General features: G+C 45.5%; 46 protein-coding genes (1 of these 46 running past the window's edge). 13 read left to right on the plus strand and 33 right to left on the minus strand.

All coding sequences use genetic code 11. The features are described from left to right. Together CRO25_RS18070 and CRO25_RS18075 are read left to right on the plus strand one after the other, a co-directional pair. Positions 1 to 496: uridine monophosphate kinase (locus CRO25_RS18070; RefSeq protein WP_079695929.1), on the plus strand; the 496-nt coding region annotated here is incomplete at its 5' end. A gap of 169 nt (positions 497 to 665) precedes the next feature. Continuing rightward, positions 666 to 1,631 (plus strand): quinone oxidoreductase, encoded by a 966-nt coding sequence (locus CRO25_RS18075; RefSeq protein WP_079695930.1) that lies wholly within the window; start codon positions 666 to 668, stop codon positions 1,629 to 1,631. 455 nt (positions 1,632 to 2,086) lie between these two features. Here the strand turns inward: CRO25_RS18075 and CRO25_RS18080 are convergent, their stop codons facing one another. The 20 genes from CRO25_RS18080 to CRO25_RS18175 form a co-directional block, all read right to left on the minus strand. Next, entirely contained in the window at positions 2,087 to 4,753 is a 2,667-nt protein-coding gene (locus tag CRO25_RS18080) for a discoidin domain-containing protein (RefSeq protein ID WP_079695931.1), read from the minus strand. A 195-nt stretch (positions 4,754 to 4,948) separates the two neighbouring features. Continuing rightward, on the minus strand, positions 4,949 to 6,598 hold the full coding sequence (locus CRO25_RS18085) for an extracellular solute-binding protein (RefSeq protein WP_079695932.1): 1,650 nt from the start codon (positions 6,596 to 6,598) through the stop codon (positions 4,949 to 4,951). A gap of 23 nt (positions 6,599 to 6,621) precedes the next feature. After that, positions 6,622 to 8,949: a helix-turn-helix domain-containing protein gene (locus CRO25_RS18090; protein ID WP_257018676.1), complete on the minus strand. Its 2,328-nt coding sequence runs from the start codon at positions 8,947 to 8,949 to the stop codon at positions 6,622 to 6,624. A 260-nt stretch (positions 8,950 to 9,209) separates the two neighbouring features. Further along, on the minus strand, positions 9,210 to 10,268 hold the full coding sequence (locus CRO25_RS18095; RefSeq protein WP_372828988.1) for a glycoside hydrolase family 88 protein: 1,059 nt from the start codon (positions 10,266 to 10,268) through the stop codon (positions 9,210 to 9,212). Positions 10,269 to 10,370: 102 nt separating this feature from the next. Continuing rightward, positions 10,371 to 11,252 carry a carbohydrate ABC transporter permease gene (locus tag CRO25_RS18100; protein ID WP_079695935.1) on the minus strand — a complete coding sequence of 294 codons (882 nt, stop codon included), beginning with the start codon at positions 11,250 to 11,252 and terminating at the stop codon, positions 10,371 to 10,373. Between the two features lie 10 nt (positions 11,253 to 11,262). Then, the gene (locus tag CRO25_RS18105; protein ID WP_063563856.1) at positions 11,263 to 12,186 is read right to left on the minus strand and encodes a sugar ABC transporter permease; all 924 of its coding nucleotides are present in this window, start codon (positions 12,184 to 12,186) and stop codon (positions 11,263 to 11,265) included. 56 nt (positions 12,187 to 12,242) lie between these two features. Next, on the minus strand, positions 12,243 to 13,868 hold the full coding sequence (locus tag CRO25_RS18110) for an extracellular solute-binding protein (protein WP_079695936.1): 1,626 nt from the start codon (positions 13,866 to 13,868) through the stop codon (positions 12,243 to 12,245). A gap of 320 nt (positions 13,869 to 14,188) precedes the next feature. Beyond that, positions 14,189 to 14,587 carry an RDD family protein gene (locus CRO25_RS18115; RefSeq protein ID WP_372828897.1) on the minus strand — a complete coding sequence of 133 codons (399 nt, stop codon included), beginning with the start codon at positions 14,585 to 14,587 and terminating at the stop codon, positions 14,189 to 14,191. 195 nt (positions 14,588 to 14,782) lie between these two features. After that, on the minus strand, positions 14,783 to 15,745 hold the full coding sequence (locus CRO25_RS18120; RefSeq protein WP_256863678.1) for an ABC transporter substrate-binding protein: 963 nt from the start codon (positions 15,743 to 15,745) through the stop codon (positions 14,783 to 14,785). 23 nt (positions 15,746 to 15,768) lie between these two features. Further along, entirely contained in the window at positions 15,769 to 17,517 is a 1,749-nt protein-coding gene (locus tag CRO25_RS18125) for an ABC transporter ATP-binding protein (protein ID WP_079695938.1), read from the minus strand. Then, positions 17,514 to 19,313 (minus strand): ABC transporter ATP-binding protein, encoded by a 1,800-nt coding sequence (locus CRO25_RS18130; protein WP_079695939.1) that lies wholly within the window; start codon positions 19,311 to 19,313, stop codon positions 17,514 to 17,516. The genes CRO25_RS18125 and CRO25_RS18130 overlap by 4 nt, the downstream gene beginning before the upstream one ends. A 233-nt stretch (positions 19,314 to 19,546) precedes the next feature. Continuing rightward, positions 19,547 to 22,057: a WG repeat-containing protein gene (locus tag CRO25_RS18135; protein WP_079695940.1), complete on the minus strand. Its 2,511-nt coding sequence runs from the start codon at positions 22,055 to 22,057 to the stop codon at positions 19,547 to 19,549. 171 nt (positions 22,058 to 22,228) lie between these two features. Continuing rightward, positions 22,229 to 23,395 (minus strand): hypothetical protein, encoded by a 1,167-nt coding sequence (locus CRO25_RS18140; protein ID WP_143806560.1) that lies wholly within the window; start codon positions 23,393 to 23,395, stop codon positions 22,229 to 22,231. A gap of 221 nt (positions 23,396 to 23,616) precedes the next feature. After that, positions 23,617 to 24,159, minus strand: coding sequence for a sigma-70 family RNA polymerase sigma factor (locus tag CRO25_RS18145; RefSeq protein WP_179132209.1), 543 nt, complete (start codon positions 24,157 to 24,159; stop codon positions 23,617 to 23,619). Positions 24,160 to 24,269: 110 nt separating this feature from the next. Beyond that, entirely contained in the window at positions 24,270 to 24,548 is a 279-nt protein-coding gene (locus CRO25_RS18150) for a hypothetical protein (RefSeq protein ID WP_139295615.1), read from the minus strand. After that, positions 24,535 to 26,265: a hypothetical protein gene (locus tag CRO25_RS18155; RefSeq protein WP_079695943.1), complete on the minus strand. Its 1,731-nt coding sequence runs from the start codon at positions 26,263 to 26,265 to the stop codon at positions 24,535 to 24,537. Before CRO25_RS18155 ends, CRO25_RS18150 begins: the two co-directional genes overlap by 14 nt. 4 nt (positions 26,266 to 26,269) lie before the next feature. After that, on the minus strand, positions 26,270 to 29,785 hold the full coding sequence (locus tag CRO25_RS18160; RefSeq protein WP_079695944.1) for a DUF4132 domain-containing protein: 3,516 nt from the start codon (positions 29,783 to 29,785) through the stop codon (positions 26,270 to 26,272). A gap of 48 nt (positions 29,786 to 29,833) precedes the next feature. Then, a complete protein-coding gene (locus CRO25_RS18165) occupies positions 29,834 to 30,985 on the minus strand; it encodes a VWA domain-containing protein (RefSeq protein ID WP_256863702.1) in 1,152 nt (383 codons plus the stop codon). Between the two features lie 23 nt (positions 30,986 to 31,008). Further along, complete coding sequence (locus tag CRO25_RS18170) at positions 31,009 to 33,411, minus strand: DUF5682 family protein (RefSeq protein WP_079695946.1); 2,403 nt, start codon at positions 33,409 to 33,411, stop codon at positions 31,009 to 31,011. Then, positions 33,399 to 34,499, minus strand: a complete 1,101-nt coding sequence (locus tag CRO25_RS18175; protein ID WP_079695947.1) for an AAA family ATPase — start codon at positions 34,497 to 34,499, stop codon at positions 33,399 to 33,401. Before CRO25_RS18175 ends, CRO25_RS18170 begins: the two co-directional genes overlap by 13 nt. Before the next feature lie 482 nt (positions 34,500 to 34,981). Between CRO25_RS18175 and CRO25_RS18180 the strand changes: the two genes are divergently transcribed. From CRO25_RS18180 to CRO25_RS18195, 5 genes are all read left to right on the plus strand, one after another. Then, on the plus strand, positions 34,982 to 36,172 hold the full coding sequence (locus tag CRO25_RS18180; protein WP_079695948.1) for a cytochrome P450: 1,191 nt from the start codon (positions 34,982 to 34,984) through the stop codon (positions 36,170 to 36,172). A gap of 39 nt (positions 36,173 to 36,211) precedes the next feature. After that, positions 36,212 to 36,427, plus strand: a complete 216-nt coding sequence (locus CRO25_RS33930) for a hypothetical protein (protein WP_256863679.1) — start codon at positions 36,212 to 36,214, stop codon at positions 36,425 to 36,427. Positions 36,428 to 36,440: 13 nt separating this feature from the next. Next, positions 36,441 to 36,557 carry a ribosomal protein L7/L12 gene (locus tag CRO25_RS33935; RefSeq protein WP_079695949.1) on the plus strand — a complete coding sequence of 39 codons (117 nt, stop codon included), beginning with the start codon at positions 36,441 to 36,443 and terminating at the stop codon, positions 36,555 to 36,557. Between the two features lie 172 nt (positions 36,558 to 36,729). After that, the gene (locus CRO25_RS18190) at positions 36,730 to 37,014 is read left to right on the plus strand and encodes a helix-turn-helix transcriptional regulator (RefSeq protein ID WP_063563870.1); all 285 of its coding nucleotides are present in this window, start codon (positions 36,730 to 36,732) and stop codon (positions 37,012 to 37,014) included. Between the two features lie 246 nt (positions 37,015 to 37,260). Further along, a complete protein-coding gene (locus CRO25_RS18195; RefSeq protein WP_079695950.1) occupies positions 37,261 to 38,442 on the plus strand; it encodes an MFS transporter in 1,182 nt (393 codons plus the stop codon). A 97-nt stretch (positions 38,443 to 38,539) separates the two neighbouring features. Here the strand turns inward: CRO25_RS18195 and CRO25_RS18200 are convergent, their stop codons facing one another. The 9 genes from CRO25_RS18200 to CRO25_RS18240 form a co-directional block, all read right to left on the minus strand. Then, the gene (locus CRO25_RS18200) at positions 38,540 to 39,295 is read right to left on the minus strand and encodes an SDR family NAD(P)-dependent oxidoreductase (protein ID WP_063563872.1); all 756 of its coding nucleotides are present in this window, start codon (positions 39,293 to 39,295) and stop codon (positions 38,540 to 38,542) included. Positions 39,296 to 39,633: 338 nt separating this feature from the next. Next, complete coding sequence (gene poxB / locus CRO25_RS18205; protein WP_079695951.1) at positions 39,634 to 41,361, minus strand: ubiquinone-dependent pyruvate dehydrogenase; 1,728 nt, start codon at positions 41,359 to 41,361, stop codon at positions 39,634 to 39,636. Positions 41,362 to 41,586: 225 nt separating this feature from the next. Then, positions 41,587 to 42,348: an SDR family NAD(P)-dependent oxidoreductase gene (locus CRO25_RS18210; RefSeq protein ID WP_079695952.1), complete on the minus strand. Its 762-nt coding sequence runs from the start codon at positions 42,346 to 42,348 to the stop codon at positions 41,587 to 41,589. Between the two features lie 157 nt (positions 42,349 to 42,505). Continuing rightward, the gene (locus CRO25_RS18215) at positions 42,506 to 42,811 is read right to left on the minus strand and encodes a Dabb family protein (RefSeq protein ID WP_063563875.1); all 306 of its coding nucleotides are present in this window, start codon (positions 42,809 to 42,811) and stop codon (positions 42,506 to 42,508) included. Between the two features lie 216 nt (positions 42,812 to 43,027). Further along, positions 43,028 to 43,276 (minus strand): type B 50S ribosomal protein L31, encoded by a 249-nt coding sequence (locus tag CRO25_RS18220; protein ID WP_079695953.1) that lies wholly within the window; start codon positions 43,274 to 43,276, stop codon positions 43,028 to 43,030. A 144-nt stretch (positions 43,277 to 43,420) separates the two neighbouring features. Next, on the minus strand, positions 43,421 to 43,687 hold the full coding sequence (locus CRO25_RS18225) for an HPr family phosphocarrier protein (protein WP_063563877.1): 267 nt from the start codon (positions 43,685 to 43,687) through the stop codon (positions 43,421 to 43,423). A gap of 167 nt (positions 43,688 to 43,854) precedes the next feature. Beyond that, the gene (locus CRO25_RS18230; protein ID WP_079695954.1) at positions 43,855 to 44,922 is read right to left on the minus strand and encodes an NAD(P)-dependent alcohol dehydrogenase; all 1,068 of its coding nucleotides are present in this window, start codon (positions 44,920 to 44,922) and stop codon (positions 43,855 to 43,857) included. 82 nt (positions 44,923 to 45,004) lie between these two features. After that, positions 45,005 to 47,155: an alpha-glucuronidase family glycosyl hydrolase gene (locus CRO25_RS18235; protein WP_079695955.1), complete on the minus strand. Its 2,151-nt coding sequence runs from the start codon at positions 47,153 to 47,155 to the stop codon at positions 45,005 to 45,007. Continuing rightward, entirely contained in the window at positions 47,152 to 49,377 is a 2,226-nt protein-coding gene (locus CRO25_RS18240) for a glycoside hydrolase family 52 protein (RefSeq protein WP_079695956.1), read from the minus strand. Before CRO25_RS18240 ends, CRO25_RS18235 begins: the two co-directional genes overlap by 4 nt. 176 nt (positions 49,378 to 49,553) lie before the next feature. Between CRO25_RS18240 and CRO25_RS18245 the strand changes: the two genes are divergently transcribed. Beyond that, positions 49,554 to 50,465, plus strand: coding sequence for an AraC family transcriptional regulator (locus CRO25_RS18245; protein ID WP_079695957.1), 912 nt, complete (start codon positions 49,554 to 49,556; stop codon positions 50,463 to 50,465). A gap of 65 nt (positions 50,466 to 50,530) precedes the next feature. Here the strand turns inward: CRO25_RS18245 and CRO25_RS18250 are convergent, their stop codons facing one another. Together CRO25_RS18250 and CRO25_RS18255 are read right to left on the minus strand one after the other, a co-directional pair. After that, complete coding sequence (locus tag CRO25_RS18250) at positions 50,531 to 51,922, minus strand: aldehyde dehydrogenase (protein ID WP_079696157.1); 1,392 nt, start codon at positions 51,920 to 51,922, stop codon at positions 50,531 to 50,533. A gap of 98 nt (positions 51,923 to 52,020) precedes the next feature. Next, complete coding sequence (locus CRO25_RS18255; protein WP_063563882.1) at positions 52,021 to 52,323, minus strand: helix-turn-helix transcriptional regulator; 303 nt, start codon at positions 52,321 to 52,323, stop codon at positions 52,021 to 52,023. Between the two features lie 198 nt (positions 52,324 to 52,521). Between CRO25_RS18255 and CRO25_RS18260 the strand changes: the two genes are divergently transcribed. The 5 genes from CRO25_RS18260 to CRO25_RS18280 all read left to right on the plus strand — a co-directional run bounded on the left by CRO25_RS18260 (position 52,522) and on the right by CRO25_RS18280 (position 56,584). Continuing rightward, complete coding sequence (locus CRO25_RS18260) at positions 52,522 to 53,253, plus strand: GntR family transcriptional regulator (protein WP_079695958.1); 732 nt, start codon at positions 52,522 to 52,524, stop codon at positions 53,251 to 53,253. Positions 53,254 to 53,300: 47 nt separating this feature from the next. Beyond that, complete coding sequence (gene uxuA / locus CRO25_RS18265) at positions 53,301 to 54,368, plus strand: mannonate dehydratase (RefSeq protein WP_063563883.1); 1,068 nt, start codon at positions 53,301 to 53,303, stop codon at positions 54,366 to 54,368. Further along, on the plus strand, positions 54,365 to 55,228 hold the full coding sequence (locus CRO25_RS18270; protein ID WP_079695959.1) for an SDR family oxidoreductase: 864 nt from the start codon (positions 54,365 to 54,367) through the stop codon (positions 55,226 to 55,228). Before uxuA ends, CRO25_RS18270 begins: the two co-directional genes overlap by 4 nt. 232 nt (positions 55,229 to 55,460) lie before the next feature. After that, positions 55,461 to 56,189 (plus strand): DUF421 domain-containing protein, encoded by a 729-nt coding sequence (locus CRO25_RS18275; RefSeq protein WP_079695960.1) that lies wholly within the window; start codon positions 55,461 to 55,463, stop codon positions 56,187 to 56,189. 23 nt (positions 56,190 to 56,212) lie between these two features. Beyond that, entirely contained in the window at positions 56,213 to 56,584 is a 372-nt protein-coding gene (locus CRO25_RS18280) for a DUF4363 family protein (RefSeq protein ID WP_063563885.1), read from the plus strand. A 60-nt stretch (positions 56,585 to 56,644) separates the two neighbouring features. Here CRO25_RS18280 and CRO25_RS18285 read toward each other — a convergent pair whose 3' ends face one another. Both CRO25_RS18285 and CRO25_RS18290 read right to left on the minus strand, forming a co-directional pair. Beyond that, on the minus strand, positions 56,645 to 57,352 hold the full coding sequence (locus CRO25_RS18285; protein WP_064638081.1) for a M50 family metallopeptidase: 708 nt from the start codon (positions 57,350 to 57,352) through the stop codon (positions 56,645 to 56,647). A 46-nt stretch (positions 57,353 to 57,398) separates the two neighbouring features. Next, positions 57,399 to 57,671, minus strand: partial view of a hypothetical protein gene (locus tag CRO25_RS18290; protein WP_079695961.1) — the 3' portion only. Its footprint extends 204 nt past the window's final position; the window shows 273 of its 477 coding nt (coding positions 205-477); the start codon falls outside the window, past its right edge; the stop codon is at positions 57,399 to 57,401.

Raw genomic sequence — 57,671 nt, forward strand, 5'->3', positions numbered from 1 at the left:
AAATAGTTTAATGCTTCGTGGAGTTCTTAAAGCCAAGACCAAAAAGGAAGTACGAGTAATGACGGCAATACCTATTACTTCAGTTGCAGAACCATGCATCCGTCTAAGAGCAATCCACCATCTAGAAAAAGACTATATTGTAATTTTTGCAGGGGGGAACGGTCAACCTTACGTTACAACAGACTATCCTTCAGTACAAAGAGCCATCGAGGTTCATTGTGACGCTTTATTAGTTGCAAAGAAAGGTGTTGAAGGTGTTCTTAACGCAGACCCTAAATTGGATAAGGATGCAAGGGAATTTCGCTCGCTTCATTACAACGATGTCTTAAAACACAACTTAAAGGTAATGGACCAATCCGTTTTCATTTTAGCAAGAGACTACAATCTGCCCATGCAAGTGTTTAATTTTGACAAGCCAGGCACAATGAAAGAGATTTGTGAAGGAAATAATAATGGTACTATTATTAGCGGTGAATCAATTTTGGAATTGGAATAACAGAACTTCTGTCCGAGGGAGTACTTTTGTGCTCCCTAAATTTCGAAATAAACTTACTGTTACAGACAGCGGGGTTAACCGTATCATAAGCAGAGGCAAGTTTTGGAGTTAATAAAAGAAGCCCGTTCTTTCAGAGCTTTTGAAAAATATATAAGAGGAGGCCACTCATTTGAAAGCACTTGTATTTAATAAATTCGGAGGACCGGAAGTACTAGAATATCTTGAAATTTCGGATCCAGTTATCGGGCCTGACGAAATATTAGTAAGGATGCAAGCCATCGGATTGAATTTTGCAGATATTTATAGAAGGAAAGGAAACTATCATCTTACTGGGAACTCCCCGTTTATTTTAGGTTATGAAGGGGCAGGAGTCGTTGAAAAAACAGGAGCTAATGTCCAAGGAATCAGCGTTGGCGACCCTATTGCATTTGCAGATGTCCCCCATGCTAACGCAGAAAAAGTGGCTGTTCCTATAGAAAAGGCAATTCCTCTTCCAGAGACCATTTCATTTGATAAGGCGGCTTCTGTTTTACTGCAAGGGTTGACTGCCCACTATTTAACAAAAGATAGTTATGCGGTTAAGGAGAATGATGTAATTCTAGTTCATGCCGCAGCAGGGGGCGTTGGACAGTTGCTTGTTCAAATTGCAAAGCTCTTCGGTGGAAGGGTCATCGGTTTAACCTCCTCGATGGAGAAGGCATCGGCAGTTAAAAACTCTGGAGGGAATCAGGTTTTTTTGTACTCGGATGATTGGAAGAGAAGAGTCATGGAGGAGACAAACGGAAAAGGTGTGGATGTTGTCTATGACTCAGTAGGCTCGACGCTCGAAGATAGTTTTGCAGTCACTCGCATTGGGGGGACGGTTGTATTTTATGGAATGGCAGGGGGAGACCCTGCTCCAGTTGACCCAAGGATGTTGATGGATACGTCAAAAACATTGACTGGTGGCGATCTTTGGAATTTCCTTACTTCCCACGAGGAACGGGCAACCCGTTCAGCCGAGTTGTTCCGCTGGATCGAAGAGGGGAAAATAACGGTATCCGAGCCTACGGTATTTGCACTACGAGATGGAAGAAAAGCGCATCAATTTCTGGAAAGCCGCAAAAGCACGGGGAAAATCTTATTAAGACCATAAAAATCGTATGAATCTAACCAAGACTCAAGTAGGGCAGATTATCCCTTTGTATCTGGCCAAAGAAAAAAGCCCCACCTTGTCGGTGAAGGGGACTGCGACTGCAAGACACTGAATAAAATTTAAGAGAAACTAGGTATGCGGAACCTGTATACTTAGTTTCTCTTTTAACCAATGTAAGTGTCTATACATATGTACAAAATACGAGTTTTGTGAAACAGTTGTTATGATTTTGCGGCGGAACATCATTGATTGAATTGATCATCATTGCATTGCATCCCATAATCAAACTCTCGCTACATCCCATGGATAAATGTGGCTTTTTCTTTTTATAACCCCCGAGATATTTTTAATTTCGTATGGATAAATATACTATTTGAATATAATATGCGCCCATTACAGCTTTATAATGAGCGCATATTATACCGAATTTCTTTTGATTTTATCCTACGTCATTTTTAATTCTCGTGTACCCAAAGTTCAATTATGCTGTTCCAGGTATTAGATTCATTTCCTTGCCCGACATATCGAATGAATTTGGCCTGAACCGGTTCAAATTCAAATGTTTCATAAGCCGCCTGTTTTTGACTAGCCACATTACTCAATACTTTTTGGTAATTAATACCATCAATTGATATCTCCAAATCGAAATAATTGGATCGCGTATGTCCATTATAGAATTGAATGCTTACCTGCCCTACTTGAGTCTGTTGCTCAAGCTCCAACTGCAGGTATTGTCCTTTTCCATCTGCAGACCATCTGGAGTCTGGATCACGATCGATCGTATGAATCGGCAGATTGCCATCATCTGCACTTGCCGTCACCTTGGTTACGACAGCGAACGGTCCTTCCGGTTCGACCATAGGTTCTTTGACCTCAAATTTCTCCCGTGCCTCGACCGTTACGCCATTAAAGACGCAGCTCACGATGATGTTGACCTTTCCCGCTTTTAGCGCATGGAATGTAGTTCCTTCTGTATATCCAATCGTATCATCACTTGATGTGTACGTTACAGGAACATTCAATTCTGCGATGTTTACGATTTCTCCATTATCTAATGTTAGAAACGAGGATAATTCTCCGCTTCCGCCTGCGCTGATCGCATTACCTGTAACTCTCCAGCCGGGTACTGTTTTATTGGGACTTATGGAGATGTTCTCTGGAAGTACGGGTGTATCAGCTACCTTAAACTTCACCCGTACGTTCTGATTGTGGCCCCGATAGGATACAGTGATCTCTCCAGTTCCATTAGTCCCTTGCGGTTGCTTAATTTTAACCTTTGCATCCTTGGCATAAGCTTTTGCAGAGATGATCGGCGTTTCGATTGTGCCATAAGGCAAAGTATGAACGTAATCCGTTCTTAAGAACTGCATACCCCCAATAGCTTCGCCATTCACCAACAGGGATTGAAGCCCCAGATGAATATCTTTGATTCGTTTCTTGCTCTGATCCTGGTATAAACTTTGCGGGGATAAACGATCGCCCTCACCAATGCCTTCCGCCATATCAAATGGCTGCGTATTCGCATCCGGAATGGAACCGACAATGTTGACGTTCACGCCGGTGTCCTTTCCTTTGGTTCCAATGACATATCCATTCCCGAATTGTTCTGATTCTACAATAACGCCGGATTTACTAGGGTGTGCCGCCTGACCGGTCGTATTCCAGAACACACTTTCCGTAGTTACCACTCCATGACGATTCGTTTCGGATGATCCATAATCCCGTGTAATGGCAGAGATCCCGTCCCCGTTAACTACCAGGTTGTCGATCAGGTTTGCCATGCTTAAATACATATGAAAATCAGTTAATAATGAAGATTTCTCAGAATACGAACCTTGCAGCACATTCCCGTTCGCAGAGAAGTTGGCGTATGTGAAGCTATGCCTAGCTCCTATCGCTTTGCTGTTCTTGATAAGGTTATCATTGCCAATAAATTGATATAAATAACCATTTCCATTCGCTCCACGATACTGCGGGTACTGCATAGTTACATGATCCACAGTGACGTTCTTTGTACGATCCAGAATAATACCCTTGGATAACAGATGATAATCTGTATTGCCAGCTGGTTTATAGGTGTTAATATTTCGAATCCAGCTGTTGGCCACTGCAATCACATTGACCGCTTTAGCATTATCGGCCTCATAACCAGCAGTCCCAACGACTTTGAAGTCATCTTCACCAAGCCCCGACTTCGCATTTTGAATGTTTGCAATCGAGAAATCCTCCAACCCTACTTCGACAATCGGATCTGCGGTCTGACTAATTGTGATATCATCGCGCAGCTTCATAGGATAACGTGTCGGAATGTCTAACGTGATCGTTTTATTCTCCGGATCTACGCCCACGATTTGGCGATAGAATAACGGTTCTACTTTACCAAGACGTGACGACCACTTGTTTTGCATGCCAAGTTCCCGTAAGAAACCCGGCGTCGTTTCGAATGAAATGACCACGTAATCATTCACCGCAAACCCGCTTGTGTCCTCAACGGGTAGCAGGACGGTTGGATCAGTAACCGACTTGCGAAGTTTCGTAGAAATTCCGGTTTTCTTCCAATCTCCGTTACCGATCCGGATAATGTCCTTGTTTTTCATATTTTGCTGTGCATTATAGATATGAGTCTTGTTCATCCCGTCACCTTTCAGGACCACACGACTTGCAGGAATGTTTAGTGAATAATCCTTGCCGTCCTGAGGGTTAACCTGATATGTACCCTTGGGAAGATACACGACACCCCCACCTAACGCAACAGCAGCATCAATTGCCTTTTGAATAGCCTGTGTTGCATCTCGATTCCCTGAAGGATCGGCAAAATAAGGTGATTTGGTAACGTCGATACGTTTGTTTTTAGGCGTTTTAGGTAGTTCTGTTTCCCCACGCCGATAACCGGCATACGAAAAGTCATGCAGAAACCTTCCCTGTTCATCTTTAAATCCAGGATACCAATCGTTTGGATAGAGTCTGCTTCTGCCATCCGTACCCAGAGACAGATTCTCACCCGCACGATCAATAGATAGCTGTGAGTCACCTTCTGACGCTCGAACCTCATGGACTCCAGGTACAGATAATCCAACAGTCAACGTAAATGCCAACAATAAAAAAGGCCACTTTCTACGCATGCTTTCGTTCTCCTCCTTTTGGATTTCAGAGTATGTGAGCGGTTTCAAGAAACCCTATAGTCACCTCCGATCCTGCTCAAGCAAGAGTCATGTGCATGCCAACTCAGCATGTCATAATCGATTGTAGAGCACGAGGGAACGAAATTACATCAACAAAAATGACATTTTAATGCCCATTTTATACAATATAAGGATTTATTTAGAGGATACAGCGCGATTATATCGCTCTAATGCCTGTTGTTGAATCTCAATCGCACGATCAATCTGTAATGACTTGATTTGCTCGACATACGTATCGAATGCATCCAACGGCTCAATGCCAAAAATGATTTTAAGCGACATCTCGTCCACCACTTTGTTCACTTCCTGCATGATGACTGACATCTCCGTGCTTTCTTTCTCGGTTTTGGGCAGAGTTGGTACCTGATGGAGAACAGCATCCGTACTGGACCATAACTGCACCGCCTCTTTCTGTTCCGGCAAAATATAATATTGTTCCATATATCGCGTATCCTGTACAAATGGACCGAAATAACTCGCTCTGGTGTACATCGCAAGCGCTTGCGCCGGCGACCACTTATCAGGGTTTTTCAAAATAGTTTCCGTATACGTCGGGTACCCGTCTTTCATCTTAAAACTAACACCTTCAATACCAAAGTTGAACAGCAAATGTCCCTCAGGCCCATACCCGTAGTCCAACATCCGTGCTGCTTCTTCTACATGATGACTGTTGCTGGATATGGCGACCCCACTGGAACCGATCGCGGGAGCAAGTTGACCAAATTTCGGGCGATCTCCTTGGTTCATGACAGGATATGGCGCTGGCACAAGCTTTGCATGGGGATCCGTCTCCTGCAAGATGGGTAACCATGTACCGATCCCCGCCCCTGCATTCCAGATACTCGCGCCGCTGCGTCCTGTAGTCATGTTAGTATCCTGAGTCTCCGAATCGACGGCAGCTAGATTCTTGTCAATGAGTCCCTCCGCATACCATTCACGAAATAAGGATAGAAACGCCTTATATTCAGGTTCTTGTGCCCCAAACTTAATTTGGCCATCTTCCACGTAGAACCCCTTTTTAATGCCAAAAGCGCCAATAAAACCTCCACCTTCGATACCAAACAACGGATTCGGAACACCTAGAAAAGTAAGCGGGGCGTCAGCTCCCTTTTTGTCCTTAAATGCCTGAAGCATCGTATGCCATTCGTCAATCGTTGTTGGCACATCAAGTCCAAGCTCATCCAGCCAATCCTTTCGGATAATCGGCCCTTGATAGGTTCGCAGCTTATCATCTCCCTGAATAAAAGGAAACGCGTAATAACTTCCGTTCGCTGTGCGAATCTGCATATCAATGTCTGGATGCTCGGTCAGGTACTGCTTCAGATGAGGTGCGTATTGATCAATAACATCGTTTAATCGCAGAATATATCCGTCTTTGATCGCTTTCTCCGGCCCACCGGGATAATTGCTCCACTCGTATTCAATCATATCCGGCAGTTCTCCGGACGTAAGCAGCACATTAATCGCTTCTTTAGCCTGATTGGCGGGAGGCCGGATGAATTGAAGGTTGACTCCGGTTCTCCGCTGCCACTCCTGAAAAAAAGGAACTTCATTGAAGCTGGACTTAATGCTTGCTGCATTGCCATTCAATTCTGCCCAGTAGGTTAATTTTCCATCGTCATTGGGTGAAGCAATTGAGACGGTCTGGTACTCTGATGAGCCGGAACGTTCATCCAGCTTGGCATCCGAATCTGTCCCGTTCTGATCGCAAGCAGTCAGCATGCCAAGCAGTAGGATGAATCCTGTCAACTTTGTTATGAATGCCAACTTTCTCTTTACGTTCATGTTCCGGTCTCCTTTCAAATCAATCAACTGATTTCTTTATATTTACCTGGCGTAATGCCTTCGTATTTCTTGAATACCCGGATGAAAGTTGCTGCATCGTTATACCCGACCATTCGGGATATTTCTGTAATGGATTCCTGTTTATGCTCAATCATTTCTTTAGCCTGTCGGATACGGCACTTATGAATGCAGTCCAGCAGACCCTCACCTGTCTGATTCTTGAAGAGTTTGGACAAGTAACTGCCCTTCAGCTCAAAATGCTCACCAATGGCGTTGACGTTCAAATTCGCGTCTGTATAGTTACTCTCAATATACTGTGTGACTTGGGTACTGAGATGACGCAGGGAATCCTCACGTTCTTGTGATACATTCGTTGCGCGCTTGTCAGCGGCATAGGAACATACCTCCTCAAGCAAGTTCTGCAATGCCTCCTGCATCTCCTGAATGGTATCCCCGGCAATAATGTCCTCAATCCGATGCGGGTATTGGGTTAGCGTATGGTTATCCCTGTCCCCCAGATCATTGATAGCCTTGATCATTGTACCTACCAGGTTAAAAATCAGGCAACGTGCAAGGGTGAGCGACATAATCGGTTTATCAAAATTCCGCTCTGTAATCTCGTTCATATAAGCGCTGGCTTGGTCGGTATCTCCCGCTTTGATGAAATTAAGAAGCTGCTGTTCCACCTGAAGCGGATAGTAGTAGCCAAACGGGTCATCCGCCATCGCATCGCTGCGGACATCGCCATAGGTAATGATACCTTTTTTGCCAAGCACCATTTTGTATTCCATTGCGTCTACTGCTTCCTGGTATGCTTCGGCGATACCAATCCACGACGTATGGCGTCCACTGATGGAGATTGTCAATTCCATATCATAACGTTCCAGGAATCGCTGCGCTTCTGCCGCAATGTGATGAAGATCCTGGTTCCAATCCGAAGAATCCGCTTTCATATTTACAAGGCAGACCATCATATCATCCACTTCTGCCACATATCCGACGTGCTGACGCTCTGAAGCCAGTTCTTCAACCACATTGGAAATAATGAGATGGATTAGCTTGTTTCGTTCGTTGATATCAATACCTGGCAGCTTTCCATAGAGATTCTCTTCATTCTCGATAACAAATAGGATAACAGCAAATTCACTTGAATACAGCGGCATATGGAAGGAACGGAATGCATCTTCATAAGGCACAAGCGTATCCTGTTTGCCTTTGAGAAGCCGATTAATCATATTGGAGCGCAGCACCTGCTGATGTTTCTGCAACTGCTGGGCAATCTCATTCTTTTCTGAACGTGTGTTCATGATGACCTTCTGAATAAACCGGAGTTCGTTCCGATCAGCAGGTTCGTTCTGCGAATTTTTGTCTTTTAGTGATTCCACGAGCTGTTGGATTGGGGAGTAATTCCGGCGCATGAAGAACCAGGTCAGTACACCTGCACTAATGAGACTCACCACGATACTGATATACGTAAAATTGCGGACATATACTGCCTTTTCCCAATACAGGCTGCTGGGAATAATCAATGCGTACTTGAGATCGGAAACCGCAGAGTCCATGTAGAACATCTCCGACTTGCCTACCTTGGCGTTATCCAATTGAACCTGATTGCCATTCATGAATGGCTTCAATTCCTCTGACCCCGGATGATTGCTCATCAGAATCTCGTTATTCTGGTTCAGAATCAGCAGCGTGGCATCACTAAAACCCGAAATGCTCTCAATCGCCTCCTGGAATCTTCGCGTATCCGCCATGACGACAACCGTACCCGTCTCCTGACCATTCAAATCATCAGGCAGACGTGTAATGTACGCAATGGAAGACTCCGCCGGAGCGGCATTCTGATGTGGCAGTATGACGAACTGATTCGTCTCTGTACCCAGGATCTGATCCCGCCACGCTTCGAAAGACATTGCACCTGTGTTATGTATGGTATGAAATGCCGTTCGCATATCCCGAATATTACCTGAACGGAGAATGGAATGGTCTTTTTTCCACACGACGTAGAATTCATCGATGGATGCGTAGGATGTTTTATAGAGACGGAGTTCCTTTACCAGTTGGTAAGCCGTGTACGGCGCCTCTTTGGCAGGCTGATTGGAATACATCAGCGTTTGCAGATTTGGGCTCCACGTCATCTCCATGTTTAACCGCTTCATCAGATCAACTTGTGTATCGATCGTATAACGCATCTGCTTCAATAAAGAATCGTTGGCCCGATGTATTTCACTCTTCAAAGTCTCATTTGCTTGCATGTAAATAACCAAACTGATCAGAATCGGCACAATCAAAACAGCACTGTAAGAGACAAGCCAGGTTACAATTATGCTTTCTCGTTTTTGCCACAAATATCGAATGTTTAGCAACAACTCATCACCCAACTCTTCGTAGATTATCTATGTTTGGATCAGGAATTTATTATAACGGTAAGAGCGCGATTGGGATATAGATAAAAAGTTCAATTCGATTGACAAAAAGGGTAGCCACCACCGATTTTCCCCGTCAAATCAAGCACAAATAGCCCGAATAGACTAATTTCGTCTATCGGGCATTCGGTATCAATTCGGTATCAAGTTGAGAATGTTTTTTAAATATTCTTATAAATTTTTTAGAAAATGCGGTGCTTCCAACCGTTTAATTTGGCACTCGCCTCGACGTAGAAATAGTCACCGTAAATGAGTGAGACGTTTACGTTCTGACCTGCCGGTTTATGACCGGTTCCCTCGAGAAGCATACCTTCGTGCTCAGGAAGATCCCAGGTTCCATAATGATCCCGCAGGGAACTCAGGATACGTTTGGCAACGGTAGCATAGAGTCGGCCCTCCGGATCAGGAATTACATCTGCAAGCTCAAGCAATCCGGAAGCAGCAATGGCACCAGCGGAGCTGTCTCGTGGGATCTCCTCCCCTTCTTCGGGCTCAGCACGGAAATCCCAATGCGGAACGCTATCCTCGGGCAGGCTGGAAATGAAGAAGTTCGCCACACGCTGTGCAGCATCCAGATATGACGGGTCCTCTGTATAACGATACGTATTCGTTAATCCATATAAAGCCCACGCCGCTCCCCGACTCCATGCCGAATCCGGCGCCGCTCCCTGTCCACCTATCGCTTCTGCCCGTTCACCTGTCTCGGGATCAAATCGAATGATATGATGCACAGAACCATCTTCCCGCACAAATTGCTTCATGACCATATCCGCATGAGCTTTGGCGATATGGCTGAAACGAGGATCTCCACTTTCCTCAGACGCCCAGAAGAGCAACGACAGGTTCATCATGGTGTCGATGATCGACCAGCCCAGCATGTCTCCATTCCAAGCCCGGATGAAGCCGCCTTTGGTATTGAAACGGCCAGCCAGAAAGTTGGCGGCAAATAAGGCACGCCTTGCGGCATCGGCATCTCCGGTGAGCTTGTATTTGATGACAGCCGTAGGCAGGAAATGAAAGCCCACGTCGTGATCAAAGTAGTTGTTTTCTAGAAAACGTTCCGATAGTCGCTCATCCCAATTCCATGCAGCCTCTTTATATTTCTCATCACCCGTCATATCGTACACAATCCATAATATGCCCGGCCAGAATCCCGAGGTCCACCAATCGATTCTCATGTCGTCATAGATGCCATTTGCTCCTGCGACATGCGGAGACTTTTCACCTATGGCTGCAAGCATCTGATCGGCTTTACTTTTAATCTGATCCCACACGTCTTTGTTCACTTCATTTAATACGCTCATGTAACCTCATACCTCCTTACCGTTATTAAATTCTCTGGATTAACCTTTCAATGAACCAACCATGACACCTTTCACGAAAAAGCGCTGCAAAAACGGATAGATGCAAAGGATTGGTATCGTCGCTACCATAATCGTCGCATACTTGATGGTTTCCCCGATCTGGAAACGATCCCCAGCCGAAGCACCGGCCGACATACTCTCCGTGGAATTGGCGATCAGAATCTCACGCAGCACCAATTGCAATGGGAACAGTTCTCGACTTTTGATAAATACAGACGCATAGAACCATCCGTTCCACTTATCGACTGCGTAATACAGAATCATCACGGCAATGACTGGCATGGACAACGGAATAATGATCCGGAACAAAATGGTGAAGTGATTCGCTCCATCAATCTTGGCCGACTCTTCCAGGCTGTCCGGTATGCCCATAAATGACGTTCGCATGATGATCAGGTTAAATGTGCTGATGGCAAAAGGCAGAATGGTCGACCACAATGTATCTAACAGGCCAACGCCTTTTACGACCAGGTACAGTGGAATCAACCCACCGCCAAAGAACATCGTGAACACGATAAAGAACATGAACACCTTGTTCCACATCACGTTTTTACGGGATAGCACGTACGCACCAAGCGCAGTCATGAACAGGTTGACGATAACGCCGAACACAAGAATAAACAATGTATTACGGAAACCTGTGGCTATACCTGGGTTGGCAAGTACACTCTTGTAAGCTTCCAGACTAAAGCCGACCGGCTTCCACAAGAGACCTTTGTTTGCTAACAGCTGCGCCGAATCACTTAAGGACGCAAATAACACGTAGAGCAGCGGATACAATGTGACGATGACGAGCAGGATTAGAAACGTATAATTGAAGATCGTAAAGATTCGGTCAAACAAACCGCTTTCCTTAATCAAAGTTACCACCTCACCATAAGCTGTTTTGACTCACTCTGCGGCTGATATAGTTCGCCGAAATCAGAAGAACGAGATTGATCACCGAGTTAAATAGACCGACTGCCGAGCTGTAACTCCATCCGAACTCCAACAATCCCTTTCGATATACGAAGGAGGAGATTACGTCTGCTGTTTCATAGGTCACCGGATTATAAAGGAGAATGATTTTCTCGAACCCGACATTCAGCATATTACCCATCCGGAGAATGAACATGATCGTAATAATAGGCAGCAATCCGGGTAGCGTAATGTGAAACATTTGCTTGAGACGGCTCGCTCCGTCTATCTTCGCCGCTTCATACTGCTCCAGGTCGATGCTCATCAACGCAGCGATATAGATAATGGATTCCCAACCGATCCGCTGCCATATTTCAGACAGAACATAGATCGGACGGAACAGCTCCGGCTTTTGCAGCATCGCCTGACCGTCATATCCAAGCATCATGATAAGGCGGTTGATTAAACCATCCGCGTTCGTGAAGTCCGTAATAATACCGCATATGACGACGAGAGAGATGAAATAAGGCATATACGTTATCGTCTGAACGACCCGCTTGAACGCGCGCTTGCGTACTTCATTGATGAGCAGCGCCAAAATAATCGGTGCGGGGAATTCAAAGACCAGCGTATATAAACTGATAAGAAGGGTGTTCTTCAGAACACGCAAGAAATAATAACTGTTGAAAAACTCTTCAAAGTGCTTCAGCCCAACCCAATCACTCCCCAAAATACCCTTCATCGGAGAATAATCTTTAAAGGCAATAATTGCGCCGTACATCGGACCGTAATGAAATATTAAATAATATCCAATAACGGGAATCATCATGATATATAAATACTTGTTCATCATGAAGTCCCGCACGAACCGGCTTCTAAAGGATTGACGATTGCTCATGATGTACCTTTTCACCTCTTTTCAATCGGGAGGGCTAGTGCCCTCCCCTTTTACAATTACCGGTTGTTGTAGCGTTCGAGTGCTGCTGTTTGGATTTCAATAGCTCGATCCAGATGTAACGATTTCATTTTTGCAACATAGCTCTCGAATTGATCCACTGGTTCGTTACCCAGAATGATCTTGATGGTCATCTCATCGACGAGCGTGTTGATATCATTCATGATGGTCGCATATTCGGAGCTTTCTTCAGGTGTAGGTGTGATTGAAGGCAGATTATATTTGGCGGCCTGTGTATTCTTCCATACATCAATGGCATCGCGCTGAGTCTGTAATGCAAAGAACTGCTCGGCATAACGTTTGTCTTGAACGAACGGACCGTTATAGCTGCTGCGGGCATATAGTGAAATCGCTTGTGCAGGAGCGAGTTTATCCGGATTCTTTAGCAGCAAGTCCGTGAATTTCGGATAATCTCCTTCCAAGTTATAGCTGACACCCTCTTCACCGAAGTTGAAGAACATGTGCCCTTCCTCACTATAGCCGTAATCCAGCATGCGAACGGCAAGTTCCGGGTCCTTGGCTGCCGTCGTGATAGCAACCGTACCTTCCGAGGCATAGCCCTGGTTAAGCTGGCCGAATTTAGGAATATCACCTTTGTTAAGTACCGGATATGGTGCGGCGACCAGAACGGCATCCGGATCATTTGCTTCTACGAGCGGCTGCCATTTGCCGATACCTCCGCCCGCGTTACCGACACTAGCGCCAGTAGCACCCGAAGCGAGGTTACCGTCAACGGATTTGGTATCTGCTGTGGAGATGTTTTTATCAATCAAACCTTCTTTGTACCATTCCTGGAATAACGTCAAGTATTCTTTGAAACCTTCTTCCGCAGGACCAAATTTGATCTGCCCGTCTTCCTGATAGAATCCGCGGTTTACACCGAAGGCGCCAAGGAAAGCACCATTACCGGAATCGTTAAAGAATCGTGGCTTACTTACTACAGAGAACGGAGCGGCTGCGCCTTTTTTCTCTTTGAAAGCCCTTAGAGTTGTTGTCCACTCATCAATCGTTTCCGGAACCGGTAGTCCCAGCTCATCCAGCCAATCCTGACGAATGATGGGTCCTTGGAAGACACGTAGATACTCATCTCCCCGAACGAACGGGAATACATAGTAGCTGCCACTGTCCGTTTTGACCATCTTGTCGATGTCTGGATTGTCCTGCAGGTATTTCTTCAGATTCGGAGCATACTGGTCAATCAGATCATTCAACTTAAGGATGTAACCATCATTGATGGCTTTCTCCGGTCCACCAGGGAAATCTCCGATAAAATTGTACTCTAGCATGTCAGGCAAATCTCCGGATGCTAGCATCACGTTAAAGGATTCTCTGACCTGACCTGTCGGTGGTGCCGTGAATTTGAGTGGCACACCGGTTTTTTCCTGCCATTTTTGAAAGAATGGAATTTCGCTGTGCGAATTTTTGACCCCGATCAAGTTTCCGTTAATTTCACCCCAGTACGTAAGCGTCTTATCCGTTTGAATCGGATAGGTTGTTGCTTCCGTTGATCCGCTTGGTGTCCCTTTTTCAGCTTCGCCCGTTTTACTGTCTCCGGACGAACACCCCAGGATCGTTGTACCTAATAACAGGATCATCAAACTCGTAGATAACACTTTTCTTCTCATGGACCTTATCCTCCACCTTTTGGGAATGTCTGTGCTCTACCTCAGAGTAAGGGAGAGCGCATTGTAGCGATATTCGCAAAAGATGAAATGACATGTTGATTTCGTCAGAACCAAATGATCATTTAGACAAAACGATAGACGAATTCTCTATATAATCTTCTTCAATGCCTTGATTTTGCAGTGTTGGCGCGGGATTGTGACTGTACTTCTGACATCACAAAAAAACAGACCATGAACACAGTTCATCGTCTGTAACGTGGGTGAATATGAGTGGATTTGAATATAACGAATATATTATGCCAGGGCTCGCTTTCTCATTTTTAGTCCCAGACAACTTCGGTACCTGCGATAAAATCATGTATTGCACGTTTGTCTTCTCGTACAGCAACCATGATGACACTCGCAATGAAACCAATGCCAAATGTGATTCCATATATCAGTCCTGCAACAACAACTCGCATGAGCATGGTTCCAATTCCAGGGGGCTCATGTGTATCGTATTTTCGAATTCGAATTCCGCAAATACGCTTTCCTATCGTTCGACCACTCCATAATACTGGTAATAAAATGGAATATAATCCACTCAGTAGTTTAGCTAAAGGCTCGTCATTATCAAAATTTCCTGTCAGTACACCTACAATAATGGCTAAAGGTATTGAAACGATAATTCCATCCAACAAGCTTGCTCCTAATCTAACCCAAAAACCTGCTTCTCTCAAATGAATGCCTCCTTTCATATGGATTTAGTTGAATGTATGTAGACACATATCCATGTAGTATAACAGAAAAATATTCCATTAAGTTCTTAATCATCCTTTTCAAGGAATGAAGATAGGCCCCTCAACTTTTGTTGAGAAGCCTATCCATGGCGAACCGTTTAACTTTTTAATCTTTCGTTATATTTCTGTTCAGAATTACTTTTGTCCTTCCAAAATCATGTTACCCAAACGATCCATAAGCTCCATCCGTCCTATAGCCGTATAAGAATAATTGTAGTTATCTACGCTGGAGATTTTATAAATCTTCCCATCCTTGACGGCATTCATGTTATTCCAAACCTTGCTGTCTTCCATTTTGTTCTCGCTATTCTCCATCAGCACCAGCTGGTCCGGATTGACGGAGATTAGCGCCTCTATACTAATCTGTTTGCCTCCCCAGCCTTCGGGCTCAGGAATACCTTCTGTACGTTTTAGGCCCCACTCGCCGTACAACATCTCTGCCGCACCTTTATTCGAATAGATCACCAGATTGTTAGGATAGGTTTCGATGACCGCAAAAGATTCACCGTTCACAGCCGATTCGAGTTTTTGCTTCCACTCAGCCGACTTTGCATCATATTTAGCCAGGAACTCATCCTTTTTGGTTTCTTCTCCGAACGTATCTGCTAGGAACGTCAGACGTTCTCTCCAATCATAATACGAGTATGGCAAAACAATTGTCGGTGCAATCAAGGATAAGGTTTCATACTGATCTGTATTAAAATCCTTTCCCAGAATGATCAGATCCGGGTTCGACGCAGTCACCGCTTCTATACTGAATTTGCTGCCGAGCCACCCCAGAACCACGGTATTTGCATCCAATTTGTCTTTAAGGGGTGGAGTGATCTGATCCTGCTGCCCATAATCGGCGCTGGTTGTCGCGACAGGCGTTTTGCCAACGATCAATAATTCCTCTGTTGAGCCGGACAGATCCACAATCCGCTGCGGATTAAGGGGGATTGTAACTTCCTCTCCATTTGGATTGGTGATGACTTTCGTTGTCGCTTGCGTCGTTCCCTCTGACGAACTAACCTCCTGACTGCTTGTCTGTTCAGTTCCACAAGCCGCAAGCATCAGCATGGAGCATAATGCAATCCATATATGAACTCGTTTTAACATTTGAACTATTCTCCTCTCCAATTCTACACATTTACTTTTACTTGCCATCCCTCGGCATCATGCTGTAATTGCCACAGACGCGAATAAATACCTGATGTTAGCAATAATTGCTCATGCGTCCCTTGTTCGACAAGCTGGCCCTGATCCAGGACAAGGATCTGATCCGCATTTTGGATCGTTTTCAAACGATGAGCGATTAGAATTACCGTTTTGTTCGCGACCAGCTCATTAATCGCTTGCTGAACTGCGGCTTCATTTTCTGGGTCGAGTGACGCCGTAGCTTCGTCCAGCAATACGATGGATGCATTTTTCAACAAGGCACGTGCAATCGATATACGCTGTTTTTCCCCACCAGATAACGTCGAGCCTCCTTCTCCCACTAACGTGTCATATCCTTGAGGCAGACTTGCGATAAACTCATGACAGCAAGCCCGGCGTGCTGCTTCTTCGATCTCTGCCTGGGTAGCCTCTTTCTTCCCTACACGTATGTTGTTACCAATCGTATCTTGGAACAGATACACGTCCTGGAAGACAACAGAGATATCCTCCAACAGTTTCTCCGGGTCCATACGGTTAATTGGCTGACCGCCAATCGTAATGGAACCTGACTGCACATCCCAGAAACGCGCAATGAGACGGGTAACCGTACTTTTACCACTGCCGGAAGGCCCTACAAGTGCAGTAATCGTATGCGGAGGGATGGTAAACGACAAATTCTTCAGCACAGGCAGCTCATCATCATAACCAAAGGTTACGCGGTCAAACGAAATCGCCTGATTAGGTTGTACGCTTCCTGTTCCTGTCATCGGCGCCTCCTGCTGCACTTCCATAATGCGCCGTGCACTATATGCGGAGTACCGCATCTCGCCATAACTCATCAGCGCAACGGTCAGAGGTTCAAACACTTTGGTACCGACTAGCAAAAACAGCAGAAATATCGGCAATGTCAATTCCCCGCCAGCAAGCAAATAACTCCCCGCCAAAATCATCCACGTCATGCCGGAACGCGCAAGCAACATCGCGCCCATAATCATCGGACCCATAATGCCTTCCAACCGAATGGATGCCGACTTCAACTCGTCAAAAGAACGACGCAGTCGTTCAAATCGTTCTCCGCCCATATTGTGGGCTTTGATCTCACGAATCCCCGTTAAATACTCTTGCAGCCGACTGGCCGCTTCGTTCTTGGCTCTCACATGATTCTCGCTTAAGCGAGCCTGAATGGAGTCTGTCATCCATAACAAGGCCACCCCCAGTGGAACAGCGACGAACATCGCCACTGCCATTCGCCAATCTACAAACAGCAGTCCAGCAAAAGCCAACACCGGCAGCACAATTGCGCTGATGAGCTGTGACAGATTGTGAGAGATCGTATGCTCTACCTGTCCATAATCACTCAGAATCAGATTGGTCAGATCTCCCGGATCCCTTTTGCCGAAGAAACCCAATGACAGATGACGAATATGTTCAGCCAGCTTCAAGCGTCCCGTTGCGGCGAGGCTGTATGCTGCCCGATAGGTTTTATCATAGAGAGAAGAGTAAGCCGCATATTCCACCAACAGCCATGCAAACAGAATGCAGCACACCACCCACATTCGCTGGATGTCCAGTCCTTTATCCGGTTCAGCGAAGGATTTGTATATCGTATTGAAAATATCAACGAGCAGCGCAGCCGGAATGATCTTGGCAATCCCGTCCAGAATGGCGACAATAATTGAGGGAAGCAGACTGCGGGGGTTACCACCCGATATATTGTATAAATAGTTCCTCACTGCTTCGCACCTCCAAGCTTCCACGAAGCTGCATGAATATGAGCCTGCCACATCTTCTCATACAAACCGTTGGCCTCGCGTAATTGATCATGTGTACCTCGCTCAACAATGGTACCCTGGCGAATGACCAGGATCTGTTCAGCTGCCCGAATCGTTGTTAGACGATGAGCAATAATTAGGACCGTTTTCCCTTGAACCAGTTGGGCCAGTCCTTGCTGGATCTTATGTTCATTTTCTGCATCCGCATATGCTGTCGCTTCATCCAATACGAGAATGGGAGCATCCTTGAGTAAAGCTCTCGCAATGGCAATCCGTTGAGCTTCACCGCCAGACAGGTACGTACCGCCTTCTCCAATTTTGGTGTCATATCCCTCATCCAGCTTCTCAATAAACTCATGACAACAAGCTGTTCGAGCCGCAGCAATGACATCATCCCGGGACGCGGCTGTATTGCCCATGCGGATGTTTTCCTCAATCGTATCGTAGAACAGATGTACGTCCTGGAATACAAACGAAACCGTCTCCATTAACTTCTCAGTCCCCATTTCCTGAATGGGAACCCCGCCAATTGTAATTTCGCCTTGCTGCACGTCCCAGAAACGCAGAAGCAGATTGGCAATGGTAGATTTACCACCACCCGAAGGTCCAACCAATGCGGTCATTTCTCCTGCTTTAGCTACAAAATCAACTTCTTGAAGTACAGGTTTGAACGCTTCGCTATCCTTTTGTTCATAAGCAAAGGATACCTGCCGAAAAGCCACTTCATATGTATCAGGCACTTGCGGAGAGAGAGGTTCCTGTACAACCGACTCGGCAAATACAGCCTTGATTCGATTCTGACCTTCCACGATCTCACGCATGCCACTGCCCAGATACATCAGCTTCAAGAGTGGCGCGGACAAACTTGGTGTAATGATCAGAAATAGAATAAAGGTGATCGCGAAAGACTGATTGCCTGCGTTTCCGCTGGAAAGTAAAATGCCGATCGGAACAATAAAGGTAACCAGCGAAATAATGATGATGAAAAACATGCCATACGACGTCTTGCATAAATCGGTTATTCTCAACGAGATATCGCGATAACGTGTCACCGCCTGTTTAAAGGTGAGAAACGAGTCCGCTGTAATACCGAATACTTTTACCGCCGGCATTCCTCTTACGTATTCAACCCCTGTTGAGTTCATTTCTTCAATCGCATGCTGAAAATCACGATATGCCTGACGCCCCCGCTCATTTCGGAAGATGCTACTTTGCAGCCAGAACCCGATAATCATGGGAACTAGCAAGACCAGTGCCATACGGTAATCTAGCCAGAACAAATAGCAAAGCAGCACCAGTGGAATGACAATCGCACTTACGAGATCGGGAAGCTGATGCGCGATAAACTTCTCTATTTTCTCAACGCTAACTTCAATGATTTTTTTCAGCTCACCTGTCGCAGTTCGAGTGTGATACCCCATCGGCACTTTTGCCACATGGTCGGCAAGCTTTACTCTGAGCTGGTACAGGATGTTGAACGCAGCGATATGCGAGCACATGCCTCCGATATAGAGCGCAATAAGACCCGCGATCAGCGCTCCAAAAGAGACGAATCCCCAATACATCAGCAAATCCCTGTCCAGGGCAGATGGCTCCCGAGCATGGATTAACAGTTCTTCGACGATTTTATACACTCCGATAAATGGAACCATTTGCAGCAGACTCGATAAAATCGAGAAGATACTTGCTGTAATCAGCAAACCTTTCCGCTCCTTGGTTACTTCCATTAAACCGGATACTTCAGATGTGGTGTTCATCCCATTCCCCCTGACATTAATAATCATTCTCAATATCGCGCAGTGTTATATACGCCCAATTAATATCTCACAGCACAGCGATCAGCTACTACCTCAAAACGGAGCAAAAATACCTCTATACGGATAATAAATGGATCATTCTGATTTATTTCATCTGATAATTTAGGTGAGCGAAAGAAAAGAGGCCATATATTGGACATATGGCCTCTCTGCACTAGGGTGACATGGATTGGTTACGGCTGCTCGTGAAAAGCTTTCCAGAATGAACCCTCTGTATTAATGATATCCTTGATCTGGGTAAAAGGAATTGTGAATGTCGGAAATCCCGCGACATAAGGAGCGATTTCATAAGGGCTAAAATATAGATGCAGTGCATCCGCTGTGACAAAAAAAGGCTGATCCGGGCTGATTCCCTCATACGTGTCCGGAAAAACATAAGAGTACTGCGGATCATTCTTGATCTGATCTCCTACGATTTTGCTAAGCACCTTCACATAATCACTGTTCGGTTTAAACAAATCCTTGAGTTCATACATCTGACCACTGCTCAGATTAATGATCGCATAGATCATCGTTGGCATGCCATGTGCTGCACCAGCCGGGTAGTTATAACCCGTGAGTTTGAGTTGAAGCAATTGCTGCTGATAGAACGTAATATCAAAATCTCCTGTATATGTGTAACCCAGCTTCTGATCCGCAGGGATTGGCTTCACTTGGGATAGTGCCTTTAACTTGGCGTTTACTGCAAGCTGAACGGCTTGATCGGTTAACCCTTCCACCTGCGGATAATACACGAGATAATCGGGGTTTGGCTTATATTTCTCTTCCCGTACACGATATGGCGGGTGAAGTGGAACAATTGTATTTTGTCGCCAAATGACCTGCCCGGCCCGGTTTACATAGGATACGCGCTGGTCCACATACGCCTTGATTAGATCGGGAGCTACCAATTCAAGTGTGCCCGAGCCTTCAACACGGGGGTATCCCGATGCAGGTCGCCCATTTAGATCCAGAAAGAACGTTTGTGTTCCATTCGTGACTGAAGCCAGCCCTCCTTTGTAATTCGATACATCCGTATATACAAAATCGGAAAGTTTTCTACCAGTGACATCTGCAATTGCATAGACCGAACCTAAGAAAGACTGTTTGGGGTCAATCGCTTGCCCCAGGGCTAGCCGATGTTCTCCCAGATCTCGAATGTCATTGTAGGCGGGTTGGATGGTAAATGTGCCCTGTGTGTTAATAACGCCATAGATGTAGTTGTAATCCTCCGCTGTATTCACAATAGCGTATCCACCACTGAACGGAAATGCCGAAGTGAAGCTCGGCTGAATTCGGATATGACCACTTTCGTCGATATAACCGTATTTACCCGATGTCTCTTTCTGAAAAGGAAGTAATCCGTTACCTAGAGGTCCTACGTAGGCATACGGATACGTCGCCAGCCGCTGACCATTTCGGTTAATTAACGCATATTCATTTTCTTTGATCTGCACAACGGCCTTGCCATCCTGAAAATCGTTCGCTGAAGTGAACTGAGCCCGAATGACCTCATTTCCAGAGGTGTCCAAATAACCGTAACGACTGACTTCCCCGCCTGCCTGACTGCTGTCTGAAAGGTAAAATAGCGCTCGGCCGTCCTTCACATCGGCAATAAACGGATATGCCCGTTTGGTCAATACTGCGCCTTGTTCATCAATCATCTTGAACCCTTGGGAATCAATGACAATGGCCCGACCTTCTGAAAAAGGATTAATGGAATCGTATACAGGTTGAACGACAAATTGCCCGTTAAGATTAATGATACCAGTCTTCCCGTCTTTCACCACGACAGCCAGGCCATTTCGTTGAAAGTCTTGGGCATCGTCAAGTATCGGTTCAAGACGAATACGACCTTGGGCGTCCATATAGCCCCACCGGGTTCCAGTTGTTGTTCTGACCGATATCGGAAATAACCACGTCGTTTCACGCGGCCCCTCTGTGCCCATGGCTTGCCTAATCTTCTTTTCCAGCTCAAGCAGAACTTCCCGTGAAGGGTATGGGTCACTGAAACTTAGCGCTTTTTGGACCGAAACGAGTGCGGCAGGAAATAATCCGGCCTTGTACTGGGCATCTGCGAGGTAGTACCAATAGAAAGTGTAGTCTGGATAGTGTTCAGTCAATTGTTCGTAATACTGCACAACTTTAGGAAAGTAATACGGATATACATCTGTTGCGGGAACCCATTTCCCATTCTGCCAGCGGATGATCTCGACCCGATAAGCTTCACCTGTATCATGAATCCAGAGTGCAATCTCTACTTTGCCATCTCTGCCGTGGTGACCCGGCATATCGATGATTTCCGCATGGCTGTAATACAAATCTTCCGGCGCCTGATCTGTCAGTCCTGATTCCGTCCATTCGTATACAGCAAGCTTCGACCAGATCGCACCGATCTGCCAGCCTACAATGAGATTGTTCCGCGCCGTGGATGTCACCGATGCCGCTGTCAGCAAGGTAACACCATAACCCAAGCCTTTCGTCAAAGACATCTTGATCCAGTGACCCTGGTAAAATTTTAGAACTAGCAGCATCAATTCTCCGCCCTGCTCATATACAGCAGCAATTTCCGGCATTCCGTCTCCGGTTAAATCTGAAGCATAAATGGCCGGATGTTTGACCGGTTTATCAATGGTGACGACAGTTGCGTCAGCCGGGATATGTTGATTGACAATTTGCGTTAACAGAGGTTCGCTCATGGACATGCCTGTTTCCTCCTTAAGACAGCATTCGCCTAATGGTATGGGTATGCATCATAAGCGGGGATATGACATCTCAGCGAATATAACCGTTAACTTTGAAAAGTTGAAGCGAATAACAAAATCTTATAAAAAAAGAGCAGTCGTGAAGACTGCCCATTTTATTTGTAACCATCCTCAAGGATCTTGCAATAACACTTTCTGTCCTTCCAACATCAAATAATTCACTTCATTTACCGGTATTGTTTGAGGTGATATCCACTTCATCAAATTGTCGTCAATGTTCAGGAACCCCGATTTGGGATGAATGCTTGTGCCATCGTTGAGATAGAGTTCCATATGAAGATTCTCAGACGTTATTTGATTGACCCCTTTGCCCATGAGCGTAACACCCAGGGAGGAGACTACAATGTCTGTACGTATTTCCTCATCCAGCGTAAGAGTTGCTGTTCCAGTTTTACTTAAAGAATCCTTTTTCAGATCAAAGGTTGTTTCCCAATTACCCGTAACGAACTGATCATAACTAGTAAAATCTCCTTTAAGCTGGAGCTTTTTGAGTTGACTGATATCCGAAATATTAAAAATATACTCCTCATAATCCCCACCGTATCTAGTACCACCTATGATATAAGAGCCATAGGAGACACTATTCATGGGGATATCCTGCTTGTTCCCTTGATCATCAGTGAAGAAAAAATAACCATGATTGTATCTACCCATCTCGTCATCTGGATTAATCTGGATATGCAATTTTCCATCGACGAAACCTATATTGGATATATACATCCAATTGATCCCAGGCAACTTAATATGGGTTTGATCCTGACGAAGAACATGAATGAATTCCTGTTCACTTAATTCCAGAGCGGATTCACCTCCCCACCCGCTAATACTGTCTTTGAGTGGATCAAGAGTGTCATATTCGGTCTGCTGCTTCTTACTCAGGAGTTCTGAGAGATTAATCCCAGAATCATAGTTCTCCTCTTTATTTGCACCTGATAAAAAAGAACTAATCTGGACACTCATTCGATTGCTGAGCCGTTTTCCCTGAACCAGAAATCGAATGATCGCAGTCTTCTCAGCAGGATCATACTGTACTAACTTTGCATTATGTGACCGACCACCTGATACATGAAAATCATATACATCAAGTGAAGAGTTAACCCGGTCTTCCTTTAGATCCTTGAGGGCCACATAAATTTCTGTTGTGCTGCCGTCTCGAACTGCACCGAGAGTCTGCATGCGTATGCCCTGATCTTCACTGGTCTTATTTACGGGACGAAGAATGTTGATTCGATCTCCACTCAAAAATTGCAGAATAGATGAAAGATCAATTACTCCCATGGCCGCTGCTGCGCCTGTAACAATAGTTAAAGACAGGATGGCTGCAATGGGAATATAAATTATTTTAGGGACTCTCCTTTTATACAGGTGTGTGCTATTATTCTGTGAATTACGTTGAGAATTTGCCTCAAGGCCCACTTTTTCATAGAATAATTTCTTGATATGGGTTAGATTCTGTTCCGTAAAATGATCTCCTGGATTCGATATGGGAATCACCTCCTCTATTTCTTCTGCAACCACCACTTACGCAACCACTGTTTCGAACGATAAATTTTGTTATTGACCTGTCTGACGTGCAAAGACAAAGCTTCTGAAATTTCTAATGGCTTCTGACCTTCGTAAAGCCGACGTTTCAGAATTTCTCGGTCTGGTTCAGGAAATGATTCAATAGCCTGCTCCAATTCAAGTTGCCTTTCTTTACTGATTAATTTAGAGAGAGTGTCCTCAGTTTGAACAAAATGAATGCTCTCCTCATATGAAATCTCACTTCTGCGATTCCATTTCCGGTAACGATCAATGGCTTTGTGCTTCGCAATGGTTGCCAGATAATTTTTCAAACTACTGCGCTCAGGCTGGAAAGAAAGTGGATTTTGCCAAAATGAGAAAAAGGTGTCTGCTACACATTCTTCGATTTCTTCTGTTGAGGCATTATGTAATATGGAATAAATAATTTTCCACAACAATCCAGCATAGTTATTCATCACCCATTCCATAGCTTCATGGTCACGTCTAGCGACTGCTTCCCTGATCTGTTCTTCCTTCATGCTCACCCTCCCTTCCATATTAGATTCGATTCAAAATCCTAATTTACTCAAATGAAATAAAAAGAAATGCAGAGGCTCATGCTTCTGCAATTCTTTATGTGTCAATCCGTTCAGGATGATTCCTGAGTGCTGAGCTGTACATACTGTGTGAGGCGGCAATAATGAAGCAACATAAGCTCCTCATCGCCGCTCCCCAAAGCGGTTTTTCGTCCCTCTTCGATCATGTGTTCCAATATTTCACGAAGGAAAGTCATTTGGAACCTCGAGGTCTTCACGATTAGCTGTTCCAATACTTCAATATCTTTCAGTGTGAATTGGGATAACCCGCGAAGCAACAGCTCTTCTGACCAGCTGCTGATCTTCTGCATCAACTGACTATAGTCTTCCAATTCTCCCCGTCCTTCCATAACCCGTATCCAGTTTCAGACTGATCACTGTTGGACCCTTCAGGAAGCTGATCGGGTATATCCGTTGTTGCTCTATATGCACGAAAGCATAAAAGTTTTCGAGTGTTCCTGTTCCATAACCCGACTCCAACCTTTTGATCATGGTCTCCCATTCCGTTGAATAAGGAAGAGTCAGATCCAACGTCTCCCCATGGTCACTCGCCATCGTTAGAATAAAGTCCTGTGATTGCTTATCGAAGCGATGCTCTACAACCCGGGCAACCTTGATCATCGCCAGTCGTTCTTTCGGAACGGAAAACAACTCAAATGAGCGTGCATCCCCAGCGAGTAACGAGGGTATATCTTGCATATACTTGCCCAGATTCACCTCTTCCACTGATGTTCGTGGCAACAGTGTAAGCTTTGCGCCTTCCCCGGAGGAGAGTCTATACTCTTCATTTACTTTAACCGAGCGAAACTGCACCTCTTCCCCGGAAAATTGACGAAAAGTCAGATTGGGCAGCCATGGAGTGAAGGAACCATAATGCTCTGTATATGAGAACTGATTATCTTCATAGTATACCGCCCGCACATCGCTGTACGTATAGATCTCCGCATCATCAAAGCAATAGAAATAATAAGTGATTCCACGGTAACCGGAGCGTGTCTCCCATGCATCAGCACCCAATCCATACAGATGCAGCTCTGGAACCGTATAGTATTTACTTCGGAAACTGCCAATGAGCTGACTTTGTTTGAATGCAGATACCTTCTCTTGTTCAAGCACCTGTAATGCAAGATACAACTTGCTTACCCGATCAAGCATCGATTGCATGGAAAACCGTACGTGTCGGTTAAAAAACAATTGCAGTTCCCCCTGAATCCCGCGTAAACTCCGCTCAACGTCAGGAAGATGACCACTATGGGCCGCAATCGCCAGTGTCTCCAATTGAGCCATATACGATTGTGGTAGACGAGCAAGTCCCGTCTTTAGCAGACCTGTCAGCATGGAACGACATTCCCGCACCGTTTGAAGTGAAAACGTGGCATCATGGACTCTTCCACTTATGGCTTCCGTATCATTCAAACCTTGTTGCATCCGATACCGCAATAATGCTTCAAGTTTGGCCATATTACCGGCAGTTTGTTTTACTTTGCACAGGGCCTTAGCCAGACTAGCTTCCTCTGTAAACGAAACCTCAATTTCTTGTTTCACCAGACGCAAAGTTAGAAGAGAATCTTCCAATACTTCAATCTGCTCGGGATATCTTAATCGGAACAGAACCTCCTCAATTAAGGAAGAACTATACGATTTAATCAAAGGAGCAAGATCCGATTCCACCATCCAACTGAAGCGGGACTCCTTTACCAGACCAGACTCAGGTTCCAACTCTGCTGATGACGCTGCTTCACCTTGATTGAATGTATTCTCTGTTTGATGTTCCCGTTGATAATACAAAATCGAAATCAATACATGTTTGCAAATATTGTCTGCTGGACAGGAGCACTCCCAATAATCCAGCGTATTTTCAAGCGAACAATGTGTACCATCACTCAATTGACAACCCACAGAGGCTTCATTCCAAGTGTATTGCACAGTCAGGCCATTATCCAACTCTTTCAGAGACCGTTTGTACAACCCTTTGTTGGCATGTCGAATCAAATAATCCTCCGTACACAGCTTCGAAAACATCCGAAATTTCAGTTCAAATCCACTCACGTGATCAACGTCCTGACGCTCTTAAAATATCATAGATCGTCTCACTGAACACACGACCTGCAATTTCACCCAAAGCAATGGACTTGTGATCGCTATAATAATAGTGTTTCTGACTGCCAGGTTTAAAGAAGTGCAGAGATTCCAGAGTGATATCTTCCAATCCTTCATAATATGAAATGCTGGTACCACTGAAGCCCAGTTCTGCGATAAGATCTCCATACTCTTTGTAAAATTCATGATACCAGCCGCCATCCTGTGCTGGACCTTTGATCCATCCGTATTTCTCCAGTGCTTTGGGGAATGCGGTGGGAGAGAAATCCGACTCCGGCAAGCGGTCATATTCAACCTTGTTTTTGTCTTCATCCTCAGGCACATGAATTTGACGATTCAGCTGCTCAAACGGCTGCTTGATCTCATAATCTTCCAGCTGCGTTTTCCATCCTTCGAGCGTAGATTGGTCAAGTTCGAGTGGATGAATCAATCCCACTAGAGATCCCGAAGGCAGCTCGTATTCATCCTCATCGACGGTATTAAACGTTCCATCCTCCATATAACGGAACGTGGTGACCAACTGACCATCTTCATATGTGCCCCATATCAAACCTACAGCAAATTTCTGCATGATTACATTCTGTACAAACAATGCTGTCCACTCATCAGCAGACCACAGCCGTTGTTTTGACAAAGATTCTTCCAGACGTTGCGCCTGGATGTTAACCATTGTTTTGAGATCCTTCTTCAATTGTGTGAAACGCGCCTTAGATTGTGTTGCAAGTTCAGCATCATCTTTCTGTGCAGGAGCAGGTAGACTCTTCACAGATTTACCCGTTTCTTCATTTACAACAACGACCTGCAGATCTCCATTCACTTTAATCAGGAATGAACGCTCCCCGTAGCTCAGCTGCATCGTTCCATTCTTATCAAAACCAAGTGTGGTGACGAGTCGATCTTCCAGTTGTTCCGAGGTGAGTCCCAAATTTTCTGCTGCCAGCTGCAACGCTTCTTCAGCCGCACCCTTAACCTGGCGGTTCTTCACACTACGTTTAATCTTGTCAATCGCCATAAGAGCAGAAGGTTCCTTAAGATAGGCCAGTACTTTTACAGCATCAGCTGCAATGGCGCCTCGGCTGTTTTCTGTCCATTCCTTAATTTGGGGAGCCAATGTAATCACAATTTGAGTATCGCCAAAGAGTGCCGAGAGGTACATTACCCACTTCTCTTTTGCAGAGGCACTCTCCTGAATCCACAACTGTAGCAGCTCGCTCGCAAACCTTGCTAGCGATTCCTCGCTTACATACTCACGTAGTTCATTCAGTCTTTCGTTCGGCGCAGATGTATGATCTATTGATTGCACCAAGATATATTGCTTGATTCGATCATCTAATGGTTGATTGTCCTCTGAACGTATCAGAGAAGGAAGATCGTTCAAGGACAACCAGCTTAGTCTGGTCAGCTTTTTGGCATCTGCCTGATCTGCAAGCGCCGCATGAGCATACTCTGGGCTTTGATCCGCGGTATCCAGCAGAATTTGAATCAGGTTCTTCCATTCGGCAGACTTCTCACCCTTCAGTAGCTCAAGGTATATATCCTTGCTATGATCCAAACTGCGGATAGCGCTCAGAGCCATTTCTTTCACACCCGTTTTTTTCTCCGAACGGTATATTGCCGTATATAACTCCTGGTCAGGAATCCGATTGAATTCAGATAACGCCACGCCATTTGCCTTTTTGGATGTATCCTGCAATCCGGCACGAATCGCTTCAGCTACCTGTTTAGTCGATAGGTCGTGACGTTGTTCAAAGGTGATTTCCAAAATTAAGATGCGCGTGTCCGTGGGCAGTTTCTTGTACTGTCCCAGAGCAAAGTCCAGATTTTGCTGAATGATCCGGCGATATTCATCCTGAGGCATCGATTTGTACTTGTAATCGGTCATACCGTTGAGAGAGATCAGGCTTGACAGTAATTTCTCTTGTTTTACCTCTGGATCTTGGCCGTAAAGTTCCAGCAGCTTCTCACCGCTAAATGCGTAAGATTGATACATATCAGAAACGATATCGAGTGTCCACTCGGGATACGTGGTTAGAATCACGAACCGACGCATCGCCTCCGAATTCAAAGGCAGGAAACTAATGCTGATCAAGTTGTGAACACGCCTTTTGTCACGATTCAGGTTATTAAACATTCCTCGACTATTCGGATCTTCCCAGTATTCTTCAAAGGAGCTTTCACCGTTCAAATATCGTGCAATCGCAATTCCCTGTCTGCCTCCATCTAATGGATGTCGAAGAGCGCTGAATACGGCTTGCTCAACAGTTTCATCCACATCTGGCACTGCGATTCCATGGTCCTCCAGCACTTTTTGAATACACAATTTGAGGAATGGGGGTTTTAATATGTGGTATGCACGAATCGCTTGCTGCGGATCATTCACAATCGTGGATTGCAGAAATTGCCATGGTATGGTGTAAGCTTCGAGTTCATTACGCAACATTTCGATGAGATGATATGGTTCATCCAGGGGCACCAGCCCTGACAGCAATTCGTTGGCATTTTTCGTTCTTGTATCCATACTTAACAAATAGCGCCGAACTTCAAGTGGATAGATCTCATGTAATTGGTTTATGGCTTCGAGCAAAATAAGACCGGTCTCACTTTTGTCTTCAAGGAAACGTTGTTTGCCGCCACTGATGTTAACCAAATATAACAAAGCATTGCTCAAAAGGATCATCGTCTTGTCGAACTCACTGTAAGATAGTTGCTCCTTTTTGGAAAGAGAAGTATTCGAATAGTTCTCAGCTATAACCCGATTATGCTTCTCCCGGAGGAATTCATCATTTAATTCATATGCAGATTTGTTATGTTTCGTTTGAAAATTGCAAACCACCAGTGGCTCAATCAATGCATGCAATTCTTTCCGCAGCTTACTTGTATCATGGGTCATCACATGTTGAAACAATGCAGGCAGAGATTGAGTGAACTGTTGCACCTGGGCAAGATGGGAAGGGCTATTATTGAGATCTGAATAGAGTCGAAGGAGTATCATTCCATTGATTACATCATGGAAATTCCCCTTCAGTCTGCTCTTTAATTCATCCAAAATTTCCTTCTCTCCAGCATAGCGATTGATTTTCTCCAAACGGGACAGCAAACCGCCCATCCGATCATTGGTTTTGCTCTTTCCACTCAGTCCATAAGCTTCCGAGTCGTTTCCAAGGCAGAGCGTAAAACCATCGGTTCTCCACGAATTTCTTCTGGAATAATTGGATTCCATATGAATTACAATGGCTCCCGCTCGAAAAAAGATGTCTCCGTCATCTTTTTTGGCAATTTTCATGAGTACTTCTATCGTCTGGTACGCATAATGGCTGGAACCTCCCATCATATCAGGAAACTTATCCGTCGTTCCCATCACATAATCTATGATTTCCGGACTCCGATCCGTTTTCAACGAATATTCATTGGAACACACCTCTGCAAACTTCTCCACCAAAGCTTCTATTGCGCGGTCTGCAGTTAACATTACACATTCCTCCTCGAATAAGTTTATAAATGATCTTGTATATAACCATTAAGTAATAATTTCGCCAATCCAGTCTGCCAATTCATTGGGCGTAATCGCAGCTACATGTGCACCCATATTGGATAACGTCTGCGCAGCATGTTTGTTGTACACGGTATCTCCGTTAAAATCGAGTGCGGTCAGCACAAGCAATTTGCAGCCCGTATCCAGAATATCCTTACATGCTTTATACATGTGCTGGATCGGGTAACCTTCCTCTAAATCACTAACGAGAATGTATATCGTTTTCCCAGGATTTTCGATTAACGTTTCACCATAACGGAGTGCCTTGGTAATATGCGTTCCCCCGCCAAGCTGCACATTCATAAGCACATCTACCGGATCTTCCAGCCTGTCACTCAAATCGACAACCTGTGTGTCAAAAATGAACAATTTCGTTCGCAGTGCATTCAGGCGATAGAAAATGCTGGCCATCACCGAACTGTATATCACTGAATCCAACATGCTTCCGCTCTCATCCACACCAATGATGATGTCCCACTTGTTGTGAGACTGGATATTCCCGTCAAAATATAGACGATCAATTACAAATCTTCGATTGTTTTTATCATAGTTCTTCAAGTTCTTGGTAATCGTCTGCTTGAAATTCAAATTGCGCAAGGAACGCACCGAACTGGATGCATAACGGCTGCGTTTCCCCATAATGCTTGCTCTGGTCTGAGATTCCAGTTTGCGTCGCAGCTCTTCAACCACGACTCGTACGATTTCCTTGGCGCTCTTTAATACGTCGCCTTTCATTCGTCCTTTAAATTGCATAATGTTCTTGAGTAGGTTCATATTGGGTTCGAGGGATTCCAGCAGCTTTTTGTCCGTTAACAATTCCGTTAGGCCATAACGGTCAAGCGCCTGTTTCTCCAGAATTTCTACCGTTGATTTCGGGAACAGTTCCCTGACCTTATGCAACCATTTGGGAACGGTTAGATCCGAGGGGCCCCTTCCTCCTCCTTTTCTGTAACCCTGCTCTTCACCGTATTCGCGATTATACAAATATCCGAGAATCTCATCGACTTCGGTATATTTAAAATCATCAGGGGAGTAGTCATCTGCATTGGACAGTCCTTCTTCGGAGGATTCACCTAGAATAAGGCGCCAACGGTTTAAGGTTTCTGCCCGGTTCAGCTCTGCATTGTCTTTCACCATTTCCTTGGTTGTATTGGGCTTATTCAGATCAGCTTCCATGCGTCAAACTCCTTCCGAAGGGCTTCATCCCATGTTTTCGTCTGGATCAGCAAACGCTCGTCAACGGAAGGCCATGACATCTCTTCGTTCTCTACCTGATGCAAGCTCGCAACCCGATCCGCAATCAGGCCTGTCTCCATGGGGGTAAAGTAAGTAAACGCCAAGCGAAGCTCAGGGATCATGCGAATAAACTCTTCATAATCAAGCTGCTCAATCATATAGTTCAACTCCGATAAAAGCTGATCTTCATACAAAAAAGCGTCCCGTGCTACAGAGAACACGCCTTGTAGATAAAGTGCAGTCTGGCGAGTCTGTTCCTGCGATCCCCGGATATATGCACGTGCTCGATCCACGATCTCTTCTCTAAGCCTGTCCCCAAGTCCTGAAGATATGGCAATACATACCCCCTCCAGCTGTGCCGGAAGCTGGCTGTCTGACAGAAGTTCATCCAAGTGTGCCCTGAATGGTTCACCTCGAAAATGCTCTTCGGACGATTCCGCCAGCATGGCAAGCAGCTTCAGTCCCTGGACAATCGCTTCATGTTCATCCGGATTCGTTCTTGAGAGCTGCATCAGTTTGTCCACGGCATTGTTATAGGCTTCGGACACGAGATTAAGGAGCTGCTGTTCCTCAGACAACCCAAGAAGTCTGCGATGCTGCTGAATTCGATTCAAAATATGCAGACTTCCGCACAACGACAAGAAATTTCCATCCTTTCGGAGCGCTGACTTCACTTGTTCATACAGCTTCATTGCGGTATCCTGCAGGCCCATGAGCAGAGCCTGAAGCATGGATTTGGCGAGGTCACCGCTGTGATGATCCGGTATTCCCTGCATTTCCTCTTCCATCTTGCGCGTAGCGGCTTCCCGAATTGTGCCTCCATAGAGCGAGTTTTCGATTAATCGAGCCTCAATTCTGGATGAATAGGTATATACCCACGTCTCCCGAACAAGGTTCATGTCGCGCTGTGCAATCCAATCCGGGCCCGATTGTCGCTTCGCGAAATCCGGAACGAGATAGACCACACATTGAAACAATTGACTTTGCCGACGATGATCTGGTTTGGCATATAAATCAAGTATTTTCTTATGTTGGCCTGTAGTACGAATTTGAAGTTTTGATTCTGTACAACGTTCTTTGAAATCCTCAACGATCGGAATACTGAATGGGTTGGGAGCCACTTTTCCGATGACATCTCCGGTTAGCAATCTGTGTAGTTCTTGCAGAGGTTTGTCTGAAGCTAACGTAAGTTCACCCTTAACAAAGGAAGAAAGTGTTGCATCCATCAGCTCATAGACTCCGCCTTCCCTTTTTCCTCTCAGTCCTGCGAGGCCCTGAACCATACTGTACGCCTCAATAGCATCGCTGGTTGATACATGTTCATGTCCTTCCCTCAGCTTGCGGGTTAGTCGTGATAACAAATCCAAAGCGGTCAAATTATACACGGAGCTCTTTTGCCGGAGCAGCTGGGTCCAGATCTGTTCGTAGTAATTCACGTAAGGCATACCGCTTGCATACCCATTCAGCCCATCCGCTTCGGCAAACGTGTAGACCATGGGATACATCTGCTGATGCACCGAATTCTGAGTCTTCGCATGCTTTTGCAACGTCATCTCTTCTGAGTCCGTCCCATGATTCTCGGGTATCAGCAGTCCATACGTATGAAATCCGCCAGTGATAACAAGCACACGTTCATGCTCTTGCCCAGCCTGTTTAATACGACTTCTCATATGAGCTTCTCTTGCCAAATCACCTGTACTGTGCAAGCGCTCCGCTGAATAACACATCCGGGATAAGGTACAGTACGTGAATACATCCTGTACAAATGCCTGTGTTGACTTCTCCAGACCACCAATCTCAAATACGTTCTCCCACAATTCATCGAAACTTCGGCAGTTTGTTTTCTGACATAAACGGTGGATAAACTCAGACCCTGCGAGCAAAGTCTCGTCTTGAATGGATATCTCCCGCTGTTCTGCCTTGTTGGGCTTAGAGAAATGATGATAATCCAGGTCAATAAAAGTTGCAGGGATGCTCAGCCGAGCTGCTTCTTTGAGCGCTACATATTCAGGAGAGTAACGAAGCATCGGATAATAACAGGCCGCTCTCTCCTCTTCACTCTCATAGGTGTAGTAAAGACTAACAGGAGGTATGGTCGCCTCATCAGCCAGAACTTGAAGTAATGGATTGCCGCTCTCAGGTCCTTCGATAAGAATGATGCCCGGCTTGTATTCTTCAATCAATCGCAGCAAATGATAGGAACAGGCTGGACTATGATGGCGTATGGGAAAATAAAGCGTTCCGTTGTTCAGGTTATACACCTGGGACTCAAATAGCGTCTTTAACTGGGCAACATCCAGATCCGCTTTTCCTCTTAACCGATCCATTTCTTTTCCTCGTAGTAATCCTTCCAAATTCCCTCTTCTCTGGACCGCTCCTTCACGACCTTAGAGAAGTAGGTTTTGAGGATGGACAGATCCTTGTCGCTTTCTTTCGCTATCGTCCCCAACATGTTTTGCACCAGCCGATCCAATGCGATTCCCTTGTCTTCGTAATAATAGGAAGTCATTGCACTCTGTACATAAACAGATACGGCTTCAGCCGTACTCATGGACGCTTGGGGCGTATCCAACTTGTAACCTTCCCGCGTCGTTCCTGTGCGAAGCTCCATAAATGTCGTGGCCAGCAATTCAACCACATCCGAATTAATCTCGGTGTCTATTCCGCTATGTAATAATAGGCTTCGCGCCTGGGATTCAATAATCTTGGCTTCCATTTTCACACTGCTGATCGGTTTGATCGTCTCAAAATTGAAACGGCGCTTCAGCGCACCACTCATTTCATTGACACCTTTATCGCGAATGTTCGCCGTAGCAATCACGTTAAACCCTGGTTTGGCAAACAGCACACCACCATCCAGCTCAGGTATACTCATTACCTTGTCACTCAGAATACTGATCAGGCTGTCCTGTGCTTCAGCGGGGCAACGTGTAATCTCCTCAAAACGAGTAAGAATTCCTTTCTTCATTCCGTTATACAAAGGCGAGGGTACAAGTGCAGCTTCGGACGGGCCTTTATCCAGCAGCATGGCATAATTCCAGGAATATTTAATCATGTCTTCGGTTGTACCTGCCGTACCCTGAATTGTGTTTAGGCTGGTACCTGAAATGGCTGCGGTTAGCAATTCACTGAGCATAGTCTTGGCTGTCCCAGGCTCCCCTACCAGCATCAAGCCACGATTGCCTGCCAGTGTCACTACTGCACGTTCAATGAGCACATCGTTGCCATAAAATTTTCTCGTAATCGTGATCTCTTCTCCATCCAATATGGCTGGCTTATCCCTGCCAATAATAAAATCACGCACATATGTAGGGGACAACAGCCAGTTTGGAGGGCGTTTTCCCGTATCTTCTTCTCGCAGTGCCCTTAATTCTGTCTCATATAGTGTCTCGGCGGGCGGCTTAAGCATCTCCATCGTCAAGGTTTCTCCTCTCGCATAAACAGATCGTATGTTCTTATTAAGCTTTATCTTATCACAGCAGCCTTTGAACGAACGTAGAAAACGCCAAAAATGGTTGAAACGTCCTTCTTATCGGCATTCTTCCTGAGCCAATGGACATAGTTCGTAGCATAATTGTGAATTACTTATATCGCTGCATTATGGCGACTGCATTCAAAACTAAGTTGAATCCACGTTGTTGTAGTAGAAAACTTCATATTATAGGCCATACGTCCCTATAGTTCATTAAACGCTCCGTAATATGGTTCAAGCAGCTTAAGTATGTATAATATGAAGCTTTTCATACCATATCTCTTAGTCAAAAACATGGTTTCAATCGTTCCAATATTGAATATATAGTGATGCAGGCTTTTCGTATGAAGCTACTTGCCTTAACATATAATCCCTCAGATAAGATTCGTAACATTACGAGCTTTTGATGAGAGGAGATTAACCATTTGAGTACTAATGAAACTTCACAGCCTGAGTTCTTCACCCGAGAATTTACACAGAACCCTTACCCCGTATATGAAAAGTTGAGACAGAATGATCCCATTTACAGAGTCCTGTTCCCTCATGGTGATTTCGGTTGGATTATTAGCCGCTATGAGGATGCAGTGGAAGTGTTGAAAGACAACCGTTTCAGTAAGGACGTAGTCAAACGTTATGGACCCGATCAACAAAATATATTCGTGCATAACATGCTTTTTTCCGATCCACCTGATCATCGCCGGTTACGTGGACTCGTACAGAAGGCTTTTACTCCCAGATTGATTGAGGGCATGAGAAGCCATATTCAAGATATTGCTGACGATCTCCTGGATAATCTCAATTCCCAGGATAAGATGAATCTGATTGATGAGTTTGCATTTCCATTACCGATCATTGTCATCAGCGAGATCCTGGGTGTACCTCTTGAAGATCAGGACAAATTCCGTCTATGGTCCAATTCCATCATCGATGCGACAAGTGCGGAGCATTCCGAAGTGTTTGAGAAGCATGCCAAGGAATTCATTGATTACCTGAATGCTTGGTTTGCCAAAGTACGCGAGCAGCCGGGTGACGATCTGATCAGCCAGCTCGTTGTAGCAGAAGAATCTGGAGAACAACTCACTGAAAAGGAACTGCTGGGTGTAGTTGCTCTGCTGATCATCGCCGGACACGAAACAACCGTTAACCTGATCGGTAATGGTGTACTTGCTCTATTGGAGCACCCGGAGCAACGCGACCTGTTGATCAAGCAACCTGAATTAATCCATAACGCCGTAGAAGAAATGCTGCGTTATAACGGACCGGTTGAGTTCAGCACATCCCGCTGGGCATCCGAGGACATTGAATTTCATGGACATCACATCGCTGAAGGCGAAATTGTTATTGTAGCGCTGGATTCAGCCAATCGGGATGAAGCGAAATTTAAGGATGCCGATGTTTTTGATATCACTCGCGAGAAGAGCGCACATTTGGCCTTTGGCAAAGGCATTCATCTCTGTCTGGGAGCCCCTCTCGCGCGACTGGAAGGCGAGATTGCCATTAATACGCTGCTTCGCCGCTTTCCTGATATGCAGCTGCAGACGGATGTTAATGAACTTGAATGGAGACCCGGCATGATAGTTCGAGGCGTTAAGGAAATTCCGGTAAAGCTTAAATAGATATGTATTTGAAGCAAGGAAAGCGAGGCACCTGACTGCATGGAAATAAACACCATTGTTTTAGTCGTTTTTTTATTTCTTATTCTTATCTTATTAGTTCGCGTCATCAGCTTGCAGACCCAGTTGAATGAATTGAAAAGGGATGTTGAACGTCTGGAGAATGGTTCAGGCAGTACCGCACACTCCCCTCTCAGTTATAACGATTCTGCAATGAACGTATCTCCACTTCCACCGGCACAGGCTGACCTGACTTGAACTTGATAAAGAATTGCAGGCACTTGCACAACAGGGCAAGAAAATAATTGCAATCAAAAAGGCTCGTGAGGCGAGAAACCTGTCATTGAAAGATGCCAAAGATTATGTTGAGTCTCTTGAACGCCTGTAATAAGTGAGTTTAGATGGGCTTCCCAACTCCCCGCAAAGGTTTTTGCTTTCAGTTGATTCATGTTCAACTGGAAACAACGATCTTCGCGGGGAGTTTACTTTTTTCAAAAGACATGATAAAGTTATTTCAATATTTATAGAAATAAGAAATAAAGACGAAAGGACCGATTTTGATGCAATCCAATCCGATTGATACTGAACAGGCTGTGAAAATTCACAAAGCTCTTGGAGAACAAACGCGATATAAAATCATTCAGATCCTTTCGGGTGAAAGTAACCTGTGCCCAGCTGATTTAGAGAATCGGCTTGTAACTGTAGCGCTCTCCACTTTATCTCATCACCTGAAACAACTTTCCGATTGTGGTTTGTTGACCTCACAAAAGAAAGGTACGTATATTTACTACAGTCTGAATACGGACACTGTACAGAGATTCGTTCCATATCTGTTGGAGAAGTAAAATTTTTGTTTTATATTTCCATAATACTAGAAATATAAAATCATTATATTGGTAATGCTACCTGGTCCGCTGAGCCTCATCGTAGTCGTATAAATACCCTTTTGCCTTAACACCCGGTACATTTGATAGATTAAGTACTCGCTTTGCCTCATTGGTAGATTAGTTTTTTCTTAATCCTGTTCTCTCGTCTTTATTTCTATATTTCTAAAAATATAATAATTATAATCAGAAAGAGGTTATATACTCATGTCTAACACATGGAAAATCTATGTCCTAGCCTTGGTCAGCTTTCTTGTAGGGACCTCCGAATATGTCATTGCAGGCATTCTAGATCGGATCTCGGACACCATGAATATATCGTTGATTGCTGCGGGACAGCTGATCACAATCTTTTCGCTCATTTATGCACTCGGTACGCCCATCATTATCGCTTTAACATCCCGCATGGATCGACGAAAGCTGCTGCTCTACTTTCTGGGACTTTTTGTCGTTGGTAATGTCTTGGCCTACCTGTTACCTGGATATGGACTCTTTATCGCTGCACGTGTCCTCATGGCGCTGGGAGCCGGAGTCGTCGTTGTAACAGCCTTGACAGTCGCTGCCAAAATAGCGCCCTCAGGCAAACAGGCCAGCTCTATCGCAACGGTCATTACGGGGTTTACCGCATCCCTGATCGTGGGAGTTCCATTGGGAAGAATGGTTGCTGCAGCTTGGGATTGGAAACTTATTTTTGCAGGTATCGCGATTTTGGGTGTGATTTCCATGATTGTTATTGCATCTACGATCCCGCCATCTGAAGGCGAAGCACCCGTTCCTTTGAAAAAACAAATAGCGCTCCTCAAACAACCTCGTATTGGATTTGCGCTACTTGTCAGCTTTTTCTGGTTAGGAGGCTATTCTATTGCGTATACCTACATTTCACCCTACTTGGTATCTGTTGCAGGCATGTGCGAAACGTTGTTAAGTTCCGCTTTGCTGGCTTTTGGAATCGCAAGTCTGATTGGTTCCAAATCTGGAGGATACAGCGCCGATCGTATGGGAGTAAAGCGAACACTTATCCTGGGAATGGCCTTGCATGTCGTAAGTATGCTGATGCTGAACATCACGGCTCATTCAGGTGTGGCCATCTTCATTGTGTTGATTCTATGGTCCTTCTCCGCCTGGTCTTCCGGCCCAACACAGCAATATAATCTGGTTACAATGGCTCCAGAATCGTCCGGGATTATGTTAAGTCTGAACAGTTCAGTTATGCAACTAGCCATGGCTGCTGGTGCAGGTATTGGGGGAATCGCCGTCAGCTCAGTATCATTGTCATCCATCACCTGGATTGGAGCTGCAGGAGTGCTAATTGCAATGATCATCATCATTCTTGCCTATCGTCCGGCAATGGCCACAACAGCACAGAGCAAATCTTCCAATGTGGCATGATTGAGCTTAAGTTTAAGAATAAAAATGATAACACGCAAAAAGAGAGGCGCTGTAACATTACAGTTGCCTCTCTTTCTTATTCAGTCTAATTGAAGACTTATTGTGCAGTTACAGCACCATCAATCGGATAAACAGCGCCATTAATATACGGAGCTTCGTCTCCTAGCAGGAAGGATACCAGATTGGCAATCTCTTCAGGCTTACCGAGACGACCGGACGGAATGCTGTCAAGGGTCGCTTTGAATACTTCAGGATTATCCTTACCAAACTGAACCACCATTGGAGTTTCAATCGTACCTGGGGCAATGGCATTCACGCGAATGTTTTCTTTACCATACTCAATGGCCGCTGTACGTGTTAGTCCAACTACGCCATGCTTCGTCGCTGCATATGGTGCAACTGCTTGAACACCCACAATACCTGCTGTAGATGCCGTATTGACGATGGAACCACCACCAGTTTTGAGCATTTCGGTAATCACATACTTCAATCCGTAAAATACACTTCTCAGGTTAATATCAATGATTTGGTCAAACTGCTCGATAGTATGCTCAATTAGTTTGATACCAGGACCAGCGATCCCGGCATTATTGAAGAACATGTCGATTCGGCCGAATTCCTCGATCGTTTTGTTAACATAATTCTCTACCTCGTTCGCCTTGCTTACATCCGTTTGTACAAAAATGGCTTTACCGCCCAGCTTCTCAATCTGTTTTACAGTTTCCTGACCCGTCTCTGCCACGAGATCAACGACCACAATAGATGCGCCCTTCTCTGCCAGCTTCAGTGCAGTCGCTTGGCCCAATCCACTTCCTGCTCCAGTGATAATTGCTACTTTTCCTTTGTGACTCATTTGGATCTCCTCCATGTGTGTTCGTCATCTGTCATCGGATCGGTTAATTCGATATGAAGCGGTCTTGCATCGGAATGCAACATATGTAGGGTGAAAAGCCTTGAATCCTGCCTGACTTTACCTATTTTAAAGGAGTTACAATTTAAAAACAAATCATATAATATGAGTGCATACTATAATATCTATCACATAGTAGACATCTCAAGAAGGGGAATTCCTTAATAAAAGCGTGTAACGTTCCCCTTCTTTTTGGTGAGATGTACAGTTTAATTTCATGCATTTACATTGTCAGATCGACGGTTGAACATGTTGCGATAATGCTAAGGAAAACCTAATACTTATCTTAGCAAATTGGTTTTGGCCAGCTCAATCAGCTCATCGCCACGCCCATTCAGCACCGCCTTCATCATCCATAAGGTGAAGCCTTCGGCCTGTTTTATATTAATCTTCGGAGGCAGGGACAGCTCCTGACGGTTCACCACAACATCAATCAGAACAGGGCCATCATGCTGCAATGCACGCTCTACAGCCTCTTCCAGATCAGCCGGATCTTCAACCCGTATCCCCTCGAGACCCATCGCTTGAGCTACCATGGCAAAGTTGGGATTTACGAGCTCGGTTCCGGATTCAAGCAATCCGGCAGCTTTCATCTCCAGTTCAACAAAACTGAGTGCACCGTTGTTAAACACGACAACTTTAATCGGGAGATTATGCTGTTTAAGCGTCAGAAGGTCACCCATCAGCATGGCAATGCCGCCATCACCGGACAAAGAAATCACTTGTCTTCCCGGATCAGACACCTGTGCTCCAATTGCCTGTGGAAGAGCATTCGCCATAGTGCCATGACTGAATGAACCTAACAATCGACGATTACGGCTCATTTCAATATAGCGAGCCGCCCATACCGTAGGTGTACCTACATCGCAGGTGAAGATCGCATTTTCAGCTGCAGCATCGCTGATAACCTTGGTTAGATACTGTGGATGAATTGGTGTTTTTCCAGGTTTACCTACGGCAAGCTCATCCAATTCTTTACGCACTTTCTCGTAACGTTCCACACTTTTATGCAAATGTTTGTCGCTATGCTCTTCCGTCAGATAAGGTAATAATGTTTCAATGGTTGCCTTTATGTCTCCGCACACTCCATAATCGAGCTTTGTACGGCGGCCAAGGTGTGAAGACTGAATATCCACTTGAAGTACTATCGCCTCGTCCGGGAAGAATTGACGGTACGGAAAATCGGTTCCCAGCATCAGGAGCACATCACAGTCCATCATGGCATGATAACCGGAGGAATATCCGATTAATCCTGTGAGGCCCACCGAATACGGGTTATCGTATTCCAGGTATTCCTTGCCTCGCAAAGCAATAACCATAGGGGATTTCAAGCGATCACAGAGCTGCATCAGAGGTTCACGCGCACCGGCGCAGCCTGCACCACACAGCAACGTAATTTTTTTGCCTTGATTCAGGAATTCCGCCAGTTTCCGCAGTTCAGGTTCGGAAGGGTGTACAACAGGCTGTGTCGCATGATATACATGCTCCGGCACAGGCAGGTCAGCCGCTTCCAAAGCCGCTACATCACCCGGCAGTATAATGACGGAAACGCCTGAACGCGCTACTGCGGTCTGCATTGCCATCGTAAAGGAACGCGGCATCTGTTTGGCTGTTGTGATGACTTCACAATAATGACTGCATTCCTGAAACAAATACTCTGGATGAGTCGCCTGAAAATACTCACTCCCGATCTCATCACTCGGAATATGAGCAGCGATGGCAAGTACCGGTACACGGTTCCGATGACAGTCATACAGACCGTTAATCAAGTGCATGTTTCCCGGTCCGCTACTGCCTGCACATACGGCGATACTTCCGCTCACTTGGGCATCTGCCCCGGCCGCAAAAGCAGCAACTTCCTCATGGCGGACATGAATCCATTCAATTTTACCCGAACGACGGATGGAATCGAGTACCGCATTCAAGGAGTCTCCAACGATACCATAGATGCGTTTGACGCCTGCGTTCAATAGTGCTTCGACCAGAACGTCTGCAATTGTTTTTTTCATGACAGGTCGGTCTCCTTTATTCGCTTATTTTGAGTTATGTTTCCACAGCGTTAAACTACCTATTCTTTTACCCCAATCTTTTGAAATTAGAAACAAAATCATATGTATTTATGGATATATACAAAAATCCGCTTGTCATGGACTGACAAGCGGATCATGGGTTGTTATGGTTTAAAAAGCGGTTCATTGCATATTTAGTAATTCATTCACATCCATAAATCAATATTAAATGGCAGGCATCACGTTGCCTCCACTGACTGGGATATAAGCTCCTGTAATAAAAGAGGACAGGTCGGATGCCAGAAATGCTACGGCATTGGCAATTTCCTGATCTTCTCCCCTACGTTTCAACGGAACAGTTTGAATATAACCCTCATCATGTCCCGACTCGTTGTTGCGATCGCGCTCACTGATCATCCATCCAGGTGCAACCTGGTTGACCGTAATCTGATATTCGCCTACCTCTTTCGCCAACACACGGTACAAACCGTCCATGCCGCGTTTTCCTGCTGTATATGCAGATTGAGTAGCAAAATTTTGCATCGCACATTCCGTATTGATACCAATGAATCGACCAGCTCTGGCTTCTTTCATATATGGGATGAATGCTTTGGCAAGATACACACTCTGCATCACACATGATTCGAACTGGCTTATATAATCATCCGGCGATTGTTCCAGCACCGTTGTCCAGGCATATTGGATGACTGCATTGGCAACAACGATATCGACATCGCCGAGGCTGGACTGAATTTCATCCCGCATCCGAAATGCCGTATCCTGCTTCGTGATATCGCCCTGAACAATGACCGTTTTTCGACCGATGGCTTCAATCTCAGCCTGAAGTTCTCTAGCCTTCGTATCATTATTTATGTAATGCAGCGCGAGATCAGCACCACAGTCTGCCAACGTACGAGCGATGACCCTTCCCAATTGACCGGTTGCGCCTGTCACCAGTGCCGTTTTACCTGTAAGATCCAATTTCATAAGGACAGTCCCCTCCTTTGAGCCACATGTGTAATCACGAAATTTAGCGATGAAGAAAGAAGGATTTTAAAATGATGTAACCATCATTAATCAAACTGGAAAACGCTTTCGAAGTTCATGCTATTTTCGGTTTGGTTCAATGAGACTCATCATTTTATTAATTTCCGTGCTGAATGAGATCGATTTCCTGGAAGCGACTAACTTCTTTTTCCCACCGTTCCTCTACATATTTGCGGTGAACCGGGTGATCATTATATGCATCATATGCAGCCTGATTGGCGAATACCATCGAAAAACTGTAATCAAACTCGTTCTTTTCGCTCACCTGACGCAGGACCTGGAATTGCTCTACACCGGGAATATTCGCCAGTGCATCCGCACTTTCTTTCAAAAATGCCTCTGCTTCTGGTGTATCTTTACCTGCGTAAAGTGTAAACGTTACCATATGATTGATGTTGCTCATCTCTATTTCCTCCTCCAATATGTCTGACTCTGTTTCCTAGTGTACATCCGAAACTATTGTAAGCGCAATAATTGGTTGAATTAATTTTAGAGGAATTGAATATATATGGGTATTAGAATTACTTTTAAGTCGGAATTACATGGGTTTACCTATCGGCATGTATACAAAAAAACCTCAGGATTAATCCCGAGGTTTTCTTGTAATGGTTTGGACAACCTATTTGATGTTGTATTTACGGTTAAATTTATCAACACGACCACCGATGTCCACGTTTCTTTGTTTACCAGTGAAGAATGGGTGGGATGCGGAGCTAGTGTCCACACGGATTACTGGGTAAGATTTACCATCTTCCCATTCCATTGTTTCGTTCGAGAATTTAGTCGAAGAACTCAGGAATTTGTAATCAGCACTTGCATCGAAGAAAATTACTGTTTGTGTCTTTGGATGGATATCAGCTTTTGGCATAATCTATTTACACTCCTTTAATATGGGTACTTCTTAGAATAGAACTAAATTTTATTATACTCTTTTTTTGGACGAAGTACCAGTCGGAATTGAAGAAACGATAAATATTTTATAATTCACTATGATTTGCACAGGTTTCAGAGTTCAAGTTAAGCCCTTCTCCAGCACATTTAGCATATATTCCAAAGCTTCAAGTTCATCTCTTCCCCGTGTCTGCAATCTCACCACACTGCCATGTCGAATGGGGAGAAGCGCCATTCCGAGCAGGCTTTTGACATCTACACGATGCTCATGATTCGCATCCATAAATGACAATGAAATATCCGAGGCAAAACGCGACGCTTGCGAAGATACAGACATCAGATCATCTCGGTGGAAATCAGAGTGAATCATAAATTCATGTGTTCTCACAACCTTCAGTTCCTTTCGCTAGATGCTGATTAACCCATTTGGTGTGTATCATTTTATATATTAAAATCTTCAAGCATTATACCACGTTATGGAAGCTTGTTTAATCCTTTTATGGAGAAAAATACAAAAAAAGAAGCCCTAAATATCAGGGCTCCTTTGAACTAGATTCATTTGCCGTTCGGATACACCATTACTTTCAGACTGCCACTTTTGTTGTGCAATGCCCGTTCCATGGCCTGCTGCGTCTCCTCAAGCGAATAACGGTCAGTAATCAGGGACATTACATCATGCTGGCCTGAACTCAGAAATTCAATTCCCGCCGGATACGTATTGGCGTAACGGAAGATTCCGTATATATCCACCTCGTTGTCCGCGATAAAAGGAACATTCAAGGCAATTTCGTCCTGTGCAGGCAGTCCTACAATAGCAAGCTTGCCTCCTCGCCGGAGCGAATATAATGCCGACTGAAGCGCCTTCGGATTCCCCGCAGTTTCCCAAGCCGTATCTACACCGACGCCGTTCGTTAACTCACGGATCACCGCCTGTGCATCCTCGTTCCGTACATTAATGGTATGGGTTGCGCCCATACGACGAGCAGCCTCTAACCGCACTTCCTCCAGATCGGTGACGATGATGCGTTCTACGCCAAACGATTTGGCAGCTGCAACGGCCATCAATCCAACAGGCCCCATGCCCATAATGGCAAGTGTAGTGCCCGGAGCCAGTTTACTGCGTCTTGCAGCATGAATGCCAACCGAGAAAGGTTCATTCATGGCTGCCTCTTCAAAAGACAGATGATCCGGGATCGGGAAAACCATATCTTCACGAATGGTCATGTACTGTACAAATGCCCCATCCACCGGAGGCGTCGCCAGAAATTGCACATCGGGACACAGATTATAACGACCTTCTTTGCATGCCGTGCATCGTCCGCAGGTTACCCCAGGCTCAATAGCTACCCGATCTCCTTCTTTCAGCCGTGATACTTTTGAGCCTACAGCCGCTACGATACCTGCACATTCATGTCCAAGTATAATCGGTTTCTCAACTACAAATCGGCCAATTCTACCATGTTCAAAATAATGCACATCCGATCCGCAGACGCCAACGGCCATCACCTGAATGAGCACTTCGTCTTCAGCCGGCTGTGGTACAGCCTGTTCTTCAATGATGATGTGCCCCGGCTCTGTCATGACAGCAGCCTTCATAGTTTCGGGTAATTGATGATGTCCCATATGTTCCCTCCTTCTCGTGTATGCCAACGTTGTTCTTTCCTCCGAAGAAGATCCGACTGTTTTATATACTCTCGTATCCAGATTAATATATCGTTCTTCCTTGTTTATCTGCAATACCACTTTTGCGATAGAAGTACGTATTGATCATATCTCGCCATTCCTTGGCGTGCTCCGCCTGCCCTGCCTGTAACGCAGACACCTTATCAAATACATTTGGATCAATCTTGCCTTCCAGCTGTCTCCAGGTCTGTGCTAATGCTTTCGCCTGCTCTGCTCCATCAAAATGTGTATCATAAATGTGCTGAATGACCGTTTTGCCAGAATTCAGAACATGCGTATACGGGACATGGTGGAAAAATAATAGCAGCTCGTCCGGACAGGAGTCTACGGATTCATATCTTTCGGCATTTTCGCGGTGGTATTGGGAAGTGTATCCTGTTCCACTGCTCATTGTCCGGTCCACACCAATGCCATCACAATCGGCAAAATGATACGTGCCCCACTTGGAATATTCATAGCCATCCACATTAGGCCCATAATGGTGCTCCGGATTAACCATCCAGCCTACACCGAGCGGTGCCGTATAACTTTCATAGATATGGAGTGAATTCAAAAGCATGCCAGAGATTAGACGAACGACCTCTTCGTCATGTCCGAATGTAAGTCTGACCCACTCCTCCGCAATCTCTTCCGATGACAGCTCTGGATTCCAAGCAAGTCTTCCATATCCATATAGATTCGCCTGAGCGAGCGGATGTCCTGTCCAGCAAGCATCTGCACCGATATTGGATACTGCGGCAAAGCCGCTGTAGGGCCTGTTGTACAGAGAACCGTCAGTAATGCGTTTGATTTCAGAACCCGGCCCCTTGGCGAACGTATCAAAATCCAATACTTCTTTCCACTGTGGAATCAGATAACACAGATGCCGCTGCTGACCCGTATACTCTTGCGTAATCTGGAACTCCAATACCTGATTTGTGTTCTCCATTGCTCCGAACAGTGGAGATACGGCCTCGCGAACCTGAAAGTCCATTGGCCCATTCTTGATCTGTAAAATGACGTTATCCGCAAATCGGCCATCCAGTGGTTTGAAGTGGTCATATGCCGCCCGTGCACGATCCGTGGAGCGGTCACGCCAGTCTTGTTTACAGTTATAGACGAAGCAGCGCCATATTACCAGTCCACTAAACGGGCGAAGTGCCTCGGCCAGCATGTTCGCTCCATCGGCATGATCACGGTTATATGTGAAGGGTCCTGGCCGATTTTCCGAATCCGCTTTGATCAGATAGCCGCCAAAATCCGGGATTGCCGCATACACCTTGGCTGTCTGAATGTTCCACCATTCACGGACCTGTTCATCCAGCGGATCTGCCGTAAGCAATCCACCAATCTCTATTGGACTAGCGTAGTTGGCGCTCAAGAACAATCGGATGCCGTATGCTCTGAATTGGGCAGCAACCTTCGCAACATCACCCAGGAAACGTTCCGTCAGGAACAGGCTCTCACGCTGATGAACGTTGACGTTATTGATTGAAATGGCGTTAAGGCCTGTAGAAGCGAGCAATCTGGCATAATCTCGAATACGCCCGAGGTCACGAGTGAATTCTCCATTGTCATAGAAAATGGATTTTCCAGCATAACCACGCTCAATGCTTCCGTCCACATTATCCCACTGATTGATCATGCGTAATGCATTAACAGGCTGCTCTGAAATGTAGCTTAATCTTACCTCAGCAGGATGCACTTCGTTTGAGTTTTCTTGCTCCAGAACAAGTTCTCTCAACAAATGAAAAGTACCATATAGAACACCTTGAGGGGTTTCAGAACCAATAAACAGCCTACCCTGCTCTTTATCTTCGCGGATAATATAACCTTCTCCCTGCACGGTAGAGCGTTCCGTGTCGCTGAAGGACTGAGCCACGGCTTCTGAGCCCGTCCATGTGCCAAGCCAGATCCCTTTTGCCTCCTGGTGAACTGAATCCGACTCACTCACTTGACTGGCAGTTTCCTGATTAACTTTCGGTTTGATTCCAAACAGCTTATCCAGTCCCTGAGTCAGTTCTGCTATTGCTGTTGATATGATTTCCTGATCTTCCGCCACAGTCACGGTATGGCTCCAGACGGGGGCTGTCTTTTTGGCGGCCCCTTTCACTGCGGATTGACTTTGAAGATATCCAAGCCACGCATCGTATTGCGGGCCGGAGATATTGGATTGAACGTTTGTGTTGCTCATTGTACAGCCTCCTTGCTGGCATAGATCTGTTCCAGACGATTACCTTTGCCTTCGAGCAACCATAGAATTGATGTTACTCCGCGCGGGTAATACTTGCTTCCGACCGCCACACCTGCCAGGATCTGGTCACTCCAGCACCAGTAGGATTCCTCTGGATGCAGCAGCCAGTTTACATGAGCTGCGTCAGAAGCCTTGCCTGTTTTATCCCATTCCACGCCCAGCAGTTCTCGTGCGATGAATTGGGATAGATATATTTTGCTGAGCCATGAGTTATTGCTCGTAGAGGATAGCTTCCAGCCTCCATCTTCAAACAGACAAGTACCAGGGACAAGAACTGTTTTAAAATGGGTCCGAAGCGCTTGCAGGTAAGACCCGAAACGGCCATTTACATCCAGCGCGCCTTCACAGCCGGTGAAGTATGGGAACACCAAGCCTTCAATGGCTGGAATGATGCGGGAATCATTATTTTCGGCGATCACTGCCGGAATGTAGCCACCGTCGGTTAACTGGGCTGCTATACTGGCTGCACAGCGATCCGCCTGACGTCCTGCATGATGAGACAGTTCAGCCAGCTTCTCTGCAGCGAACAGCTTCTCCAGTGCAACATAGACGGCCCAGCATTTTCCTGCCAGATAGATGTTGTTGCGGGATTGTCCAAGTGACACATCCAGGCTGTCGTAAGTGGTAATCTCGGCTCCGCCCTTGGTACGACTGCTATCCAGCCCCATTAGACCATTGCGTTGGTGTTCATCCGGATGATCCCGGTTTAACATGCTTTCGAAGCAATCCCGAATGACGGGCAGCATCTCCTTAACAAATTCCCGATCCTGCGTCTGTTCAATATATACAGTTGCACAGCAGAGCCAGTTGACCAGTTCCTCGTGGCTCATTTGCGAGAAGCAGTCATCAATGCCCACGAGCTCATACGCCGAGTGCCCTGGACGTGAGAATACATTGGCTACGCCGATATCATGCGTGAAAGTAATGCCGCCCGGATATTCTTTCTCTTCGCCCGGGAACCGCACTTGATCTGTATAACTGTAGTGTTTCACAAACCACTCTAACTCGTTACGCACGGTCCAAGGGTTTAAGGCAAGTTCAAAATACAACTGATCTGCGGTCAGATCGAGTGTGTTCATCATCCGGTATTCGCCTTCATTTACGATCCAGAACGGCTCTCCATCCGCATCCAGCAGTTGTGTACTTGCATAATAGCTGTGAATGGAATGGGCAAGCATAAATGACTGATCTTCACTCAAAGCAGCTACTCCGAGACGTTGCTCAATTTCCTTACAGGAAGCAGTCAGCTCGTTGAAACGGTTAAGCGCATATTTCCCGGCTTCCTGGATATCTGCAAAATAACGTGTATACCAATAGGTCGTGTCCATACCCGAAGTAACGATCCCGCCGCGATAAAAACAGACGGCAAATTGGTACGTACGCTTCTCTCCGGCGGGAACGTCCATCAACAACGCAGCTGTTTCACCTAGACCGAAGGCCAGATTCTCACGATGTTTCTCCTGCAATATCTTCTCCAATGTAAATCCTCGAGCAGGCCATAGACCCTCATCCGCAGATAAAATGGCAGTTAGGCGACCTTGTCCAACCCCGGTTAATGCCCCACCCTCAGGTCCTCCGATGATACGCATGGCTGAGTAAGGATCATTTCCCTGGTAGCCAAAATATGCTTTACGCGACTGGCGTCCTTGCGTGTTATCAATTGTTATCTCCACCAGCACCGCAGGCACAAGCGCATCCATTATTGCTTCACGATCGCCACTCAGCGGTTCGGGTACAGGACGCACAGGTGAGTAAATACGGAAAGTCAGATCACCCGCCGTCCACGTATCTGTTCCCGAAGTAAACTCGCGCGTAATCTCTTCATCGCGGAACGCTGAAATTAGCGGGCGTGTTCCCTGTGCTGCCGCTGGTGTGCTCAATCCATTTTCTGTCGAGGCCGAAGACACCTGATCTGAATCCGAATTGTCCACTTTCTCTACATCATATCGAACGCTTGCATCTTCAACGGCTTCGAAAAATGGTAAAGCTTCGTAGTTCTCACTGTCGCGAGATTGTAAACCGATATATATATTCTGATCTGCTGGCTTGCCAAGCTCCAGGCCTAGTCCGCCTTTGGCTCCTTTGTATCCAAGCGTAAAGCTGGCAAAAGCCCCGATCGGTGAGTGATGGGCATTATAAAAGATGGACTTGGATGTGCTCATGAACGATGACCCCTCTCAAAATGGTTTGCATACGTTTTCATTAGCCCCATCCTACCATGGGCATTCCACCGTAGACCATGGTCAAATCAATCGGATATTTACCCAAATCAAGCTAATAGACTATAATATAAATAAAGCGGTTACATCTGTTTCTATTTTTATTAAGGGGGTCTTCCATGTCTTCCACCTATTTGCCTCCCGCTCTGGGAGAGAGTATGCATGAGGTGTTTTACCCAGATGTACAAACAACGGTGAATTTGTTCGCTATACATTTGCGAAGTGTCGGCGCGGATTGGGATTATCCAGCTCACGAACATCCACAATATGAGCTGAATTATGTAACAGAAGGCGAACAATATATGACCGTGAACGGCAAACTGTATATTCAAAAGGCTGGCGAATTGCTCCTGATTCCTCCAGGAAGCATTCATTCCAGCCTGAGCCATAACGGCAAGGGGTTTACGTATTTTTGCATGCATTTTGATATCGATGATCAGTTATTTCTCTCTTTGCTTGCACGAATCAAGCAGGTTTTGTTCGATGCAGATAGTCCGGTTACCCGCCAGATCGAGCCTGTACTTCGCAAATTAATGTCTTCTGCAGATAACCGGGCGGCGAGTACGATGGTGCAGCGCATGCAGTTGCAATCGGCGGTATTTGAGTTGTTCGGCCATTTGTGGGAGGCTGTCTCTCAGGAAGCAGCTCAAATGTTTACGGACGGATATGAAAAGATCGAACTGGCCCATCAAATTCGTAATCGGCTGCAAGGACTGGTGAGTCAGCAATTCAAGCAGGGACGTGAGTCCGACAGCCATTATGGCATTGATGATATTGCAGCAGAGCTGGGCATCAGTTCCTCACATTGTAACCGTGTATTTCGGCAGGTATATGGTCAGTCTCCGCGTGTATATTTATCTGAAATGGTTCTGCATGAAGCCAAAGTTCTGCTGGGCAACCCTAAGTTGTCGGTTCAGAACATCGCTGCCATGCTAGGTTACAAGGATATTGCCCATTTCAGTCGTCAATTCAAGCGCTGGTCAGGGATTTCACCCACACGCTACAGACAGGAACAGCCTGTTCCGGAATGAGCTTCATCCATTGAAGATCATTCCAGTATGGCCTCTACGTTGTATATGATTAAACGCCGGTTCTTTTATTTCAAAAGACGTTTAATCGTCTTCAGCTTGTTATCGTATGGCGGATATAAAATCGACAAGTTCAATCTGGTGCTCTTTTTGAGCACACTTTTCATATGAGAGAAGGTCTCCAGGCTATAACGCCCGTGATATGAACCAAGACCGGAATGTCCTACCCCTCCAAAAGGCAGACGTGGGTTGGCTACATGGGTAATCGTATCGTTAATGCATCCTCCCCCAAAAGAAACCTCGCGCATCACTTTATCTTGTAGTTGTGTATCTGATGTAAAGAGATATAGCGCCAGCGGTTTCGGCCGCTTCTCAATTCCTGCAATCGCCTCATCAATATGGGAATAACTGATAATCGGCAGAATCGGACCAAAAATTTCGTCTTCCATCGTTGCCGCTTCCCACGATTCAGCATCAATAAATGTCGGTTCAATAAAGCGGTCTTCCTCATCGGATTGACCACCATAGATGACGAGGGCTTGATCGCGTTCAATAAGGGTAGTGAGACGTTTGAAATGCGCCTTGTTGACGATTCGCCCATAATCTCGATTATGCTGAATATCTGTGCCAAAGAACATTTCCACTGCTGCTTTCATTTCGGAGATCAACGAATCTTTCACCTGTTCATGCACAAGCAGATAATCCGGAGCGATGCAGGTCTGACCCGTATTGAGCAGCTTTCCCCATATAATACGCTGTGCAGCCACTTTGATATCTGCATGCTTATCCACGATGACTGGACTTTTACCGCCAAGCTCCAGCGTCACTGGAACGAGATTTTTGGCAGCGGCCTCCATGACAATTTTGCCAACGGGTACACTTCCTGTAAAAAAGATATAGTCAAAAGGCGCATTAATAAGCGCCGTAGTTGTGTCTTTGGCTCCTTCGACCACGTGAACGTATGCTGGTTCGAATACCGAGCTAATCATCTCGCGAATAACAGCTGAGACGGCTGGTGTGTTCTCTGATGCTTTGAGGACTGCCGTATTGCCTGCTGCCAACGCACCAACCAGGGGTTCAATTAACAGCTGGAATGGATAGTTAAAAGGTCCAATAATCAATACCGCACCATAAGGCTCAGGAATGATATAACTTTTCGACCCGATCAGCGCGAATTGGGTTTTGACTTTGACCGGCTTGACCCATTTCTTCACTTGCCGAATGGTGTGCGTGATACTATCCAGCATGAATCCAATCTCTGTAGTATACGATTCGAACTCACTCTTGCCCAAATCCTGATAGAGCGCCTCAGTAAGACGGGACTCATACTTCTGAATCGCCTGTTTCAACCGGGTTAAATGTGTAATGCGAGACTCGGCCGAACGAGAAGCCCCTGAGCGAAAAAACTGCCGTTGCTGCTGTAAAATTTCTTCGACTTCATGTTCGCTTAATTCCTGCATGACACTCATATAATACAACTCCTTTTCCGAGTTAATGATTATTCGTTTAAACATACGAACATATAGTCCACATGCCTAGGCATGTTAATAACTCTTGCTTATAAGCACTCTTCTTCCAACGCCCCAACCAGTTCCTTCAATAATTCCACTGAAGACCTTAATGAAGCGGAATAATATCGCTGTGTGCCCTTCTGTTCTACGGAGATGAGCCCTTTTTCAAGCAATAACTTGAGATGATGAGATATAGCAGGCCGGGATAGGCTGAACTGCTCTGTAATTTCATTCACTGTCATGCTGCCCTTCTCACTAAGAGCAAGTAAAATTGCCTGACGATGATTGTCGCTAAGTACCTGGAATAAGGGGATGCAGGTTTGAAAAATAGATATCGCTTTTTGTCCCATGGTTTCACCTCTATTATATGTCTACAGATATCACAATTGTCACGTCTGTTGGTTTAAACATTTGAACCTAATGACTATAGTTTACTCCAGCATCCCGCTAACAGCAAGCCTTGTGCGATAAATTTTAGACTAACTCATATAAAGCGCTTCCATACTACCATACAAGTATGGTAGTATGTTCTTGAAGGAGTTGAGATTATGGAATATCCCCCTAGGTCTTCGTCCAAAGCCGAATTATTATCATCCTTAATTAACCCGTCTTCTCTGAACAAACAGGCATTCTCTTCTCGTGAGGCGGTCTATACGACGTTGAAGCAGTTGATTCTGAGTTTGAAGCTGCCTCCCGGTACTGCCATCTCGGAGAAAGAGATCTCGCTTGAGTTCAATGTAAGTCGGACCCCTGTTCGAGAAAGCTTTGTCCGATTAGCGCAGGAAGGTCTGCTGGAAGTCTATCCGCAGCGAGGTACCTATGTATCTCTGATTCAGGTTGATCTCGTGGAGGAAGCACGTTTCATGCGTGAGCAGCTTGAGCGTGCCGTCATACGGCTCGCGTGTGTCCAATTTCCAGATGAACACATGAAAATATTGGAGCAGAACCTTGCGCAGCAGCAGGAATGCATACTTGAACCGGATGATGAACGAATGTTCGGATTGGATGAGGAATTCCATAGTACTCTCTTTGCAGGCTGTAACAAAAAAAACACCTGGTCCGTGATCCAGCATATGAACGTGCATCTGAACCGGAGTCGAATGCTCCGTCTGTCTTCGGATCATCATTGGGATCATTTGCTCGAACAGCATCGATCCATGGTTCAGGCGATACAACAGCACAATGCCCAAACGGCGGAGCACATTATGCAGGAACATCTGCATTTGACCGTTACGGATCTGGCTGTCCTGCGGGATACATACCCTTCCTATTTTCAATGATGATGGATCTACCTGTTCTTTAAACTAATCTTGATGAGGTGAATGTGATGAGAATGGTTTTTCGCTGGTTTGGAGAAGGCAATGATACCGTAACACTTGACCACATCCGGCAGATTCCCGGAGTCGAAGGCATTGTATGGGCGCTGCATGATGTTCCGGCAGGTGAGGAATGGCCCATGGACAAAATTCTGGCAGTCAAAGCTGCTGCAGATCAGGCCGGGTTACATCTGGATGTCGTTGAGAGTGTTAACATTCATGAAGACATCAAGCTCGGTCTGCCTACACGAGATCAATATATTGAGAATTACAAAAAAACGATGGAAAAACTCGCCCAGGTAGGCGTTAAAGTGATCTGCTACAACTTCATGCCGATCTTTGATTGGCTGCGTACCGATTTGCATAAGGAGATGGAAGATGGCTCTACCGCCCTCTTCTACGAGAATAGCAAAATCGCCGATATTGAACCGCTGGAATTGGTTCGACGCATTACCGAAAATTCCGCATTGACGATGCCCGGCTGGGAACCGGAACGATTGCAGTATTTAACAGGTCTGTTCGAAGCCTATAAGGATGTAACAGAGGAAGATATGTGGGAACACGCTCGTTATTTCCTGCAGGAGATCATTCCTACTGCTGAACGGTTAGGTATTCGAATGGCCATTCATCCGGATGATCCGCCTTGGCCGATCTTTGGTCTGCCGAAAATTATTACGAGTCAAGACAATGTTCGCAGATATCTGAACTTGTATGATAGCCCTTACAATAGTGTAACGTTGTGCAGTGGCTCTCTTGGAGCTAATCCAAACAATGATATTATCGGTATGATCCACGAGTTCAAGGACCGTATTCCTTTTGCTCATATCCGTAATGTAAAAATCTATGATAATGGAGACTTTATCGAGACATCCCACCGCAGTCAGGATGGAAATGTCGATATTGCCGGTGTTGTGGAAGCCTATCACGATATTGGATTTGAAGGTTATGCACGACCGGATCATGGACGTCATCTCTGGGGAGAACAATGTAGACCGGGATATGGACTCTATGATCGGGCTCTGGGAATTATGTATCTGTGGGGCGTTTGGGACTCCCTGCAAAGGAGGTCAAAAGCATGAGTGAATATACCAAAGAAAGATCAACTCGTCTGGAAGGCAGAACAGCTGTAATTACTGGCGGGGCAGGTGTTCTATGTCGTTCTATGGCTGAAGAGCTCGCGCGACATGGCGCAAGTGTAGCCATTCTGAACCGTACCGTATCCAAAGGGGAAGAAGTTGTTGCAGCAATTGAGTCTGCGGGTGGAAAAGCGATCGCTGTAGCTTGTGATGTGACCCAGACCGATAGTGTAATAGCGGCAGCAGCTGTTGTTCAGGAGAAGCTTGGACCTTGCGATATCCTTATTAACGGAGCGGGTGGCAACCATGCCAGCGCCAATACCACGAATGAAATTTTCAGACAGGAAGATTTGGAGCAGCCGGATATCACTACTTTTTTTGATGTAAGTGTCGAGGGATTCCGTCAGGTGATGGATCTGAACTTTGTTGGGTCCCTCATCCCTACCCAAATCTTCGCAAGACAAATGATTGAACGTGATGTTCCAACTACCGTCATTAATATTTCGTCCATGAGTGCCCCTTCGCCCATGACCAAAGTTCCTGCATACAGTGCAGCCAAAGCGGCGATTAACAATTTCACGCAATGGCTTGCGGTACATCTGGCCGAATCGGGAATCCGAGTAAACGCCATTGCACCAGGATTCTTCCTGACTGAACAAAACCGTAATCTGCTGCTTAAGCCGGATGGCTCGCCGACCGAACGTTCAAGTAAAATCATTGCGCACACGCCAATGCGTCGCTTCGGCAAACCGGAAGATCTTCTAGGCACGCTGATGTGGCTGGCAGATGAACGTCAGTCCGGTTTTGTTACAGGTACGGTTATTCCTGTAGATGGTGGGTTTATGGCTTACTCGGGTGTATGACCTCTATTCTATTTACTATTCCATGGATTGACCGAATTAAAGATATGTAACGAATGATTAACCGAAGCCTGGAGCACTTAGCCAGGTTTCGGTTTTTTGCGTTCAAGAATAAGATTATCCAGCCTAGGAAAAGCTTGTTATAGCCCACAAATATGCTGGGTGGAATTAAAGAATGGCTTCAAGCATTCACATTTTCAATCTGTAAGATGAAGCGAAGGAAGGTGATACATACATGATGGAAGAAACATGGGTTGTTGCTGTGCGATCGATTATCGCCTTTCTGACCCTGATCATCTATACCCGGGTGCTAGGCAAACAACAAATGGGCAACTTGACGTATTTTGATTACATTAACGGTATTACGATCGGTTCCATCGCAGGTACATTTGCGACCGATCTATCTTCCAAGGCGTGGATTCATTTTGTGGCCTTGACCATTTTCACCATTATCACGATTATTTTTCAGTATATTACGCTGAAAAATCGTACCATCTCCAAACTGATGGACTCTGACCCCACACTGATCATCCAGAATGGTAAAATTCTCGAACAAAACCTGAGTAAAATGCGTGTGAAATTTGACGAATTGACCATGATGCTGCGGCAAAAGGATGTATTTGACATCACTACGCTGGATTATGCCATTCTTGAACCGGACGGCAGTCTCTCTGTTGTGTTGAAACCAGAGAATCAACCGGTAACCGCGAAGGACATGCATATGCATCCTGCCAAGAGCAAGCTGATGACCGAGATTATCATTGATGGCGTGCTGATTAAGCAAAATCTGGAGGAACGAAACAAAGATACGAACTGGCTCAGCGAGCAGCTTAAAAAGCAAAAAGTGACGATACAGGATATTGCTTTTGCCGCCATATTGCCTAACGATAAATTGTATATTGATCTATTTAAAGATAAGATCACCGAAAAAATCGATATGGGCGATTATGAGGGGCCTTTCTAAATTTACATGAAGGAGGCGATTGAATGAAATCGCGTTTCTGGTTGCTGTATGTGCTTCCGATCTGCCTCATTCTTGTGTTCGTTGCGATAATGGCAAGCGGAGCCCTTCTCAAAAAGCCCTTTGGTGCTGATGATCGCTTGCTTGAATCTGTACAAACATTGCAGAAACAGGTTGAGGGCAAAAAATGGACTGAAGCCAAGTCCCAAATCGATTACGCGATGAAAGCCTGGGACAAGATCGTCAATCGCATACAGTTCAGTGTGGAGCGTGAGACGATTTACGATATTCTGGGTACCCTTGCAAGGATGAAGGGCGGTATTGCCGCAGAGGATGATAAGGCGATCATGGAAGAAATTTATTACTTTTATGTGTTATGGGACAATCTTGGAGATTGACACGAAGACACGCAAAAAGGCACTCTCCTTTAATAAAAAAGGAAGTGCCTTCTCTGTTTTCTAAACATTACGCCCGCGTAATCCACGGGATTTTGACGTGCGGACTGTGCTTTCTTTTCGGAAAAAGAGCGTCAGTGCTCCCTTCGCACACCACAGTGCAAACAGTGCAAATAACGTTCCCCAGAACAGTGCCGGGAGAAATGTCTGCTGAGCCAGATTGGCTGCATCCCCTGCCCGGGAAGGCTGTGTCCAGGACATTAGCCCAACATACATGGCACTAACTACGGACTCTTCCAGTGTGAGGAAAGCCAGTAACAAATAATAGAATTTCGCGATTTTGGCACCAAAGATCATAATCACAACATTCAGCGCACTGAAGCCTGTAAGCCAGAGCATGCCGAATTCTCCCCTTACGTAGAAGAGAAGCGACACAAGAGCTACACCCGTCATAATGCCGAGCCCCCACATGTGCCGTCCTTTCCGGTAAAGATAGAATAACAGCCAGGCAAAGAGAGATGCCGTGACATAGCCCGCCAAGGAAACCAATATAGATCTGCCTGGTGTCAGCATGGATGAATATGTAACGCCACTGTGATCAGCGTATAACTCAATGCGCAATACTTTGCCGGATAACAACAGCGTTACCAGTGCATGGCCAAATTCGTGTATCATCGTATCCAGGTTACGGAACAATGAAGAAAATGGGATAAAGCGGGTCAGTAGCGCTGAACCCACCAGAAACAGTATGGTTTTGAGCCATTTATTCAATCAGGTCCTACCTCCTTGCTTCCGAGTAAAAATACCTATCACTATACTACGTGGCTACATTATAATCGTTTCGATCCATGAAATGTGCGGCGCAATATTGCATCCACCAGCAGAAACTCCGGTTATGACCTATGAAAAAAGAAGACAGATCATATCGACCCGTTCCTGTCTCCAGTGTGGCAAGCAATCTATTGCGCATCTGCGACAGCGCATAAGTCACAAATCGATCGGCTGCCTCATTTTGTATAAGTGTAACATAGGCATAAAGGGAATGATCTATCGGCTCATCGAGCGGGCTCACACCAGCACAAGAAAACTC

Source organism: Paenibacillus sp. RU5M, assembly GCF_900221055.1.
Lineage (GTDB): Bacteria > Bacillota > Bacilli > Paenibacillales > Paenibacillaceae > Paenibacillus > Paenibacillus marchantiae.

What these genes read in the sequence shown, in the direction of transcription:
- CRO25_RS18255 (WP_063563882.1), bottom strand. Translation starts at nt 52,323, where the DNA reads ATGGGACAAAAAGCGATATCTATTTTTCAAACCTGCATCCCCTTATTC.
- CRO25_RS18280 (WP_063563885.1), top strand. Translation starts at nt 56,213, where the DNA reads ATGAAATCGCGTTTCTGGTTGCTGTATGTGCTTCCGATCTGCCTCATT.
- CRO25_RS18235 (WP_079695955.1), bottom strand. Translation starts at nt 47,155, where the DNA reads ATGAGCAACACAAACGTTCAATCCAATATCTCCGGCCCGCAATACGAT.
- CRO25_RS18160 (WP_079695944.1), bottom strand. Translation starts at nt 29,785, where the DNA reads ATGTTAACTGCAGACCGCGCAATAGAAGCTTTGGTGGAGAAGTTTGCA.
- CRO25_RS18170 (WP_079695946.1), bottom strand. Translation starts at nt 33,411, where the DNA reads ATGGATCGGTTAAGAGGAAAAGCGGATCTGGATGTTGCCCAGTTAAAG.
- poxB (WP_079695951.1), bottom strand. Translation starts at nt 41,361, where the DNA reads ATGAAAAAAACAATTGCAGACGTTCTGGTCGAAGCACTATTGAACGCA.
- CRO25_RS18220 (WP_079695953.1), bottom strand. Translation starts at nt 43,276, where the DNA reads ATGCCAAAAGCTGATATCCATCCAAAGACACAAACAGTAATTTTCTTC.
- CRO25_RS18145 (WP_179132209.1), bottom strand. Translation starts at nt 24,159, where the DNA reads ATGAAGGAAGAACAGATCAGGGAAGCAGTCGCTAGACGTGACCATGAA.
- CRO25_RS18230 (WP_079695954.1), bottom strand. Translation starts at nt 44,922, where the DNA reads ATGGGACATCATCAATTACCCGAAACTATGAAGGCTGCTGTCATGACA.
- uxuA (WP_063563883.1), top strand. Translation starts at nt 53,301, where the DNA reads ATGAGAATGGTTTTTCGCTGGTTTGGAGAAGGCAATGATACCGTAACA.
- CRO25_RS18260 (WP_079695958.1), top strand. Translation starts at nt 52,522, where the DNA reads ATGGAATATCCCCCTAGGTCTTCGTCCAAAGCCGAATTATTATCATCC.
- CRO25_RS18120 (WP_256863678.1), bottom strand. Translation starts at nt 15,745, where the DNA reads ATGTTAAAACGAGTTCATATATGGATTGCATTATGCTCCATGCTGATG.
- CRO25_RS18140 (WP_143806560.1), bottom strand. Translation starts at nt 23,395, where the DNA reads ATGGGAGTAATTGATCTTTCATCTATTCTGCAATTTTTGAGTGGAGAT.
- CRO25_RS18245 (WP_079695957.1), top strand. Translation starts at nt 49,554, where the DNA reads ATGTCTTCCACCTATTTGCCTCCCGCTCTGGGAGAGAGTATGCATGAG.
- CRO25_RS18175 (WP_079695947.1), bottom strand. Translation starts at nt 34,499, where the DNA reads ATGGAGATGCTTAAGCCGCCCGCCGAGACACTATATGAGACAGAATTA.
- CRO25_RS18130 (WP_079695939.1), bottom strand. Translation starts at nt 19,313, where the DNA reads ATGAACACCACATCTGAAGTATCCGGTTTAATGGAAGTAACCAAGGAG.
- CRO25_RS18135 (WP_079695940.1), bottom strand. Translation starts at nt 22,057, where the DNA reads ATGTCCATGAGCGAACCTCTGTTAACGCAAATTGTCAATCAACATATC.
- CRO25_RS18210 (WP_079695952.1), bottom strand. Translation starts at nt 42,348, where the DNA reads ATGAAATTGGATCTTACAGGTAAAACGGCACTGGTGACAGGCGCAACC.
- CRO25_RS33930 (WP_256863679.1), top strand. Translation starts at nt 36,212, where the DNA reads ATGGAAATAAACACCATTGTTTTAGTCGTTTTTTTATTTCTTATTCTT.
- CRO25_RS18250 (WP_079696157.1), bottom strand. Translation starts at nt 51,922, where the DNA reads ATGCAGGAATTAAGCGAACATGAAGTCGAAGAAATTTTACAGCAGCAA.
- CRO25_RS18085 (WP_079695932.1), bottom strand. Translation starts at nt 6,598, where the DNA reads ATGAACGTAAAGAGAAAGTTGGCATTCATAACAAAGTTGACAGGATTC.
- CRO25_RS18105 (WP_063563856.1), bottom strand. Translation starts at nt 12,186, where the DNA reads ATGAGCAATCGTCAATCCTTTAGAAGCCGGTTCGTGCGGGACTTCATG.
- CRO25_RS18110 (WP_079695936.1), bottom strand. Translation starts at nt 13,868, where the DNA reads ATGAGAAGAAAAGTGTTATCTACGAGTTTGATGATCCTGTTATTAGGT.
- CRO25_RS18195 (WP_079695950.1), top strand. Translation starts at nt 37,261, where the DNA reads ATGTCTAACACATGGAAAATCTATGTCCTAGCCTTGGTCAGCTTTCTT.
- CRO25_RS18190 (WP_063563870.1), top strand. Translation starts at nt 36,730, where the DNA reads ATGCAATCCAATCCGATTGATACTGAACAGGCTGTGAAAATTCACAAA.
- CRO25_RS18275 (WP_079695960.1), top strand. Translation starts at nt 55,461, where the DNA reads ATGATGGAAGAAACATGGGTTGTTGCTGTGCGATCGATTATCGCCTTT.
- CRO25_RS18095 (WP_372828988.1), bottom strand. Translation starts at nt 10,268, where the DNA reads ATGCTTGCAGCCATAGGTGAAAAGTCTCCGCATGTCGCAGGAGCAAAT.
- CRO25_RS18165 (WP_256863702.1), bottom strand. Translation starts at nt 30,985, where the DNA reads ATGGTGAAAGACAATGCAGAGCTGAACCGGGCAGAAACCTTAAACCGT.
- CRO25_RS18270 (WP_079695959.1), top strand. Translation starts at nt 54,365, where the DNA reads ATGAGTGAATATACCAAAGAAAGATCAACTCGTCTGGAAGGCAGAACA.
- CRO25_RS18240 (WP_079695956.1), bottom strand. Translation starts at nt 49,377, where the DNA reads ATGAGCACATCCAAGTCCATCTTTTATAATGCCCATCACTCACCGATC.
- CRO25_RS18080 (WP_079695931.1), bottom strand. Translation starts at nt 4,753, where the DNA reads ATGCGTAGAAAGTGGCCTTTTTTATTGTTGGCATTTACGTTGACTGTT.
- CRO25_RS18200 (WP_063563872.1), bottom strand. Translation starts at nt 39,295, where the DNA reads ATGAGTCACAAAGGAAAAGTAGCAATTATCACTGGAGCAGGAAGTGGA.
- CRO25_RS18215 (WP_063563875.1), bottom strand. Translation starts at nt 42,811, where the DNA reads ATGAGCAACATCAATCATATGGTAACGTTTACACTTTACGCAGGTAAA.